This is a genomic window from Microbacterium sp., from assembly GCF_031178445.1.
In the GTDB taxonomy this organism is placed as follows: Bacteria; Actinomycetota; Actinomycetes; order Actinomycetales; family Microbacteriaceae; genus Microbacterium.
Map to the genome: position 1 here is coordinate 1 of NZ_JAPSIY010000005.1, position 55,004 is coordinate 55,004.

Annotated in this window: 60 protein-coding genes, 1 tRNA gene and 1 pseudogene; 33 read left to right on the forward strand and 29 right to left on the reverse strand. The window is 68.4% G+C overall.

What is annotated here, in order from left to right; genetic code table 11:
• From RIN43_RS08235 to RIN43_RS08260, 6 genes and pseudogenes are all read left to right on the forward strand, one after another.
• Nucleotides 1-604 (forward strand): annotated as a pseudogene (locus RIN43_RS08235) (pyruvate dehydrogenase (acetyl-transferring), homodimeric type); the annotation flags it as partial.
• A 28-nt stretch (nt 605-632) separates the two neighbouring features.
• Complete coding sequence (locus RIN43_RS08240) at nt 633-1,823, forward strand: helix-turn-helix domain-containing protein (RefSeq protein ID WP_309128731.1); 1,191 nt, start codon at nt 633-635, stop codon at nt 1,821-1,823.
• Nucleotides 1,824-1,913: 90 nt separating this feature from the next.
• On the forward strand, nt 1,914-2,834 hold the full coding sequence (locus tag RIN43_RS08245; RefSeq protein ID WP_309128427.1) for an ACP S-malonyltransferase: 921 nt from the start codon (nt 1,914-1,916) through the stop codon (nt 2,832-2,834).
• Nucleotides 2,831-3,829: a beta-ketoacyl-ACP synthase III gene (locus RIN43_RS08250; protein ID WP_309128428.1), complete on the forward strand. Its 999-nt coding sequence runs from the start codon at nt 2,831-2,833 to the stop codon at nt 3,827-3,829. The genes RIN43_RS08245 and RIN43_RS08250 overlap by 4 nt, the downstream gene beginning before the upstream one ends.
• Nucleotides 3,830-3,888: 59 nt before the next feature.
• Complete coding sequence (locus RIN43_RS08255; RefSeq protein ID WP_309128429.1) at nt 3,889-4,137, forward strand: acyl carrier protein; 249 nt, start codon at nt 3,889-3,891, stop codon at nt 4,135-4,137.
• A gap of 82 nt (nt 4,138-4,219) precedes the next feature.
• On the forward strand, nt 4,220-5,458 hold the full coding sequence (locus tag RIN43_RS08260) for a beta-ketoacyl-[acyl-carrier-protein] synthase family protein (RefSeq protein ID WP_309128430.1): 1,239 nt from the start codon (nt 4,220-4,222) through the stop codon (nt 5,456-5,458).
• 48 nt (nt 5,459-5,506) lie between these two features.
• On the opposite strand, the gene RIN43_RS08265 is transcribed toward RIN43_RS08260, so the two are convergent.
• Nucleotides 5,507-6,163, reverse strand: a complete 657-nt coding sequence (locus tag RIN43_RS08265; RefSeq protein WP_309128431.1) for a hypothetical protein — start codon at nt 6,161-6,163, stop codon at nt 5,507-5,509.
• Nucleotides 6,164-6,258: 95 nt separating this feature from the next.
• On the opposite strand from RIN43_RS08265, the gene RIN43_RS08270 reads away from it, so the two are divergent.
• Nucleotides 6,259-7,662, forward strand: coding sequence for a PLP-dependent aminotransferase family protein (locus tag RIN43_RS08270; RefSeq protein WP_309128432.1), 1,404 nt, complete (start codon nt 6,259-6,261; stop codon nt 7,660-7,662).
• 158 nt (nt 7,663-7,820) lie between these two features.
• On the opposite strand, the gene RIN43_RS08275 is transcribed toward RIN43_RS08270, so the two are convergent.
• Nucleotides 7,821-8,324, reverse strand: a complete 504-nt coding sequence (locus RIN43_RS08275; RefSeq protein WP_309128433.1) for a DUF3145 domain-containing protein — start codon at nt 8,322-8,324, stop codon at nt 7,821-7,823.
• A gap of 173 nt (nt 8,325-8,497) precedes the next feature.
• Nucleotides 8,498-9,271: a hypothetical protein gene (locus tag RIN43_RS08280; RefSeq protein ID WP_309128732.1), complete on the reverse strand. Its 774-nt coding sequence runs from the start codon at nt 9,269-9,271 to the stop codon at nt 8,498-8,500.
• A gap of 174 nt (nt 9,272-9,445) precedes the next feature.
• Here RIN43_RS08280 and RIN43_RS08285 point away from each other — a divergent pair, with 174 nt between their 5' ends.
• Nucleotides 9,446-11,443 carry a DUF262 domain-containing protein gene (locus RIN43_RS08285; protein ID WP_309128434.1) on the forward strand — a complete coding sequence of 666 codons (1,998 nt, stop codon included), beginning with the start codon at nt 9,446-9,448 and terminating at the stop codon, nt 11,441-11,443.
• Nucleotides 11,443-12,696, forward strand: coding sequence for an alpha/beta fold hydrolase (locus tag RIN43_RS08290; protein ID WP_309128435.1), 1,254 nt, complete (start codon nt 11,443-11,445; stop codon nt 12,694-12,696). Before RIN43_RS08285 ends, RIN43_RS08290 begins: the two co-directional genes overlap by 1 nt.
• Before the next feature lie 28 nt (nt 12,697-12,724).
• On the opposite strand, the gene RIN43_RS08295 is transcribed toward RIN43_RS08290, so the two are convergent.
• On the reverse strand, nt 12,725-12,928 hold the full coding sequence (locus tag RIN43_RS08295) for a hypothetical protein (RefSeq protein ID WP_309128436.1): 204 nt from the start codon (nt 12,926-12,928) through the stop codon (nt 12,725-12,727).
• A gap of 174 nt (nt 12,929-13,102) precedes the next feature.
• Between RIN43_RS08295 and RIN43_RS08300 the strand changes: the two genes are divergently transcribed.
• Both RIN43_RS08300 and RIN43_RS08305 read left to right on the forward strand, forming a co-directional pair.
• A complete protein-coding gene (locus RIN43_RS08300) occupies nt 13,103-13,990 on the forward strand; it encodes a DUF72 domain-containing protein (protein ID WP_309128437.1) in 888 nt (295 codons plus the stop codon).
• The gene (locus RIN43_RS08305) at nt 13,987-14,196 is read left to right on the forward strand and encodes a KTSC domain-containing protein (protein ID WP_309128438.1); all 210 of its coding nucleotides are present in this window, start codon (nt 13,987-13,989) and stop codon (nt 14,194-14,196) included. Before RIN43_RS08300 ends, RIN43_RS08305 begins: the two co-directional genes overlap by 4 nt.
• A 7-nt stretch (nt 14,197-14,203) precedes the next feature.
• Here the strand turns inward: RIN43_RS08305 and RIN43_RS08310 are convergent, their stop codons facing one another.
• On the reverse strand, nt 14,204-15,193 hold the full coding sequence (locus RIN43_RS08310) for a YihY/virulence factor BrkB family protein (protein ID WP_309128439.1): 990 nt from the start codon (nt 15,191-15,193) through the stop codon (nt 14,204-14,206).
• Nucleotides 15,194-15,317: 124 nt separating this feature from the next.
• On the opposite strand from RIN43_RS08310, the gene RIN43_RS08315 reads away from it, so the two are divergent.
• Nucleotides 15,318-15,602: a hypothetical protein gene (locus RIN43_RS08315; RefSeq protein ID WP_309128440.1), complete on the forward strand. Its 285-nt coding sequence runs from the start codon at nt 15,318-15,320 to the stop codon at nt 15,600-15,602.
• Nucleotides 15,603-15,626: 24 nt separating this feature from the next.
• Here RIN43_RS08315 and RIN43_RS08320 read toward each other — a convergent pair whose 3' ends face one another.
• Complete coding sequence (locus RIN43_RS08320) at nt 15,627-16,670, reverse strand: iron-containing redox enzyme family protein (protein ID WP_309128441.1); 1,044 nt, start codon at nt 16,668-16,670, stop codon at nt 15,627-15,629.
• Nucleotides 16,671-16,859: 189 nt separating this feature from the next.
• Here RIN43_RS08320 and RIN43_RS08325 point away from each other — a divergent pair, with 189 nt between their 5' ends.
• From RIN43_RS08325 to RIN43_RS08335, 3 genes are all read left to right on the forward strand, one after another.
• A complete protein-coding gene (locus tag RIN43_RS08325) occupies nt 16,860-17,066 on the forward strand; it encodes a CDGSH iron-sulfur domain-containing protein (protein ID WP_309128442.1) in 207 nt (68 codons plus the stop codon).
• An 87-nt stretch (nt 17,067-17,153) separates the two neighbouring features.
• Complete coding sequence (locus tag RIN43_RS08330; protein WP_309128443.1) at nt 17,154-17,840, forward strand: response regulator transcription factor; 687 nt, start codon at nt 17,154-17,156, stop codon at nt 17,838-17,840.
• Entirely contained in the window at nt 17,840-19,003 is a 1,164-nt protein-coding gene (locus RIN43_RS08335; RefSeq protein WP_309128444.1) for a sensor histidine kinase, read from the forward strand. Before RIN43_RS08330 ends, RIN43_RS08335 begins: the two co-directional genes overlap by 1 nt.
• 45 nt (nt 19,004-19,048) lie before the next feature.
• On the opposite strand, the gene RIN43_RS08340 is transcribed toward RIN43_RS08335, so the two are convergent.
• Nucleotides 19,049-19,969 (reverse strand): ABC transporter permease, encoded by a 921-nt coding sequence (locus tag RIN43_RS08340; protein ID WP_309128445.1) that lies wholly within the window; start codon nt 19,967-19,969, stop codon nt 19,049-19,051.
• Nucleotides 19,966-20,889 carry an ABC transporter ATP-binding protein gene (locus RIN43_RS08345; protein WP_309128446.1) on the reverse strand — a complete coding sequence of 308 codons (924 nt, stop codon included), beginning with the start codon at nt 20,887-20,889 and terminating at the stop codon, nt 19,966-19,968. The genes RIN43_RS08340 and RIN43_RS08345 overlap by 4 nt, the downstream gene beginning before the upstream one ends.
• A 228-nt stretch (nt 20,890-21,117) precedes the next feature.
• Here RIN43_RS08345 and RIN43_RS08350 point away from each other — a divergent pair, with 228 nt between their 5' ends.
• From RIN43_RS08350 to RIN43_RS08370, 5 genes are read left to right on the forward strand one after another with little or no spacing between them, the layout of a single operon-like run.
• Nucleotides 21,118-21,555 (forward strand): VOC family protein, encoded by a 438-nt coding sequence (locus tag RIN43_RS08350; protein WP_309128447.1) that lies wholly within the window; start codon nt 21,118-21,120, stop codon nt 21,553-21,555.
• A gap of 2 nt (nt 21,556-21,557) precedes the next feature.
• The gene (locus RIN43_RS08355; protein WP_309128448.1) at nt 21,558-21,968 is read left to right on the forward strand and encodes a hypothetical protein; all 411 of its coding nucleotides are present in this window, start codon (nt 21,558-21,560) and stop codon (nt 21,966-21,968) included.
• A complete protein-coding gene (locus RIN43_RS08360; protein ID WP_309128449.1) occupies nt 21,965-22,612 on the forward strand; it encodes a DUF2867 domain-containing protein in 648 nt (215 codons plus the stop codon). The genes RIN43_RS08355 and RIN43_RS08360 overlap by 4 nt, the downstream gene beginning before the upstream one ends.
• Before the next feature lies 1 nt (nt 22,613).
• Entirely contained in the window at nt 22,614-23,477 is an 864-nt protein-coding gene (locus RIN43_RS08365; protein ID WP_309128450.1) for an alpha/beta hydrolase, read from the forward strand.
• Nucleotides 23,474-24,331 carry an EamA family transporter gene (locus tag RIN43_RS08370; RefSeq protein ID WP_309128451.1) on the forward strand — a complete coding sequence of 286 codons (858 nt, stop codon included), beginning with the start codon at nt 23,474-23,476 and terminating at the stop codon, nt 24,329-24,331. Before RIN43_RS08365 ends, RIN43_RS08370 begins: the two co-directional genes overlap by 4 nt.
• A gap of 39 nt (nt 24,332-24,370) precedes the next feature.
• Here the strand turns inward: RIN43_RS08370 and RIN43_RS08375 are convergent.
• Nucleotides 24,371-24,444, reverse strand: a tRNA-Ile gene (locus RIN43_RS08375).
• A gap of 33 nt (nt 24,445-24,477) precedes the next feature.
• On the reverse strand, nt 24,478-25,014 hold the full coding sequence (locus RIN43_RS08380; RefSeq protein WP_309128452.1) for a gamma carbonic anhydrase family protein: 537 nt from the start codon (nt 25,012-25,014) through the stop codon (nt 24,478-24,480).
• Between the two features lie 127 nt (nt 25,015-25,141).
• Between RIN43_RS08380 and RIN43_RS08385 the strand changes: the two genes are divergently transcribed.
• A complete protein-coding gene (locus RIN43_RS08385; protein WP_309128453.1) occupies nt 25,142-25,627 on the forward strand; it encodes a DNA starvation/stationary phase protection protein in 486 nt (161 codons plus the stop codon).
• Between the two features lie 52 nt (nt 25,628-25,679).
• On the opposite strand, the gene RIN43_RS08390 is transcribed toward RIN43_RS08385, so the two are convergent.
• The 6 genes from RIN43_RS08390 to RIN43_RS08415 all read right to left on the reverse strand — a co-directional run bounded on the left by RIN43_RS08390 (nt 25,680) and on the right by RIN43_RS08415 (nt 32,203).
• Nucleotides 25,680-27,161 carry an amidohydrolase family protein gene (locus tag RIN43_RS08390; protein WP_309128454.1) on the reverse strand — a complete coding sequence of 494 codons (1,482 nt, stop codon included), beginning with the start codon at nt 27,159-27,161 and terminating at the stop codon, nt 25,680-25,682.
• Nucleotides 27,158-27,799: an FMN-binding negative transcriptional regulator gene (locus tag RIN43_RS08395; RefSeq protein WP_309128455.1), complete on the reverse strand. Its 642-nt coding sequence runs from the start codon at nt 27,797-27,799 to the stop codon at nt 27,158-27,160. Before RIN43_RS08395 ends, RIN43_RS08390 begins: the two co-directional genes overlap by 4 nt.
• Nucleotides 27,800-27,861: 62 nt before the next feature.
• Nucleotides 27,862-29,343: a sodium:alanine symporter family protein gene (locus RIN43_RS08400; RefSeq protein ID WP_309128456.1), complete on the reverse strand. Its 1,482-nt coding sequence runs from the start codon at nt 29,341-29,343 to the stop codon at nt 27,862-27,864.
• Nucleotides 29,344-29,448: 105 nt separating this feature from the next.
• The gene (locus tag RIN43_RS08405) at nt 29,449-30,462 is read right to left on the reverse strand and encodes a DNA-formamidopyrimidine glycosylase family protein (RefSeq protein WP_309128457.1); all 1,014 of its coding nucleotides are present in this window, start codon (nt 30,460-30,462) and stop codon (nt 29,449-29,451) included.
• A 1-nt stretch (nt 30,463) separates the two neighbouring features.
• Entirely contained in the window at nt 30,464-30,949 is a 486-nt protein-coding gene (locus RIN43_RS08410; RefSeq protein WP_309128458.1) for a ribose-5-phosphate isomerase, read from the reverse strand.
• Between the two features lie 69 nt (nt 30,950-31,018).
• Nucleotides 31,019-32,203, reverse strand: a complete 1,185-nt coding sequence (locus tag RIN43_RS08415) for a ferrochelatase (protein ID WP_309128459.1) — start codon at nt 32,201-32,203, stop codon at nt 31,019-31,021.
• Nucleotides 32,204-32,347: 144 nt separating this feature from the next.
• On the opposite strand from RIN43_RS08415, the gene pepN reads away from it, so the two are divergent.
• The 4 genes from pepN to RIN43_RS08435 all read left to right on the forward strand — a co-directional run bounded on the left by pepN (nt 32,348) and on the right by RIN43_RS08435 (nt 38,213).
• Nucleotides 32,348-34,918: an aminopeptidase N gene (gene pepN, locus RIN43_RS08420; RefSeq protein ID WP_309128460.1), complete on the forward strand. Its 2,571-nt coding sequence runs from the start codon at nt 32,348-32,350 to the stop codon at nt 34,916-34,918.
• Nucleotides 34,919-35,020: 102 nt separating this feature from the next.
• Nucleotides 35,021-36,106, forward strand: a complete 1,086-nt coding sequence (locus RIN43_RS08425; RefSeq protein WP_309128461.1) for a mechanosensitive ion channel domain-containing protein — start codon at nt 35,021-35,023, stop codon at nt 36,104-36,106.
• Nucleotides 36,076-36,552 (forward strand): globin, encoded by a 477-nt coding sequence (locus RIN43_RS08430; protein ID WP_309128462.1) that lies wholly within the window; start codon nt 36,076-36,078, stop codon nt 36,550-36,552. The genes RIN43_RS08425 and RIN43_RS08430 overlap by 31 nt, the downstream gene beginning before the upstream one ends.
• Nucleotides 36,549-38,213, forward strand: coding sequence for an FAD-binding dehydrogenase (locus tag RIN43_RS08435; RefSeq protein WP_309128463.1), 1,665 nt, complete (start codon nt 36,549-36,551; stop codon nt 38,211-38,213). The genes RIN43_RS08430 and RIN43_RS08435 overlap by 4 nt, the downstream gene beginning before the upstream one ends.
• A 7-nt stretch (nt 38,214-38,220) precedes the next feature.
• On the opposite strand, the gene RIN43_RS08440 is transcribed toward RIN43_RS08435, so the two are convergent.
• A complete protein-coding gene (locus RIN43_RS08440; protein WP_309128464.1) occupies nt 38,221-38,904 on the reverse strand; it encodes a hypothetical protein in 684 nt (227 codons plus the stop codon).
• Nucleotides 38,905-38,922: 18 nt separating this feature from the next.
• Here RIN43_RS08440 and RIN43_RS08445 point away from each other — a divergent pair, with 18 nt between their 5' ends.
• Nucleotides 38,923-39,819, forward strand: coding sequence for an acyl-CoA thioesterase II (locus RIN43_RS08445; protein WP_309128465.1), 897 nt, complete (start codon nt 38,923-38,925; stop codon nt 39,817-39,819).
• 59 nt (nt 39,820-39,878) lie between these two features.
• Here the strand turns inward: RIN43_RS08445 and RIN43_RS08450 are convergent, their stop codons facing one another.
• The 7 genes from RIN43_RS08450 to RIN43_RS08480 all read right to left on the reverse strand — a co-directional run bounded on the left by RIN43_RS08450 (nt 39,879) and on the right by RIN43_RS08480 (nt 45,817).
• Nucleotides 39,879-40,355 carry a thioesterase family protein gene (locus RIN43_RS08450; RefSeq protein WP_309128466.1) on the reverse strand — a complete coding sequence of 159 codons (477 nt, stop codon included), beginning with the start codon at nt 40,353-40,355 and terminating at the stop codon, nt 39,879-39,881.
• An 88-nt stretch (nt 40,356-40,443) separates the two neighbouring features.
• A complete protein-coding gene (gene ettA / locus RIN43_RS08455; protein ID WP_309128733.1) occupies nt 40,444-42,123 on the reverse strand; it encodes an energy-dependent translational throttle protein EttA in 1,680 nt (559 codons plus the stop codon).
• A gap of 146 nt (nt 42,124-42,269) precedes the next feature.
• Nucleotides 42,270-43,265, reverse strand: coding sequence for a bile acid:sodium symporter family protein (locus RIN43_RS08460; RefSeq protein WP_309128467.1), 996 nt, complete (start codon nt 43,263-43,265; stop codon nt 42,270-42,272).
• 82 nt (nt 43,266-43,347) lie between these two features.
• Nucleotides 43,348-43,866, reverse strand: a complete 519-nt coding sequence (locus RIN43_RS08465) for a DUF6993 domain-containing protein (RefSeq protein WP_309128468.1) — start codon at nt 43,864-43,866, stop codon at nt 43,348-43,350.
• 54 nt (nt 43,867-43,920) lie between these two features.
• A complete protein-coding gene (locus RIN43_RS08470) occupies nt 43,921-44,496 on the reverse strand; it encodes a single-stranded DNA-binding protein (protein ID WP_309128469.1) in 576 nt (191 codons plus the stop codon).
• A 132-nt stretch (nt 44,497-44,628) separates the two neighbouring features.
• Entirely contained in the window at nt 44,629-45,150 is a 522-nt protein-coding gene (msrA, locus tag RIN43_RS08475; RefSeq protein WP_309128470.1) for a peptide-methionine (S)-S-oxide reductase MsrA, read from the reverse strand.
• A 43-nt stretch (nt 45,151-45,193) separates the two neighbouring features.
• A complete protein-coding gene (locus tag RIN43_RS08480; protein ID WP_309128471.1) occupies nt 45,194-45,817 on the reverse strand; it encodes a LysE family translocator in 624 nt (207 codons plus the stop codon).
• Between the two features lie 69 nt (nt 45,818-45,886).
• On the opposite strand from RIN43_RS08480, the gene RIN43_RS08485 reads away from it, so the two are divergent.
• Nucleotides 45,887-46,597, forward strand: coding sequence for an exonuclease domain-containing protein (locus RIN43_RS08485; protein ID WP_309128472.1), 711 nt, complete (start codon nt 45,887-45,889; stop codon nt 46,595-46,597).
• A gap of 125 nt (nt 46,598-46,722) precedes the next feature.
• On the opposite strand, the gene RIN43_RS08490 is transcribed toward RIN43_RS08485, so the two are convergent.
• The 3 genes from RIN43_RS08490 to glgA form a co-directional block, all read right to left on the reverse strand.
• Complete coding sequence (locus RIN43_RS08490) at nt 46,723-46,980, reverse strand: type B 50S ribosomal protein L31 (protein WP_309128473.1); 258 nt, start codon at nt 46,978-46,980, stop codon at nt 46,723-46,725.
• Nucleotides 46,981-47,068: 88 nt separating this feature from the next.
• The gene (locus tag RIN43_RS08495; RefSeq protein WP_309128474.1) at nt 47,069-47,851 is read right to left on the reverse strand and encodes an ABC transporter ATP-binding protein; all 783 of its coding nucleotides are present in this window, start codon (nt 47,849-47,851) and stop codon (nt 47,069-47,071) included.
• A 17-nt stretch (nt 47,852-47,868) separates the two neighbouring features.
• Nucleotides 47,869-49,053 (reverse strand): glycogen synthase, encoded by a 1,185-nt coding sequence (glgA, locus tag RIN43_RS08500; protein WP_309128475.1) that lies wholly within the window; start codon nt 49,051-49,053, stop codon nt 47,869-47,871.
• Nucleotides 49,054-49,098: 45 nt separating this feature from the next.
• On the opposite strand from glgA, the gene glgC reads away from it, so the two are divergent.
• A complete protein-coding gene (glgC, locus tag RIN43_RS08505; protein WP_309128476.1) occupies nt 49,099-50,340 on the forward strand; it encodes a glucose-1-phosphate adenylyltransferase in 1,242 nt (413 codons plus the stop codon).
• 48 nt (nt 50,341-50,388) lie between these two features.
• Entirely contained in the window at nt 50,389-51,024 is a 636-nt protein-coding gene (gene serB / locus RIN43_RS08510; RefSeq protein ID WP_309128477.1) for a phosphoserine phosphatase SerB, read from the forward strand.
• Between the two features lie 21 nt (nt 51,025-51,045).
• Here the strand turns inward: serB and fabG are convergent, their stop codons facing one another.
• Nucleotides 51,046-51,756 carry a 3-oxoacyl-ACP reductase FabG gene (gene fabG / locus RIN43_RS08515; protein WP_309128478.1) on the reverse strand — a complete coding sequence of 237 codons (711 nt, stop codon included), beginning with the start codon at nt 51,754-51,756 and terminating at the stop codon, nt 51,046-51,048.
• A gap of 119 nt (nt 51,757-51,875) precedes the next feature.
• On the opposite strand from fabG, the gene RIN43_RS08520 reads away from it, so the two are divergent.
• Genes RIN43_RS08520 through RIN43_RS08535 form a run of 4 tightly spaced genes read left to right on the forward strand, consistent with a single transcriptional unit; the run spans nt 51,876 to nt 53,934 of the window.
• On the forward strand, nt 51,876-52,517 hold the full coding sequence (locus tag RIN43_RS08520) for a DUF4190 domain-containing protein (RefSeq protein ID WP_309128479.1): 642 nt from the start codon (nt 51,876-51,878) through the stop codon (nt 52,515-52,517).
• A 54-nt stretch (nt 52,518-52,571) separates the two neighbouring features.
• The gene (locus RIN43_RS08525; protein WP_309128480.1) at nt 52,572-52,931 is read left to right on the forward strand and encodes a DUF3099 domain-containing protein; all 360 of its coding nucleotides are present in this window, start codon (nt 52,572-52,574) and stop codon (nt 52,929-52,931) included.
• Complete coding sequence (locus RIN43_RS08530; RefSeq protein WP_309128481.1) at nt 52,928-53,125, forward strand: hypothetical protein; 198 nt, start codon at nt 52,928-52,930, stop codon at nt 53,123-53,125. Before RIN43_RS08525 ends, RIN43_RS08530 begins: the two co-directional genes overlap by 4 nt.
• Nucleotides 53,122-53,934, forward strand: a complete 813-nt coding sequence (locus tag RIN43_RS08535; protein ID WP_309128482.1) for an SURF1 family protein — start codon at nt 53,122-53,124, stop codon at nt 53,932-53,934. Before RIN43_RS08530 ends, RIN43_RS08535 begins: the two co-directional genes overlap by 4 nt.
• Before the next feature lie 196 nt (nt 53,935-54,130).
• Here RIN43_RS08535 and RIN43_RS08540 read toward each other — a convergent pair whose 3' ends face one another.
• Nucleotides 54,131-54,985 (reverse strand): DUF559 domain-containing protein, encoded by an 855-nt coding sequence (locus RIN43_RS08540; RefSeq protein ID WP_309128483.1) that lies wholly within the window; start codon nt 54,983-54,985, stop codon nt 54,131-54,133.
• Nucleotides 54,986-55,004: the final 19 nt, after the last annotated feature.

Below are 55,004 nucleotides of genomic sequence, written 5' to 3' on the forward strand. Positions count from 1 at the left end.
CGAGCCGCTCGTGCAGCCGGCTGAGCCGGCCGATGTCGATGTCGACGGCATCGTCCGTGGCATCCACCGCGTCGCTCAGGGCGAAGGCGAAGGTCCTCGCACCCAGCTGTTCGCCTCCGGCGTCGGCCTGCCGTGGGCGCTGGAGGCCCAGCAACTGCTCAAGAGCGATTGGGGCGTCGTGTCCGACGTGTGGTCGGTGACGTCGTGGAACGAACTGCGCCGCGACGGCCTCGCCGTCGACGAGCACAACTTCCTGCACCCGGACGAGGAGCCGCGCACGGCTTACCTCACGCAGAAGCTGCAGGGAGCTGAAGGCCCCGTGATCGCGGTCAGCGACTACATGCACGCCGTGCAGGACCAGATCCGCCCCTGGGTGCCGCAGCCCTTCTACACACTCGGCGCCGACAGCTACGGCTTCTCGGACACCCGCGCAGCGGCACGTCGGTTCTTCAAGATCGATGGGCCCTCCATCGTGGTCCGTGCCCTGCAGGCGCTCGCCGACGAGGGCAAGGTCGACCGTGCACTCGTGGGACAGGCCATCCAGAAGTACAGCCTGTTCGACGTGAACGCGGGCACCAGCGGAAACGCAGGCGGCGAGAGCTGATTCCGTGACCGGTTCCTCTCAGCCGGCCATGGACAAGGCCGCCACCCTCGCCTGGCTCCGCCGGATCTCCGGCGACATCGCCACGGTGACGATCAAGCGGCTCGAAGACACCCTGCCCTGGTATGCCGACATGCCGCCGGCCCGACGTTCCGCCGTCGGGCTGGTGGCCCAGGCAGGCATAACCTCGTTCATCCAGTGGTACGACGACCCCAACTCGACCCCGTGGATCGCCGCTGACATCTTCGCAGCCGCCCCGCGAGAGCTGCTGCGCAGCGTGAGCCTGCAGCAGACGCTGCAGCTCATCCGCGTCACCGTCGCGGTGACCGAGGAGCGCGTCGCAGGCAAGGGCGAGCACCTGCGCGAGGCCATCCTGCTGTACTCGCGTGACGTGGCGTTCGCCGCGGCCGACGTCTACGCCAGGGCTGCGGAGGCACGCGGGCTGTGGGATGCGCGCCTCGAGGCGCTCGTGGTCGACTCCATCCTCACCGGCGAAGCCGACGAGGAGCTGCCCAGTCGGATCGCGGCTCTGGGGTGGCACGGGCACGGCGAGGTGAGCGTGATCGTCGGCACCACGCCCCCGCAGTTCGACGTCGACCAGGTGCGCCGCGCCGCCCGCAAGATGGCGGTCGATGTGCTGATCGGCGTGCAGGGCTCGCGGCTCGTTCTGGTGATCGGGCGTGCCAGGGTGCCTGGCAAGGAGAACGAGACGGACGATCTCCCGTTCGACGAGATCGCCGCACGATTGGAACCGTCGTTCGGCCCCGGGTACGTGGTGCTCGGGCCGCCCGTCGCAGCGCTCGTCGACGCGGGTCAGAGTGCGCGTGCCGCTCTCGCAGGCTTCGCCGTGGCGCGCGCGTGGCGAGGAGCCCCCCGTCCCGTCGAGGCGGACGACCTGCTGCCGGAGCGCGCCCTCGCAGGCGACGTGCTCGCGAAGCAGACGCTCATCGAGCGGATCTTCCGCCCGCTGCAGGCCCACTCACCCGATCTCGTGACCACGCTGTGGAGCTACCTGGACAACGGCCGATCGCTCGAGGCGACCGCACGCGAACTGTTCGTGCACCCCAACACGGTGCGCTACCGGCTCAAGCGCGTCAGCGAGGTCATCGGCTGGGACGCCACGGGCCCTCGCGAGGCGCTCATCCTTCAGACGGCCCTGATCCTCGGATCGATCGGGTCGACAGAACCGGGTCGCCGTCGCGCACCTGCTCGCCGCCGCTGAGGGGCTCGCTGTACGCCACGCACAAGCGAACTCCGGATTCTTGTGATGGTTCATCCACCGCATCCGCCGAAACGTTGGCAGACTGGATGGGTGATCGTCGTCGCCTGCCCAGGACAGGGCTCCCAGACCCCCGGTTTTCTCGAACCCTGGCTCGAGCTCGATGGAGTCGCCGAGCAGCTCGCCCGGTTCTCCGAGGCAGCCGAAGTGGACCTGATCGCGCACGGCACCCGATCGGACGCCGAGACGATCCGCGACACACGAATCGCGCAGCCGCTCATCGTCGCCGCCTCGATCATCGCCACGAAGCAACTGACCCAGCGCGCGCAGCGACGTGCGGATGGGATCGCCGGCCACTCCGTCGGCGAACTCGCCGCCCTCGACGGTGCCGGTGTGATCGGCTCCGAGGATGCCATGCGACTCGTCGGGATCCGGGGTCGCGCAATGGCGGAGGCCGCAGCACGGACGCCCACCGGCATGAGCGCCGTGCTGGGCGGGGACGCCGACGAGGTGATCACCCTGCTGGAGGAGCTCGAGCTGACCCCGGCGAACTATAACGTGGCGGGACAGATCGTCGCCGCCGGTGAGCTGCCCGCGCTGGCGCAGCTGGCCGAGCGCGCGCCGCGAGGCGTACGGGTCATGCCGCTGCAGGTGGCCGGTGCCTTCCATACCTCGCACATGGCCCCTGCGGTCGACACGCTGCGCGCCGCCGTCGCCCAGACGACGGCGAGCGACCCGTCGATCACGCTCTGGTCGAACCGCGACGGCGCTGTCGTCGCGGACGGTGCCGACGCGCTGCATCGGATCGTCACCCAGGTGTCGTCGCCGGTCCGGTGGGACCTGTGCATGGAGTCGTTCGCCGAAGCAGGCATCGCCGGGTTCATCGAGGTCGCTCCCGCAGGTGCCCTCGTCGGCATGGCCAAGCGCGGCCTGCGGGGCGTTCCGAACGTCGCTGTGAAGACTCCTGAAGACCTCGATGCGGCCGTCGCGCTGCTGAACGGAGAAGCCGCATGACCGCGCTCAAGCAGGCCACGGGTCCCGCGTACACCCGCATCTACTCCGTCGGCGCCGCCAGGGGCGAGAACGCGATCCCCAACGACGACCTGGTCGGCCCCATCGACTCCAGCGACGAATGGATCCGCCAGCGCACTGGCATCATCACGCGCACCAGGGCCGTGCCGGAGACGACTGCGATCGAGCTCTCGACGGACGCCGCCGCCGAGGCCGTGCAGCGCTCGGGGATCGACCCGGCCGAGATCGACCTGGTGATCGTCGCAACGATCAGCAACCCCAAGCAGACGCCCTCCGTCGCCGCCATCGTCGCCGACCGCATCGGAGCGAACCCGGCGGCCGCATACGACATGAACGCGGCGTGCGCCGGGTACGCGTACGCGGTCGCGCAGGCGGATGCCCTGATCCGCGCCGGCGCCGCGAAGTACGCCGTCGTCATCGGGGCCGAGAAGCTCTCCGACATCGTCGACCCGACGGACCGCAGCATCTCGTTCCTGCTCGGAGACGGCGCCGGCGCCGTGGTGATCGGCCCTAGCGATACCCCGGGTATCTCCGCCACCGTGTGGGGCTCGGACGGCTCCAAGGCCGACCTCGTCGGCATGAACCACACGCTCACTGACTTCCGCGACGGCACGGCTCCCTGGCCCACCCTGCGACAGGAAGGCCCCCGTGTGTTCCGATGGGCGGTCTGGGAGATGGCGAAGGTGGCTCGTGAAGCACTCGACAGGGCCGGCATCGAGCCCTCCGATCTGGCCGCCTTCATCCCCCACCAGGCCAATCTGCGCATCGTCGAGGAGTTCGCCAAGCAGCTGAAGCTGCCGGAGTCCTGCGTGATCGCCCGAGACATCGAGACGACGGGAAACACCTCGGCCGCCTCGATCCCCCTCGCCACACACCGCATCCTCGAGGAGCACCCCGAGCTCAGCGGCGGACTCGCCCTGCAGATCGGCTTCGGCGCCGGCCTCGTGTTCGGCGCGCAGGTGGTCGTGCTCCCCTGAGCGCGCGCAGACCTTCCCTAGACTGTTCCCGGTAACCACCCCTAGAAAGAGGAAACACCATGGCTCTCACCAACGACGAGGTCCTCGCGGGCCTTGCTGAGCTGGTCACCGACGAGACCGGCATCGACGCATCCGAGGTTCAGATGGAGAAGTCGTTCACCGACGACCTCGACATCGACTCGATCTCGATGATGACGATCGTCGTCAACGCCGAGGAGAAGTTCGGCGTGACCATTCCGGACGACGAGGTCAAGAACCTCAAGACGGTCGCCGACGCCGTCAACTTCATCGTCGCCGGCCAGGAGTAAGACTCTGCGGATGCCACCCTCGCGGACCGCGAGGCGTGGCATCCTCCTTTGACTGATCCCTCACATCCCGAAGGACCATCCCATGACCAAGCGCATCGTCGTCACCGGCATCGGCGCCACCTCTGCCCTCGGCGGCACCGCTCCGGAGAACTGGACGAGCCTGCTGGCGGGCACGCCCGGAGCGCACACGCTCAGCCACGAGTGGATCGAGAAGTACCAGATCCCCGTGACCTTCGCGGCGGAGGCGTCCGTGCGCCCGGAGGAGGTGCTGCCCCGTCATGAGGCGAAGCGCCTCGACCCGTCGACGCAGTTCGCGCTGATCGCCGCACGCGAGGCGTGGGAGGATGCCGGGTCTCCCGAGGTCGCCCCCGAGCGCCTAGGCATCGACTGGGCCACCGGCATCGGCGGCGTCTGGACGCTGCTGGACGCCTGGGACACCCTTCGCGAGAAGGGACCTCGTCGCGTGATGCCGCTCACGGTGCCCATGCTGATGCCGAACGCCGGAGCGGGCAACCTGTCACTGCACTTCAACGCCAAGGCCTACGCTCGCACTGTCGTGAGCGCGTGCGCCTCGAGCACGGAGTCGATCGCCAATGCGTACGAGCACCTGCAGGACGGGCTCGCGGACGTCGTGATCGCCGGTGGCGCCGAGTCCGCGATCCACCCGATCACGATGGCGGCTTTCGCCTCGGCGCAGGCGCTGTCGCGCCGCAACGACGACCCCGAGGGAGCGTCCCGCCCCGGCGCGATCGACCGTGACGGCTTCGTGATGGGCGAGGGCGGTGCCGCGCTCGTCCTCGAGACCGAGGAGCACGCCAAGGCGCGTGGCGCCAAGATCTACGCCTACCTGGTCGGTGGTGGCATCACGGCGGATTCATACCACATCACCGGCAACGACCCCGAGGGCGCCGGCGCCGCACGCGCCGTCGAACTGGCGCTCGAGCAGGCGGGCGCGACCCCCGACGAGGTGGCGCACATCAACGCGCACGCCACCTCGACGCCGGTCGGCGACCCCAACGAGTACGAGGCGCTCAAGCGCGTGTTCGGCGATCGCATCGACGAGATCCCGGTCTCGGCCACGAAGGCCTCCACCGGTCATCTGCTCGGCGGCACCGGGGCCCTCGAAGCGGTCTTCACCGTGCTCGCGCTGCGCGACCGGGTGGCGCCGCCGACGATCAACATGACCGAGCCCGATCCTGCGGTGCCGTTCAAGCTGTCGGGCGAGACCCAGCCGCTGGGAGACGGGGAGCTGCTGGCCATCAGCAACTCGTTCGGCTTCGGCGGGCACAACGCAGTGGTGGCGTTCCGCAGCGCCGACTGAGTGACCGCCGAGGCGGCCCCGGGAGTGATCCCGGGGCCGCCTCGGCGTTCAGCGAGCGATGGTCGCGGCGGCGGATCTTGCGATGCTGCGGCGTGCGAAGACGGCGAGGAACCACCCGATCAGCGGGCCGACGCCGAAGGCGAAGAGAACGGTCCCGACACCGACCGGCCCGCCGAGCACGAAGCCGATGAGCAGCACGCCTCCTTCGATGAGGGTGCGCACCTGCCACACCGGGCGGCCGGTGCGGCGCACCAGACCGGTCATCAGGCCGTCCCGTGGACCTGGCCCCAGGTCGGCCGAGATGTACAGGCCGGTCGCGAACGCCAGCAGGATGAGCCCGGCGACGAAAAGGGGCACGCCCACCCACGCCGAGGCGGCAGGAGGCACGATCATTAGCGTGATGTCGGCCGCGGGGCCGATGACCACCGCGTTCAGCAGCGTGCCCACTCCGACGCGCTGCCGCAGCGGGATCCACAGCAGCAGCACGACACCCGCGATCAGGCAGGTGAGGACGCCGAATCCCAGCCCCGTGCGGCCAGCGAGACCGACCGAGAGCACATCCCACGGCGCAACACCGATGTCGGCGCGGACCATCAGCGCGATCGCCGCACCGTAGAGGACCAGCCCGCACAGCAGCTGCACGACGCGTTCGACGAGTTCTCGTCGACTGGTGGCGGCGATGGGAAGGAGGATCGACCGGAGCATGAACCCATGCTGTCGCCGCTCGGATGCCGCGGAAGCAGACCACTGCCCGCGAAGTGGTCTGCTTATGCGAGGCCAATCTGCGGCATACTTGAGTCATGTCCTCCCGTCTCGTGCAGCAGCTGGGCGCGCAGAACGCCGCCGGCGCGACCGCCGCCGCGCTCGCCGGACAGATCGAGGCGCTCATCCTGGACGGCAGGCTGACCATCGGTGAGCGTCTGCCGAGTGAGCGAGCCCTCGCGTTCGAACTGCGCAGATCCCGCTCCACTGTGACGCGGGCCTACGATCTGCTCGCCGAAGACGGGTACGTCACCAGGGTGCAGGGAGGCGGCACCAGAGTGGCACTCCCCCACGCTCAGGTCTCGACAGCGCCTCCCGAGACAGCCGACGCGATCGACCTGTCGATCGCGTCGATGGACTCGACGCCAGGGCTTTACGACGCGACGGTGCGCTCTCTGCCGCGGCTGGCCGCCATGCGCGGGACGAGCGGCTACTCCCTTCAGGGCCTGCCTGAGCTGAGGGATGCGCTCGCACAGCGGTTCTCGCAGCGCGGCGCGCCGACGTCACCCGAAGAGATCATCGTCACCTCGGGGGCGCTGAACGGCATGAACCTGATCCTGGCGACCATCGGCCGGCGCGGCGAGCGAGCATTGGTCGAGCAGCCGACGTTCCCGCATGCGCTCGAAGCCCTGCGCCGTCATGGATATCGGATGCTGCCGACGCCCGTCGACACCGACGGGTGGGACGCGCAGCATCTGATGGAGCTGCTGCTGACCGGGCGCCCGCACATCGGCTACCTCATCCCGGACTTCCACAACCCGACGGGCGCCTCGCTGCCGGATGACGTGCGGGCCCGCATCGCGGCCACGGCCCGCAGCGCGGGGACCCACCTCATCGTCGATGAGACGACGGCCGAGCTGGACATCGACCGCGGATGGTCTCCGACACCCATGGCTGCGCACGGTCCGCACGTCCTCACGATCGGCTCCATGTCGAAGATCGCCTGGGGCGGCATGCGCCTCGGCTGGATCCGCGCGGATCGTGCGTTGATCGCCAGACTGCTCGCGGTGCGGCCCTCGTTCGAGCTCGGCACGGCGCTGCTGGAGCAGTGCATCGCGGTCGAGCTGCTTGCCGACATGCCGGTTCTCACCGCCCACGTCGCTCAGCGTCTGCGCGCGGGACGCGAAGCGGTGGCCGGCGCGTTGACCGGTTTCGACGGACTGCGGATGGCTCCGACTCCCGGCGGCCTCTCCGCGTGGATCGACCTCGGCGCCCCGATGTCGACCCGTCTGTCGCTCGCCGCGCGCGAGCATGGACTCGTGCTGCCTCCCGGTCCGCGTTTCGCCACCGGCGGCGTACTGGAGCGACGGGTGCGGATCCCGATCACGATGCCACCGGACCGTACAGCCGAGGCGATGCGGCGGCTGCGTCTGGCGTGGGAGGACCTGCGCGGCGGCACCGAGCCGGACTCCAGGGCACTTGTCAGGGCGGCCGTGATCTGAGCCTGCACAACGAAGCCCCCTGCTTCCCCGGCAGGGGGCTTCGGTCATGTGCGGAGGATTCGGTTTCCCGGAACCCGGGAGCTGGTCACCGGCTCCCGGTACTCGCGCCTCCTCCGCAGATCTCGTGTGTGCGTCGCGCCACCTTCGGCGGCAGTCGCTCATCCCACCTTGTGCAGCCAGACGACGTGCGCGTCATCGCCGGCGTGGCGGAAGGGCTCCAGCTCCTCGTCCCACGCCGAGCCGAGGGCGACGTCCAGCTCGCGCTGCAGTTCGACCGCGCTGCCCGCGGCGATCTCCATGGCGTAGCGGATGCGGTCCTCGCCGATCACGATGTTTCCGGCCGCATCCGTCTGGGCGTAGTGGATCCCCAGCCCGGGCGTGTGAAGCCATCGACCGCCATCGCTGCGCGGCGTGGGGTCCTCAGAGACCTCGAAGCGCAGATGCTCCCACCCGCGGATGGCCGTCGCCAGCGCAGCGCCGGTGCCCACCGGACCGTCCCAGTAGAACTCCGCGCGTCGTGTGCCCTGTTGTACAGGCTGGTCGGTCCAGTCGAAACTGACGGCACGACCGATAGCGCGTCCCACCGCCCATTCGAGGTGCGGGCAGAGCGCGCGTGGCGCCGAGTGGATGAATACCACTCCGCGTGCGTATCCCGTCGCCATGATCTCTCCGTTTCATCAGGTACGTCTTCCCCTACGACCTGATCCGAAGATGCGGCGAACTATGCGGTTATACGGCGATTATCGCCCAGATCCGGTGGAATCACAAGCATGTGATTCCACCGACGACATCGGCCCCCGATCCGAGGACCGGGGGCCGATGTCAGGATGGAGTATCAGGCCTCGCTCATGGCCTGCTTGACCTGCTGGCCCTTCGCTGCGTAGTACGCGGCGCGAGCCGCATCCTTGCGCGCCTGCTCGGCGTAGCCGTTCTCGAGGACGTCCTGCGGCACCTCGACCTGCGTGTGCTGATCGGTGCCGTGGTACTTCTCGATGTACGCGTCGAGCTCGGGGCCCGACTCCCACGACGTGATGAGGCAGTACCGGGGCTCGGTGCCGTTGTGGGTGGTCGCGTGCCACAGCCGCTGCGTGTCGACGATCAACTGCGCGCCGGCGGGAAGCGCGATGCGGTACTCGATGCTGGGATCCGTGCGGTTCTCACGCAGCACGAAGTAGCTGTCCTTGTCGTCGGTGAGGTTGAAGAACCCGCGCACGACCCAGCCGGTGCCGTCCGGGTTCAGGCGGTTGTTGTCGTCCTGATGGAGGTTGTACAGACACTCGCCGTACGGGGTGGGCTGCAGCTCGATGATGCGGCAGCGGCCCACGTTGGCGCCCGGCTCCTGCGCGCGACGAGTGAGAGTCGGCGCGATGGCGGTCTGCGAGTCGATCCACACGCCGTCCTTGTCGGTGCGCGGCGGCTTGTGGTTCCAGAAGCCGTTGCACTCGATCTCGCCCTTGGCAGAGGCCAGCGGCGCGAAGCGCGTGTCACCCGAGGACTTCCAGTCGACATACTCGATGTCGAGCCACTCCTTGGGGTCGATCTCTTCCTGGTAGCTGTCGAGGATGACGAAACCCTTTTCCTCGAGGGCAGCGGACTTGATGTATCCCATGATCTGAGTCATGTCCTTTCGTAGGGGGCCAGCACGTTTTAACAGGCCCTACTTAGGCAAGCCTACCTCGCACCCCTGAGCGGTCCCGCGAGCCACCGCCGTGCGAAATCCGTGCCCGGCTAGACTCGGTCCGGCGGCTCTCGTCTTCCCGCCGCACGGAGGAATCACGCAGTGATGGCAACGGCGACCAATGTCGAAGCGACCGCAACCGGCACCGTCGAATGGCTTTCCGCTCCCTCGACGAACATCGTCGTCCCGGTGTACCAGCGCCAGTACCGCTGGGACATCGGGGGCTGCGAGAAGCTGCTCTCGGATGTGCGAGCAGTCGCGGATGAACCCGAAGCGCATCGGCACTTCATCGGGTCGATCCTCTCCGCCGCAGAGGTCGCAGGCGGGGATCTCATCCTGATCGACGGGCAGCAGAGGATCACGACGATCATGCTGCTGATCGCCGCGCTTCACCATGCGGTGCGCGACACCGATCCGGCCATGGCGGCAGAGCTCGAGCGCGTGCTCGTGCGAGCGGATGACACCGAGCGCACCAAGCTGCGGCCCCATCACGCGTGGGCCGAGCTGTACGAGTCGGTCGTCCTCGACCGGCGTCAGGACGCCGACCGCGAGTCGCGATTCGACGACAACTACGCCTTCTTCCGCAGCCAGGTCCACGCCGAAGAGGCTCCACGCATCTGGAGGGGGCTGCAGCGACTCGAACACGTGTCGATCACCCTCGGCGCCGAAGCGAACGCCCAGCAGATCTTCGAGAGCCTCAACTCCACCGGCGAGCCCCTGCGCGACCACGAGTTGATCCACAACTACGTCCTGATGGGGCTGTCGCACGCCGAGCAGCTCGCCGTCGAAGAGGAGTTCTGGCTTCCGATCGAGCGGCACACCGGCGAGGCGATCGGCGCGTTCTGGCGCCACTACCTCGTGATGAAGACCGGCCGAGAGGTCGCGCCGGCGGGCGAGCACGGCGTGTACGCGGCCTTCCGCGACCGCTTCCCGCGCCTGGATCTGGAGCATCTGCGCTCGGATGCCGCGGTGTGGCGGGAGTATGCCGAGATCTACGGGATCCTGCTGGATCCCAGCCGGGAGCAGGATGCGACCATTCGCAAGCAGCTGGAGCACGTGAACACCTTCGGCCGTGCGACGTATCCCCTGGTGATGAGCGCCTATGGGGACTACCGCCGCGGCGCGATCGGGCAGGACGAGCTCATCGAGACGCTGGAGTGGGTGCAGGCGATGTTCCTGCGGCGTGCTGTGGTCGGGCTGCCCGCCGACCGACTGATAGCTCGTCTCTGTCGTGCGCGATCAGAGAGTCGCGAGGAATTGGAGCGCGCGATCGCGCGCATCACGCCGTCGGACGAGCGGGTCAGCGCCGTGCTGAAGTACGGCGAACTGCCGCACGCGGCGTACGTGCTCGGTCGGATCGAGGGCGTCGACGACCCGTCCGCCTACGATGTGGAGAGCATCGTGCCCGCGGTGCCAGCCGACGACTGGTCGGGCGACGGTGACCGGCGATGGAGCGAGTTCAGCGAGGACGAGCAGAACAGTCACCGCGCGCTCGCACCGACACTCGGCAACCTCACGCTGCTGGAGCCCGGGCTGAGCGAGCGCGTGTTCGGCGCCGCCTTCCCTGACAAGCAGCGCGACGCCTACGCACGCAGCGCCGTCGCCGCCACCCGGGCGCTCGCCGACGAGGGCATGTGGAACACGGCGGCGATCACTGCGCGCACCACACGGCTGACGGCGGACTTCGTCCGGGTGTGGGCGCGCCCAGCCCTTCCCGAGATCGACGACGATGGTCTCACTCCAGTGCTGGACGCCGTGCGGCGACGCGGCTGGCCCGCAGGCTGGGACCGCGAGTTCGACTACGTCGAATACCGCGGCGAGCACTGGGAGGTGAAGGACGTCAGGGCGCTGTTCAACCGGATCTTCCGCCGCGCCTGGACCGATGACCGGCCCTCCGCTCTCTCCTACAGCGCCAGGCATGGGGGGCCGATCTATGACGAGATGGCCTGGAAGGGGCACTGGGACACTCTCGCCGACGGCGCCCACCTCTACATGGGCTGGGATTCCAACTACATGATGACGGCCCTGCAGGGGGTGCTGGAGGAGTCCGGCATCGCCGCCGAGGTGTTCGTCAAATACTCATACATAGGGAACGTGATGTGATGACCGCTCCGACGCGCAGACGCCGCATGCTCGATCTCACGATCGAGGAGCACACGCTCAGCCTCCCGCTGGTCTGGGGGAACCCCCAGGACAGCCGGACGATCGATGTGTTCGCCGCAGTCGTGAGCCGCGACGGCGGCGAGGATCTGCCGTACCTCGTCTTCCTCCAGGGAGGGCCGGGGCACGAGGCGCCGCGCGCGTTCCACTCGCCCGCCGGCCCCGCCTGGCTTGACGCGGCGCTCACCAGCCACCGCGTGGTGCTGCTCGATCAACGCGGCACAGGTCGTTCCACGCCCGTGGGCGATCGCGACCTGGAGCGCGGAGACGATGCCGTCGCAGAGCTGCTGACCCACCTGCGCGCCGATGCGATCGTGCAGGACTGTGAAGCGTTCCGCCAGCATCTGGGGGCCGAGCACTGGAGCGTGCTCGGCCAGTCGTTCGGCGGCTTCACGACACTCGCGTACCTCTCGACGGCGGCATCGTCCCTCGATCGGGTGTACATCACGGGCGGGCTCAGCACGATCGACCGCTCCCCCGACGAGGTGTACGCACTGTGCTACGACAAGATGCGCGAGGCGTCGGAGCGGTACTACCGCCGGTTCCCCGAGCACCGCGACCGGATGCGCCGGCTCGTGGACCTCGCCGCTTCGGGCAAGATCGTCCTGCCGGACGGCGAAGTCGTCTCCCCTTCGCGGATGCGCTCGATCGGCTCCGCGCTGGGCACGAATGACGGCTGGCAGACCGTGTGGTCGCTGCTGGAGCACGACCCGGCATCCAACGCCTTTCGCTATGACCTCGCCGGTGCGATGCCCTTCGACGGCCGTAATCCGCTCTACTTCGTGTTCCATGAGTCCAGCTACGCCTCGGGCAGCGCCACGCGCTGGGCCGCCGAGCGTGTGCAGCCGGATGACTTCGCAGACGACGCCTCGCTCTTCACCGGCGAGCACGTCCGTCGGGAGTGGACCGAGACGGTTCCTGCGTTCCGTCCCTGGCGCGGCGTCGCGCTGGCGCTCGCCGAACACGAGTGGCCGTCGATCTACGACGCACAGGCACTGCGGCAGTCGGGCGCCAGAGGTGCGGCCGCCGTCTACGTCAACGACGTGTATGTGCCTGTGGAGTTCTCGCTCGAGACCGCACAGCTGCTGCCGGAGGTGAAACTCTGGGTCACGAGCGAGCATGAGCACAACGGGCTGCGATCCGGACCGGTGCTCGAGCGGCTCTTCGACCTGGCGCACGACCGGCGCGTCCGCTGACCCGACCGGGCCGCCGGGACCACCAGGTTCAGCCCGCGGAGCGCTCTTCCTCGTCGTCGTCCGGCACCTCGATGGTCTGCTCGGCGACGTCCGCTGGATTCGCCTCGACGCCCTCGACGTCGGGCGAGCGCGTCGTTCGCTCGGGGTCGTGGGTTTCCTCCCACGGCTCGCGCGCCTGCTCCAGGCGGTCGCCTTCGGCTGCCTGCGAGAGATCGTCCGATCGGCCGGTCATGGTGGCTCCCTTCTCGACGCTGGCCTCCAGGATCTCTTCGCGGCCGCCCAGGGCGGAAGGGGGTTGCGGGTCCGCACACCGTCCGCGTAAGGGCCCGCGGGGCGTTTGCGGTCGAAGGCTGCTCCCGTCAACCCCGATGCTCACGGAGGGGTCATCCCGTAGCGTTCCTGTTCGATGGAAGGGAGCACGATGGATGCTGTGCGCGGCCCCTCCGCTCCCGGACGGATCCGGGTGGGGACATCCGGCTGGCGGTACGTCTCCTGGCGGGGTGACTTCTATCCGCGTGGCCTTCCTCAGCGTCGTGAGCTCGAGTACATCGGCGAGAGCTTCTCGACGGTCGAGCTGAACGGCAGCTTCTATTCGCTGCAGCATCCTGACAGCTATCGGAAGTGGCGGGCGAACGTGCCCGACGGCTTCACCTTCGCAGTCAAAGGCTCCCGCTACATCACGCATATGCTGCGATTGCGAAACGCACGCACGGCACTGGCCAACTTCTTCGCCTCGGGCGTGCTCGCCCTCGGGGACTCGCTCGGGCCGGTTCTCTGGCAGCTGCCGGAGCGGCAGGAGTTCGATCCCGATCGCCTCAGGGAGTTCCTGTCGATGCTTCCCCGAACGACAGCCGAGGCGCAGGCGATCGCCCGGGAGCACGACGAGCGTCTCGACGGCCGTGAGTGGCTCCAGATCGATGAGGATCGGCCGATCCGGCACGCTCTCGAACCACGGGCGGCGAGCTTCGAGCATCCCGATGTGGCCGAACTGCTTCGCGACCAGAAGGTCGCGCTCGCGATCGCCGACACCGCCGGTCGCTGGCCCCGCCTCGAGGCGGACACGGCCGACTTCGCGTACATCCGGCTGCACGGTTCCGCGGAGCTGTACACGAGCGGGTACTCAGTGGCCGAGCTGCGCGAGTGGGCAGACTTGTGCAGACGGCTGTCGACACGCCAGGCGGAACGCCCAGCGGACGTCTACGTGTACTTCGACAACGACGCGAAGGGGCACGCTCCGCACGACGCGCGCGCACTCGCCGAACTCGTCGGAGACACCCCCGAGGGCGCATCGTGAGAAGAGAACCGGTGTCGTCCGCGGCGATCACGTCGGTGGGGTACGACGCGGCCCACGCCGTGCTCGAGATCGAGTTCACCGGCGGCGACGTCTACCGCTACTACGCCGTGCCGCCGTCCGTGCACGCGGCGCTGATGGGGGCGCCGAGCCTTGGCCGCTGCTTTCAGCACAGCATCCGCGACCGCTATCCCACTGAGCGGCTGTGAACGCCTCTCAGCGTCGCGATCGGCGGAACCGGCGTGCGGCTCGTGCCTCTTCGAGGTCGGCACGCGCGTTGCGGCGCAGGCGCTCGGTGTCTCGCAGCGGCACCTGAAGATCCCGCTCCGCAGGCACACCGTCGCGCAGCTCACGGATGCGCTCGATCTCGGCGTCGAAGAGCGCGCCGATCAGCAGTGCCATGTTGCCGATCCACAGCCAGAGCAGCAGCATCACGATGCCGGCGAACGAACCGTAGATCCGGTCGTAGTCGGCGAGGTTGCTCACATAGAACCCGAATCCGAACGATGCGAGGGCAAACAGGGCGATGGCGATCACGGCGCCGAGGCTGATCAGCCGGAAATGCGGATGCGCGATGTTCGGCGCGAAGTAGTACAGCAGCGCCACCACGACGACCACCACAGCCACCAGCACCGGCCACCGGGCGATGCGCCACACGAGCAGCGTCACGTCGCTCGCACCGGTCGCCCGGCCGACTGCCTGCACGACGGGCCAGCTCGCGACGGCGGCACCGCCGGCGAGTGACACCAGCACGAACACGGCGAGGGTGACCAGCAGGTGAACGGGCTTGGCCTTCCAGAGCACGCGACCCTCCGGCACGCCGTAGACGCGGTTGATCGCCCGGCCGAGCGCGGTCACGTACCGCGCGACCGACCACAGGGCGATCACGAGCGCTATGACCAGGTACCAGCCGGCGTTCGCCGCCGACGCCAGCTGCTCGACGGGTTCGCCGATCGCCCGCACGACGTCGGGCGGCAGCACGTCCCGCGCCACGTCGAGCACGGCACGAACGCCGTCCTTCCGCTCACCCACCAGAGCGATCAGAGAGAAGGCGGCGACCACCGTCGGCACCATCGCGAGCAACGCGTAGAAGGTGAGGCCTGCGGCGGCATCCGGCGAGGCGGTGCGGAAGAAACCGCGAACCACTCGCCGCATGATCGAGCCGGCCTCCGCCCTATGCCGCGCACGCGTCACCTTGGTCCCCATGCGGCACAGTCTCGCGCATGCCGCGCATTCACGCACACGACTTGCCGCCACGGACGAGGCGGTGCTATCGGAGGCCGAAGTCAAGCCCCTCCCGCCGCGATTCCGCACGGGCGACGGTGGAGGCATGAGCGACGGAACAGACGACCCCGACCGCATGGCGACACCGGAGGGTGAACAGGAAGCGCCCGCGACGGATGAGCCGAGTGCGGAGCAGCCGACTGACGAGCAGCCCGGCGTCTCGGAGCTCGAGGAGCCGAGCACCGAGAAGGAACCGGGCGAGGAGCCCACGGCCGCTCGCCCGCACGACCCCGAGCCCGACCATCAGGCAGTGGGGATCGGCGTGGTGGGTGGCCCGCAGACCGACACCGGCCAGGATGAAGCCGATAGGAACGGCGGGGAGCCGCAGTAGTCCTGACTCGCATCGGCGATCGGCTCAGGCTGCCGCCCGCAACGACGACTCTCCCCGCTCCCAGCAGTCGAGGATGTGATCGCCGGCCCACCCGTCGATCGCGAGGCAGGCCGCGGCGCCGAACAGGATGTCGGCGAGCAGGCCGGGCTCGTCCTCGGCCAGGGAGCCGGCGAGGTCGCGCCCGGCGATCTGCTCATGCACGGCGTCCGCCTCCACGTGCTCGTCGTAGTAAGCGGCCACGTCGTCACCGAACCCGACACGGCGCAGTCCCTCGGCGATCGCACGACACGGCAGCGACGACGTCATCTCGAACGCCGCGAGATGGCCCACCGCCGCCCCGCGCAGCCGGCGGTTCATCCCGAACATCGTCATCAGGTTGAATGATGCGAGTGTGATCGCAGGGACGGCATCGACATACGCGCCGTAGGAGTCATCCAGCCCCGCCCCGCGCATCGACCGGGCGTACATGGTCTGGTGCATGCGGTCAGGGCGTCCTCCGCCGTACTCATCCGACTGGATCTCGACCAGTGCCACCTTCGCCCGGCCGGTGAGCCGCGGGATGGCCCACGAATGCGCGTCCGCTTCGCGGAGCGTGTAGATGCTGCGCTGGATGAGCAGTTCCCGTGCCTGCTCGACCGTCGCCTTCCTGCCGACGAATCGCGAAAGGCTCGGACCCGGCTCCGGAGCCGTCATGCGGAACAGCTCTGCTGCGACGGCCTCCTTGGTGGGCGCGGGGATCGCAGGCGGCTCGACAGCGGCCCGTACGGCGTCCTCGAAAGCTCGCTCCAACGCGGCGCGTGCGGCGATGAGCGATGTGTCCCACTCCCAGTGCGCGCCGAAGTCGGGGATCGATCCGTACGCGACGGAGTAGAGCAGGAAAAGTGAGAGCTGCAGATCGCCGTCGCGAATCGGGTCCTGGGCGAGTGCGGCCTCCTCGGCCAGCTGCGGCAGTCGATCGGCTCCTCCGGCATCGCGATCGGTGAGCACCTCCAGCAGCGCCGCGCTGAGCGGTCCGCGTGCGGCGAAGGGGGTCGAGAGTTCTGGTTCCGAGGCGAGGCCGATGGTCATGCGAGGTCTCCTTCGTCAGTGCGTGACCTCACCCTAGAGTGCCCGCACGGGGCGTTCACCGGGCTTGACACGGGCCCGCCGCAACTGCCAGTGGCCTCCCGCCAGTACCGGCCTGTCGTGGGCGAGTCAAGTCCCTGCATCCAACCCGATGGGCGCGGCAGAATCGGCGCGACGGCGATGAGGAGAACGATGAGCACAGAGCACGAACCCGTGTCGATCACCGCGTGCCCCGACGGCCCGCTCCTCGTGAGGGGTGAGGTCGATCTGCGCTCCCCCGACGGGACGCCGATCGAGCGTCGCCGGCGCACGGTCGCACTGTGTCGCTGCGGCCTGTCCACCATCAAGCCCTTCTGCGACGGGGCGCACAAGACGTCAGGGTTCCGCACTGACGTCTGAGCGTGACCTTCGGCACATCCCGAGATCCGGCGGTCTTACGTAAGCTTCGGCTATGGCAGCGGTCACGGGGCTTCCGCGGGGACGACGATGACGGATCCGATTCGGGTGCTTGTCGTCGACGATCAGGCACTCGTGCGGCAAGGGTTTCTGAGCTTGCTGTCCCTCAGCAGCGAAGTTGACGTCGTCGGGGATTGCGCCGACGGCGACGAAGCGCTGCACGTTCTGGCGCGCGAGCAGGTGGACGTCGTCCTGCTGGACCTTCGGATGCCGAGACGCGACGGGATCGCCACATTGCAGACGATGCGGGAGCGGGGCTTCGAGGTTCCGGTTCTGGTGCTCACCACCTTCGATGACGATGAGCTGGTCTACGCCGCGATGCAGGCAGGCGCCAAGGGCTACATGCTCAAGGATGTGACGTTGGACCAGTTGATCGGAGGGGTGCGCACTCTGGCGAGCGGCGGCACCCTGCTGCAGCCGGCGCTCTCCGAGCGACTCCTGCGCGCGGTCGCGCGCTCACCGCTGCCGTTCGAGCCTCGACGCGACGCCTCGCAACTCAGTGACCGCGAACTGGACGTGCTGCGCCTGGCGGCGAGCGGGTGGTCGAATGCGCAGATAGCCCGAGGACTCTTTCTCGCAGAGGGCACGGTGAAGAATCACATGTCCAGCGTGCTGCTGAAGCTCGGGGTCACCGATCGCACGAAGGCAGTGCTGCGGGCCCTCGCGGACGGCATTCTCGCTCCGGACGGCGGCGCGGACGAAGAGAGGACCTCTTGATGGCGACCGACCGGGCCGCCCGCGAAACGGCCGGATGGATCGTGCTGACCAGTGTCGTGTGCGCCGCGGCGATCGGCGTGGTGGTGGTCTTGGAGAGCATGATCGATGCACCGGGGAACGCCTTTCGACTGGGGCTGTGGTGGGTGGCCTATGCACTGTTCGTGGTCACGCTGATCGCGATCCATGGCTGGCTGCCGTGGCCGAGGGTGCGGTCGCCTCATCTGCCGCTCGGCGTGCTCATCGGGCTGGCCGCGCTTCTCGTCCTCCTCCTTCCCGACCAGACGTGGATGCTGACCCTGTTCGTGATGACGGCGGCGATGGCCGCCTTCTTCTGGCCGCCGAGAGCGGTGGCACTGCTCATCGCCGCTCAGATCCTGCTCACGCTGGGGATCGCCGTCACGGGTGGCCGGTCTGTCGCGGAGCTCGTCCTCGCGATCGTCGGGTTCGGGAACTTCCAGGTGTTCGGCGCGCTGGTCGTCTTCGCGGTGCGCAGCGAGGCGAAGGCGCGCCAGGATCTGGCTGTCGCACACGCCGAGCTGCGCGCAACCTCGGCGCTGCTGGAACTGACGACTCGTGAAGCCGAGCGGCTGCGGATCGCACGTGACCTGCACGATCTCGCCGGCCACGACCTCACCGCGCTCTCGCTGGAGCTGGAAGTCGCAGGACACCTGACGGCGGACGGTGCGGCCCGGCAGCACCTGCAGCGGGCGAAGACGATCGCCAAGGACCTGCTCGGCTCCATCCGGGCAGCGGTGGGGACGATGCGCGGCGAGACTCCCTCTCTGGAGCCCGCACTGCGGGCGCTGACAGCGGACATCCCGGGGCTGGACGTCGCGGTCCACGTCGACCGCGACATCGCTGTGGACGGCGATCGCGTGATCGTCATCCTCCGCAGTGTGCAGGAGGGGATCACCAACGTCCTGCGGCACTCCGGCGCAGAGCGCGCCAGAGTCGTGGTCGAGATGCGTGGAGGCGACGTCCTCCTGACGATCTCGGACCAAGGCAGGGGCGTCGACGACATCGTGCCCGGACACGGGCTGACCGGGATGCGGGAGCGTTTCGAAGCACTCGGCGGTCGCCTCGAGCTGTCGAGTGTGGTCGGCAAGGGCATGACGGTCACCGGCACGCTCCCGCGGAGCGAACCGGCGTCCCCTGGGTCCTGACGCGAAGGCGTACCGATGCGCGCATCATGGACGAGCCGACTCTCATCACGTCCTGGCGACCGCGGCCGACCGTCGAGCCGCTCCGATGCGGGTGACGCGCCGCCGGATGCGGATGGCACCGAGCCAGGCGAACAGGACCGTCGTGCCGATGAGCGACGCCATCACGAACGGTGCGGCGACCGGCAAGTCCCCCACTGAGAGGTCGAGGCCGAAGTACGCGCGGAGCTGGTCGCGCGCTCCAGGGTCGGCAGCCGCGATGGCATCGAGCCCCTCCCCGGCGAACTCCCGCCGCATGAGCATCGACGCCTGTGCGAACGGCAGCCCGCCGATCACCGCCTGCGCGCTCGCCGGAAAGGACCCGACGGGGACGTACGCGCCGGCGAGGAATCCGAGGGTGGTTCCGACGATCGTGCACAGGGCCGAGTACGCCCCCGGGGTGGTGACGAACGACGTGACGAACGCCGACACCGCGGCGAACGCCGCCGCCGTGACGACCATGACCCCCACCGCCCTCGCCACGGCGCCGACCGGCAGAGCGACGCCGTCCGCAAGACGGAGATACGTGAGGCTCACCGTCAGCACGCCGAGTGTGATCGTCACAGCGATGATGAGCGCGGCGCCGAAGTAGCCGAGGACGAGCTGTCCCGGACGGATCGGAGAGACCAGCAGATCGCGGAACCGGCCGGTTGAGGCATCCTCGACGAACACCCCGAGTGCGCCGAGACCGGTTGTGATCGAGGCCATGCTGACGACGCCCGCGAACATCCACGAGTCCACGAACGCCCTGATCTCCCGGTGCGGCGCCGATGGGAAGGACTCTTGCAGATCGGAGGTCTGCAGCTGCCCGAGGAACAGTGTGTAGAGCACGAACAGGAGCATCGCCGCCATCAACGAGAAGAACACCGTCATCCGATCGCGGAAGAACAACCGGAGGTTGCGACCGATGAGCGCGCCCACGGCCTTCACGGTTGCACCTCGAGCCCGCGCCGGTCGGTCAGCGCGAGGAACACATCGTCCATGCGCCCGTGCCGGAACTCGAAGTCCACGATGGCCTCTCGGTGCGTGGCGAGAACGGCCATCGCCTGCGCTGCGCTGTCGATGCGGACCGTCACGGCTCCGCCTGTCGCCGTGGCTTCCCCTCCCCCTCGCCGGAGGATCGACACCAGCCGCTCAGCGTCCCCTGTGGTGATGGTCAGGGTGCTGCGGCTGTGCGCTTCTCGAAGCCGGCGAGGGCTTCCTCTGGCGATGGTCCTGCCAGCGTCGATGATGCAGATCTCGTCCGCCTCCTCGGTCTCCTCCATGTAGTGCGTCGTGAGGAACACGGTGAGGCCTCGACGTTCGCGAAGGAGGCGGATCGTTGACCAGACGGCGGCGCGGCTGGCCGGATCGAGTCCGGCCGTCGGTTCGTCCAGGAAGAGCAGCGAAGGTTCATGCACGAGCGCGCGGGCGATGTCGGCCCGGCGACGCTGCCCGCCGGACAGGCGGCCGTATCGACGATCGACGAACGCCGGGAGGTCGATGAGGTCCGAAAGCTCGTCGATGCGGGAGGCGCTCGTCGATGCGTCCATCCCGTAGAGCCGTGCACGGGTGAGCAGATTCTCCCGCACGGTCAAGGCGGCATCCATCATCGATTCCTGGAACACGACACCGATCCGCCGTCGTACCGAACGCGGGAACCTTGCTACATCCTCGCCCGCCACGAGCACAGTGCCGTGGTCGAACGGGGTCGTCGTGGTGAGGCATCCGATCGTCGTCGACTTGCCCGCACCGTTCGTCCCCAGGAACGCGAAGACGCTCCCGGCGGCGACCGTGAACGACAGATCATCCACCGCTGCAACGGATCCGTACCGCTTCGTGAGTCCCACCACGTCGATCACATCGGTCACGGCCTCTCCGTCCTCGTATCGCCGACCGATCGCCGGCCGTCGCCCATCTGCGCGATCGACGCTAGGCGCGTGTCACGACCGCGCGCATGTGCCGCCGGTCATGTTCCCGATGCGCGCCGGATCGACGGCGAGTTCCTCGGACGTGACCTTCGGCACCTGTCCGAATGCCGCGCTGACGCCTACCGTCTATGGCATCGGACCCTCCTAAGCGAACAGAGAGGTACTGTCATGAACGTCACCAGCGTCTATCCGGTGCTCGCGACCACCGATGTCGCCGCCACCACGGACTTCTACCGGCACCACTTCGGTTTCGTCACCTCGTTCGAATCCGACTGGTACGTGAGTCTCAGGCTCGCGTCGTGGGAACTCGCGATCCTGCACGCCGACCATCCCACGATCCCCGCCCTCTTCCGCGGCAGGCAGGCAGGCGGGATCCTCCTCAACATCGAGGTGCCCGACGTCGACTCGGTGCACAAACGTCTCGTCGCCGAAGGGCTCGACCCGGTACTGCCGCTGCGCTCGGAGGAGTTCGGTCAGCGTCACGCGATCTTCGCCGGGCCCGACGGGGTTCTGATCGACGTCATCACGCCGATACCGCCCGGCGACGGCTATTCCGAGCAGTTCTCGGCCGCGGCGCTCGAAGAGACCAGAGGACGGGCGGAGTGAGAATGGCACGCGCATCCCTGGCCCGCTATCGCTTCTGGTTCGTCGTGGATGCCGTGGTCACCGGCGTGAACGCCGTCGTCTATCTGAGTCTGCACCGCGTGCTGCCCGATGTGCTCGGCTCCTCCGCGCAGCTGTACATCGTGGCGGGAATCGTGCTGGGGATCGTCACGGTCGGCCTTGTGATCGTCGGGGCGTCCTCACAGCGCTTGCGCGGTCTGCCCGAACTGCTTGTGGCGGTCAACGTGACCTGGGCCGGCGGCTCGCTCTTCGTCGCCCTTGCCGACCCGTTCGGCCTGACCGGCTGGGGAACCACCTGGGCGGTCGTGCAGGCGCTGGTCGTTTCTGCGCTGGCGATTGTTCAGGCGCGTGCCCTGCGACGGTCCGGCACGGTGGGAGCGGGGGTGCCGGCATGAGACTGCCGGCCGCCGAGCACCTCACCCGGGATTGGCACATCCACCGCATCGTCCCCGATTTCGTGGTGGAAGACGTATGGGCGCTGCCGGTCGGCGGTCGCGCACAGGATTTCGGATGCCTCGTGGACTTGATGACCTCGCACGACGCGGAGGACGAGCACGGGAGGATCGACTTCCTGGACTCGGCGGCGGCGCGACTCCTGTGGCGGCTACGCGATCTGCTCGGACGCCTGCTCGGACTCGGTGCGATCACCGACAACGCCGGGGTCCACGAACGATACTCCGTCCCTGGCACCGATCGGCAGCTGACCCTGGCAGAGCGCGTCGACGAGGAGCTGAGGGCGACCGCGGATGGGATTCGGTTCTCGTCGGTGCCGATGAACGCGCTGTACCTCCTCCACGATGAATTCGCCGCCGAGATCTCGAACGCCACCATGCACGGCGTGATGCATCTGTCCTGGGTCTCCCTGGGCGAGGACGTCTACGAAGGGCGGATGGCAGTGCTCGTGAAGCCTCGCGGACCGCTCGGGCGCGCCTACATGGCTGCCATCAGGCCGTTTCGCCACTTCATCGTGTACCCGGCGCTCCTGCGGTATCTCGAGAAGTCCTGGCCGATTCACGCACGCACAGCATCGGGGAGTTGAGATGGAACGCATCGTTCAGGTCGGCGCGGCGGAACTGTGCGTCGAGACCTTCGGAGATCGCGGCGGCGAACCGGTGCTTCTCGTGGCAGGCACCTCTTGTTCGATGGACTGGTGGCCGGCCACGTTGTGCAGGGGACTCGCAGATCAGGGGCTTCTCGTCATCAGGTTCGACCAGCGCGACACGGGGCGGTCGTCGTACGACCCTCCCGGCCGGCCGTCCTATTCGCTCCCGGATCTCGTCTCGGACTCCGTCGGACTGCTCGATCTTCTCGACCTCGACTCCGCTCACTGGGTCGGCTTCTCACAGGGCGGGTGGATCGCGCAGCTCGCGGCGCTCGACCACGCCGCCCGGGTGCGCTCACTGGCTCTGCTTTCCACGCGGGCGACGGGTCACGGCCCGGCCGACCCCGACCTCCCTGAGGTCTCGTCCGACCTGCTCGAAGCGTGGAGCGCAGCGCCGGCGGAGCCCGACTGGGCGGACGCGGATGCGGTGATCCGCTTTCTCGTCGACGGTGAGCGCTCCATCGCAGGCGATGAGTTCGACGAGCGCCATGCGCTGAGGATCGCGGAGGACTGCGTACGACGGGCCCACCAGGTGAGATCCGCCATCGCGAATCACCCTATGGCGGACCAGGGGCCGCGCTGGCGCCATCGCCTCGGTGCGATATCCGCACCGAGCCTGATCCTGCACGGCACGAAGGATCCGATGTTCCCGGTCGGGAACGCCGCCGCCCTGGAGCGCGAGATTCCCGGAGCGCGATTGGAACGACTGGCAGGGGTCGGACATGAGATCCCACCGCGGGTCTGGCATCGCGTCACCGAGCTGATCACCCGTCACGTGCACGACGCGTCCGTAGGCCGGTGAACGCAGTACCGCTGGATGCGCCGATGCTGTGGGCCTTGGGCGCCGCCGTGGCTTACGGAGCATCCGATTTCATCGGCGGGGTGACGAGTCGAGTGGAGAAGGTGTGGGCCGTCGCTGCGACAGGCCAGGCCGCGGCGACCGCGGCGACCCTGCCTTTCGTTGTGGCCACGTGGACGGTGACGCCTGCAGCCGACGTCGGCTGGGCGGTGCTGGCCGGCATCGGCGCAGGGGCTGGCAACGTCCTCATCTATCACGGGCTGGCCACGGGCCGTGTGATGACCGTCGCGCCTCTCGCCGCAGTCGCTTCCACGACGCTGCCTGTCATGACCGACATCATCGGCGGACGACAGCTCAGCCACACGCTGGCGGCCGGAGTGGCCGTTGCGCTCGCAGCCGGATGGCTGGTCTCAGGCGGCGGCGCACGGGCGAACGGGAGGTCGGATCGAAAGGTCGTCGCGATCGGGCTGCTCGCGGGAGCGGGTTTCGGGACGCAGTTCGCGGCGCTCGGTCAGATTCCGGCCGGCTCCGGTCTCGCTCCTCTGGGCATCAGCCAGCTCGCGTCGGTGGTGCTCATCATCGCGATCGCTCGCGCGTGTCGGGTGCATCCGGTTCCCCGGAGGGGACGAACGGCGCTCGCCGCGATCTCGGCCGGCCTGTTCGCCGGCATCGCGACGTTGCTCTTCCAGGTCTCCGCTCAGGCCGGATCCCTGACTGTCGCGGTGGTGCTGACCTCTCTGTACCCGGCCGTCACCGTCACCCTCGGAGCCGCCCTGCTGCGCGAGCGCGCGACGGGGGTGCAGACGATCGGACTCGCGCTGGCTGCAGCGTCCATCCTGCTCGTCAGGCTGGGCTGAAAGCGCGTGCACGGCGCAGAATGGTCGACGGCGGTTCGGTGGGGCGGGCGGGACTCGAACCCGCGATCGTTGGGTTATGAGCCCACTGCCTTGACCAGCTTGGCCACCGCCCCGTGCGCACTAGCCTACCGAAGCCGACGCAGTCCTCAGACCGGTGTGGCGGCGCCGTGTGTCGCAGAGTGCTCCAGGTAGATGGCCGCGTTGCCGATGAGGCTTTGACGTTCGTCATCGGTGAGCTGTCTGCGCACTTTGGCCGGCACCCCGGCGACCAGGGACCCGTCCGGCACGTCCGTGCCGCCGAGGACCACAGCTCCCCCTGCCACGAGGCATCCGCTGCCGATCACGGCGCCGCTGAGAACCACGGCGCCCATGCCGATCAGCGTTCCGTCGCCGATCGTGCACCCGTGCACGACCGCATTGTGGCCGATTGAGACGTCTCTGCCGATCTCGACGGCGTGGCCGCTGTCGACATGCACGGAGACGTTGTCCTGGACGTTGCTGCCCTCGCCGATCGTGATCGGTGCGGAGTCGGCGCGCAGCACCGCGTTGTACCAGACGCTCGCCCCGGCACCGAGCGCGACGGCGCCGACGATGCGCGCGCCATCTGCGACGAAGGCGTCGGGAGCGATCTGCGGACGCCTGTCCGCCAAGGCGAGGACGGATGCTGTCTCGGCGATGCTCATGTAGGCGAGACTACCCTCAGAACCGCGGAATCACGCGGCAGTAAGCGTTGCCTTCGCTTGCTTGCGGAATACTCCTCACTGAGTAGCGTTGGTGTCACACGAGCCCGCAGATCCTCAGGAGGACCCCATGAGCAAGGCACAGACCGTCCCCACCACCGCCGTCGACCCGACCGTGGCCGCGGCCGCCGCGCAGTTCCTCTCCCCCGTCGTTCTGGGCCTCGAGGCGCTCACGGTCAACGGCAAGCAGGCGCACTGGCACGTGCGCGGCGCCAACTTCATCGGCGTGCACGAGCTGCTCGACACGATCGTGGCGCACGCCGGGGACTTCGCCGACACCGCTGCGGAGCGTATCGTCGCCCTCGGCCTGCCGATCGACGCACGCATCGGCACCGTCGCGGAGAAGGCCGGGAAGACCGCCGTCCCCGCCGGCTTCACGCAGTCAGACGACCTGGTGCGCGCGGTGATCAGCGACATCGACGCCATCCTGGTGGACGTGAAGGCCGCGATCGACGGTCTCGACGAGGTCGACCTGACCAGCCAGGACGTCGCGATCGAGATCATGCGCGGTCTTGAGAAGGACCGCTGGTTCCTGGTCTCGCACATCGCCGCCTGAGCGAACACCGCAGGACGGGCGTCGGAGCATCTGCTCCGGCGCCCGTCCGCGTTCATCCGCGATGTGTGACTCTGCCACCCAGAATCGTGGCCACGACGGGCATCGATCGCAGTTCCTCGCGGTCGGCGGTCAGCGGGTCCATACCGCACAGCGCAAGATCCGCTGTCGTGCCGAGCGCGATCGTCGCGTCGCCGTGCCGGCTGCTCGCACGCAGCGCGGTCTCGGGCGACACCCGCTCCTCGGGGTGCCAGGCGTCGCGATCATCGTGCGTGCGGTGCACGGCGGCAGAGATGGTCAGCCACGGGTCGAGAGGTGCGACCGGTGCGTCGGAACCGAAACGCACCGGGATCCCGGCTGCCAGCAGCGTGGCGAGCGGATGCCCGATCGCCTGCTGATCCCGCCACAGGTCCGCTGCCATGTCACGGTCGTCCACGGCGTGCTCAGGCTGGACGCTGGCGACGACGCCCAAACGGGCGAAGCGCATGAGGTCGGCATGCCGCACCAGTTGAGCGTGCTCGATCGTTCCCCTGGCCTGTGTATACGTGAAGGCGTCCAGCGCGTGCGACACGGCACGATCGCCGATCGCATGCACCGCGACATCGAGGCCGGATCCGGCTGCGATCATGAGCAGATCGCGCAGCTCGTCCGGTTCGATGGTGAGGACGCCGAAGTTCTGCGGGTCGTCTGCGTAAGCGTGCGAGCAGGCGGCCGTTCGAGTCCCCAGCGACCCGTCGGTGATCAGCTTCAGGGCGCCGACCCTGACCAGCCCGTTCGTCTCGCCGAGTTCGTCGCCGCTGCGCAGGCCTTCCCGGATCGCGCGCTGCAGATCCGCGCGATAGAACGCGAACTCGACGCGGTGAGAGTCGAAGCCGCGGGCGACGCGGCGGCGCCACGCGTCCGCGTTCCACGCCATGTCGAAGTCGACCAGTCCGGTGATCCCGCGCGCCGCGGCGCGCGCGCCGGCGGCATCCACCGCGGCATCCACCACGGCGTCGTCGGCGGCGTTGAGGCGACGCGAGATCTCGAACGCGTCCTCTTCACGCAGCAGCCCGTCGTCGTCGAAGCCGTCGAAGCCCTCTCGCCGCAGCGCCGCGGAATTGAGCCAGACGCTGTGCACATCGGCGTTGATCAGGTACGTGGGCCGCTCTCCGGATGCCGCATCGAGCAGCGCGCGCGTGGGCCGGTCGGGCCAGAGCCCGTCTCTGAAGCCGGTTCCCACCACCCTGTCGTCGGGCAGCGGGGACGCCCCGGAGATCAGGCGAGCGGCCTCCGCTGCGCTGGATGCTTCCCCGAGCGGCAGGCGCTGCGCATCCAGCGCCCACTGCACGGTGTGCACATGGTGATCCCAGAGGCCGGGAACCACCCAGGTGCCTTGGGCGTCGAGCACGTCGGCAGTCACCTTCAGGATCCCGGCGGGTGCGATGTCGGCGATCACGCCGGACCGGATCAGGATGTCGACGGGCTCATCGGTGGGCAGGAGCTCTCTGCCCGGCCCGGCGATCCGCGCGGACCGCACCAGGAGATCGCCGCTCATGCCCGATGCGCCAGACGTGCCTCGTGCGCCCGGCGCATCTCGGAGGCGAGTGCGGGGTTCGCGTACACGCCGTCGCCATCCAGCTCGGCGATCACCGTCTCGACGATGCTGTCGGGCTTGTTCTGGCTCAGCTTGCGCTTCGCCGAGACGCGCGTGGGTGTGAGCCGGAAGCCGACGGTGCCGGCCTCGAGAGCATGCACGAACTCCTCGGTGTTCGGGGGCTCCCACATCAGGCGCGGTTGCTCCAGCCTGCCTTCGAACCGTGCGACCAGGTCGTCGAGGATCTTCAGGTTCTCCTGCGGATCGACGATCTCGGGGATGCCCGCCAGGTGAACGGCAGTGTAGTTCCACGTCGGCACCGCACGCACGTCGCCGTACCAGCCGGGCGAGATGTAGCCGTGCGGACCTTGGAAGACGAGTAGGAGCTCACGCTCACCCAGATGGAGCACCTGATCGTCGGGTTTGCCGACATGCCCGACGACCGTGAGGTCCTCGCGGTCCGGATCCAGAAGCACCGGATAGTGCGAGGCGACCAGGCCGTCGTCACCGATCGCGATGGCCGTCGCCCACGGGTTCTGTGCGATCACCCTGCGCAGCTCTGCGACATCGGTCATGGCGAAGCTGGGATTCTGACGCATGAGACCAGATTACGGTGCGGCGGCGGGGACGGACCTGCGCCCGCCGCCCGCCGCCGCGAACGTCACTTCCTGTCGCCGACCACTGGGATCGCCTGTGTCTTCCACTCTTCGAAGTCCTTGTCGCCGGCCATGAAGGCGTCGACCTCGTCCTTCGTCGCTCGCAGCTTCGGATCGTTGTCGAGGTACTTCTTCGTCTCCCGTGCGATGAGCCCGGAGAGGATCAGCAGACCGATCAGGTTGGGGATCGCCATCAGGCCGTTCATCACGTCGGAGAACGCCCAGACGACGCCGAGCTGCACCGTGCAACCCACGAACACGACGAGCGAGAAGAGCACCCGGAACGGCATCACGGCGCGGCGGCCGAGCAGGCGCTCGATGTTGCGCTCGCCGTAGTACGACCAGCCGAGGATCGTCGAGCCGGCGAACATCACCAGGCCGATGGTGACGATGTAGTGGCCCCAGTCGCCGGGAAGACCGTGCGAGAACGCCTCGCCGGTCATCAGGGCGGGACTGATCTGCTCGCCGGTCTCGGGATCGGTCATGTTCCACACACCCGTTGTGATGATCACGAGGCCCGTGCAGGTGACGACGATGATGGTGTCGATGAAGGTCTGCGTCATCGACACCAGCCCCTGACGCACCGGGTGGCTCGTCTTCGCCGCAGCGGCGGCGATGGCCGCCGAGCCCATTCCCGACTCGTTGGAGAAGATGCCGCGAGCGACGCCGAACTGCACGGCGATGATGATCGCCGAGCCGGCGAAGCCGCCGACGGCGCTCGTGCCCGTGAAGGCGTCGGTGAAGATCTGCGCGAACGCGGCGGGCACGCCGCCGATGTTCGCGATCAGGATGTACAGCGCGCCGATGACGTAGAAGATGATCATGATCGGGACGAGCCCGGCGGTGACCCTGCCGATCGACTTGATGCCGCCGACCAGCACCAGCAGGGCGAAGATCGTCAGCACGAGGCCGGACACCCAGGTGGGAACGTTGAAGCTGTTCTCCATGTTGGTGGCGATCGAGTTGCCCTGCGTCATGTTGCCGATGCCGAAGCAGGCGATCACCGCGGCGATCGCGAAGAACAGCGCGAGGAACTTGCCGAAGCGGTTCGGGATGCCGCGTTCGAGGTAGTACTGCGGGCCGCCCGACTTCTCACCCGCCTCGTCGGTCTTGCGGAAGCGCACGCCGAGGAAGGCCTCGGAGTACTTCGAAGCCATGCCGAGCAGGCCCGTGACCCACATCCAGAACAGCGCACCGGGACCGCCGATCCCGATGGCCGTCGCCACGCCGACGATGTTGCCGGTTCCGACCGTTGCGGCCAGCGCGGTGGTGAGCGCCTGGAACTGCGAGATGTCGCCATCCGTGCCCGGGTCCTTGCGCGTGAAGAGACCGAGGCGCAGTGCTGCACCAAGGCGGAGGAACTGCAGGCCGCCGAGGCGGATCGTGAGGTACAGGCCGGTGCCGAGCAGCAGCGGAATGAGGATCCAGGGTCCCCAGATCCACGAGCTGAGCCCCGCTAGAAAGGTCTCCAGACCGGTCAGGTCCATGGCTTCTCCTGTCGTGCGTCGTTGCAAAGGGATTCCGTCATCATATTCTCAGCAGGCGCACAGGTTCACTTCGACCTGCGGCGTGCCGAGGCCGGCGTACAGCTCTCACCGCTGGCAGAAGGGGCACCAGTAGAGCTTGCGCGCCCCGATCTCCTCGAGTGCGATCTCGGTTCCGCACACACGGCACGGCAGGCCGGCGCGGTGATAGACCCAGTGCCGGTCGTCCCTGTGAGCCATGGCGGCGCGGTACGCCTCCGGCGAGAGGTCGTCCATGGTCATCATCTGACCGGTCTCGACGCCGATCGCCAGCAGGCGCACCCAGTCCCGCCACAGTTCGCGGACGACGTCTTCGGGGACGTCTCGGCCGGGGGTGTGCGGCTCGAGCCGGGCCCGGTACAGCATCTCGGCGCGATACACGTTGCCGATGCCGCTCACGACCGCCTGGTCCATGAGCAGAAGAGCGATCGGAACGGCCTTCCGGCGCACGGCGGAGACGAACCGCTCCTCGCCCTCAGCGGGATCGCCCACGAGCGGGTCGGGGCCGAGCTTCGCCACCGTGGCGAGCATCTCATCCGGGGTCTGCAGAGCGCACGCGGTCGGGCCGCGCAGGTCGGCGCACGTCACGGAAGTCAGCAGGCGGAGCCGCACCTGACCGACGATCGGCGGCGGCCATTCATCGCCTTCGTCTTCCAGCCCCCTAGTCTGCTCCGACATGCGCACATGCACTCTCGTCCGGCGAGGGGCGCCGATGGAGTTCAGCGAGTTCTCCCCCGCGGCGTCGAAGATCGGCGTCGCGGGATCCGTGTCGTCGAGCACCGCGCCGCGCTGGTTCGTCTGTCCCATTCGCCCATTGGCCGATGCGATGGTCGGGTCGACGAGGATCTCACCCGCGAAGTCCCAAGCGCCGTACAGACCCAGATGCACCCTCAGCCAGATGTCACCGTCGAACTCGAGGAACATCTGCTTGCCGACCGCCTTCGCCTGCATCATCTCGCGGGCGTCGATTACCGCAGCTCCCTCGGCGAAACGCCCCTGCGGGCTGGAGGCACCCACCTGCCTGCCGACGAAGTTGCGGGCGAACTGCCGAGCGATGCGATGGACGGAGTGACCTTCGGGCATGTCAGGACCGCGGGTCGGGCAGCAGGGAGCCGTCGCGTTCGAAGTCGGCGATCTGGCCGATTCTCCGTACGTGACGTTCGTCGCCGGGGAACGGCGTTGCGATGAACGTGTCGATGAAAGAAGTCACCTCTTCGAAGCTGTGTTGACGCGCACCGATCGAGATCACGTTCGCATCGTTGTGCTCGCGTGCCAGCTCTGCGGTCGACAGGTTCCACACCAGCGCCGCGCGGATCCCTTCGACCTTGTTCGCCGCGATCTGCTCCCCGTTGCCTGAGCCGCCGAACACGACGCCCAGCGCCTCGACGCCGGTGCGCTGATCTGCGACGACCGCCTGCGCGGCGCGGATGCAGAACGCGGGATAGTCGTCGAGCGGGTCGTACTCCACAGGCCCGTGATCGATCACCTCGTGCCCGGCCGTGCGCAGATGCTCCTGAAGTCGCGTCGAGAAGTCGAGGCCGGCGTGATCGGTGGCGATGTGGATGCGCATGCGGACGATTCTATTTCGGCGGCGTGGCGCACGTCGGGCGGTGATCCGATCCGATCGGCGGGCGTGGGCTCAGGGAGCGATGCCGGCAGCCGCGGGCTTGAAGCCCGCGCGAACGTTCTCGCAGCATCCCGGCCTGCAGACGTCGAACGCAGGCCCGAGCGACGTCACATGAGCGCGATCGGACGGCGGGCGCCCCTCCAGCCGCTCCTGGATGAGGTCCACGATGCCGGCGACGAACGAGGCCGACACGCCAGGCGTCGGTGTGCGCGTGAACTCGAGTCCCGCGCTCTCGGCCGCATCCTTCGCCTCGGTGTCGAGATCCCAGAGCACCTCCATGTGATCGCTCATGAATCCCAGGGGGACGACGACGACAGCCTTGCGGCCGCGCCGGGGAAGCTCACCGATGACGTCGCACACGTCCGGCTCCAGCCACGGCTGCGTCGGCGGCCCCGAGCGCGACTGGTAGACGAGCTCCCACGGCACCGACGCCGCCGAAGGCAGCAGCTGCGCGACCCGGTCCATGACCCACGCCGCCACAGCCTCGTGTTGGGCGGCGTACGCGCCGCCCCTCCCCCAGTCCACGTCCCGCGGTCCGGAGCGCTCGGCATCCGCGGTGGGGATGCTGTGCGTCGAGAACAGCACCTGCACCTTCTCGGGGGCGATCCCGTCTTCGATGAAGCGGGCCACCCCGTCGTGCACGCCCTCGACGAAGGCCTGCACGAACCCGGGGTGATCGTAGAAGGGGCGGATCTTGTCGATGGTCACCACGCCGTCGTACTCTGTGCCGTCCAGCACACGGGCGAAGTCCTCCCGGTACTGACGGCAGCTGGAGAAGGAGCTGTAGGCGCTGGTGGCGAAAGCGAGCAGGGTCGTGTCGCCGTTGCCGGCCGCTTCGGCGACCGCGTCCTCGAGGTAAGGCGTCCAGTTGCGGTTGCCCCAGTACACCGGCAGCTCGATCGAGCGCGCCGCGAGTTCCGCCTCGAGTGCATCCTTCAGCGCGCGGTTCTGCCCGTTGATCGGGCTTACTCCGCCGAAGTGCCGGTAGTGGTGGGCGACTTCTTCGAGGCGCTCGTCCGGGATGCCCCGACCCCTGGTGACGTTGCGCAGGAACGGGATCACGTCGTCCTGCCCCTCTGGCCCGCCGAAACCGGCGAGCAGTATCGCGTCGTATGCGACGGGCCGCTCGGTGTACGGGGCACCTGCTGCGGCTGCGGGAGAAGCGTGGGGAACGACATCCGGTACAGAGGAACTCACGACCTCGATCCTTCCACCCGTGGCTATGAGCCAGCGGCGAGACGATTCGCGAGATCGCGGCGCTGGCGTAGGCTGTCAGGGTTGTCGTCGGCGCCAGCAGCGTCGACGCGGGACGACATCCCCTCACCACTGGGAGAATCAGCTGTGCCTGGAGAAAACCTCACCCGTACCGAAGCGCAGGAGCGCCGCGCCGTCATCGACACGCAGTCCTATCAGGTCTCGCTCGATCTCACCAAGGGAGCCGAGGTCTTCGGCTCTCGCAGTGTGGTGCGCTTCAGCGCCACGCCCGGCAGCTTCACCTTCATCGACCTGATCGCCCGCGATGTGCGCGAGATCACGCTCAACGGCGAGCAGATCGACCCGACGGAGGCGTTCGCCGACTCACGCATCGCGCTGAGCGATCTGCAGGCCGAGAACGTGCTCATCGTTGACGCCGACTGCCTCTACACCAACACGGGTGAGGGCCTGCACCGCTTCGTCGACCCTGTCGACGGCGAGGTCTACCTGTACTCCCAGTTCGAGGTCCCTGACTCCCGTCGCGTCTTCGCGGTGTTCGAGCAGCCCGACTTGAAGGCGACCTTCCAGTTCACGGTGACGGCGCCGGCCGCGTGGAAGGTCGTGTCGAACTCTCCCACGCCCGAGCCGATCGTCCACGACGACGGCGGGACGGCCACTTGGGGATTCGAGCCGACCCCGCGCATCTCCTCGTACATCACGGCCCTGATCGCGGGTCCCTACGAGTCCACCTTCTCTGAGCTGACCAGCGCGTCCGGCCAGGTCATCCCGCTCGGCGTGTACGGCCGCAAGAGCCTCTGGCAGCACCTCGACGCCGACTACATCTTCGACAAGACGCGTGAGGGCTTCGCCTACTTCGAGTCGAAGTTCGGCGTGCCCTACCCGTTCGCGAAGTACGACCAGCTGTTCGTCCCCGAGTTCAACGCGGGCGCAATGGAGAACGCGGGCGCGGTCACCTTCACCGAGACGTACGTGTTCCGCAGCAAGGTGACGGATGCCGTCAAGGAGCGCCGGGTCGTCACGATCCTGCACGAGCTCGCGCACATGTGGTTCGGCGACCTCGTCACCATGAAGTGGTGGAACGACCTGTGGCTGAACGAGTCGTTCGCGGAGTGGGCATCGACCATCGCCACCGCCGAGGCGACCGAGTGGACTGAGGCCTGGACCACGTTCAACGCGATGGAGAAGACGTGGGCCTACCGGCAGGACCAGCTGCCCTCGACGCATCCGATCGTCGCCGAGATCAACGACCTGCAGGACGTGCAGGTCAACTTCGACGGCATCACGTACGCCAAGGGCGGCTCGGTGCTCAAGCAGCTGGCCGCCTGGGTGGGTATCGACGCGTTCTTCGCCGGCGTCGGCCAGTATTTCCAGAAGCACTCCTGGGGCAACACCGAGCTCAGCGACCTGCTCACCGAGCTCGAGGCGACGAGCGGTCGTGAGCTGAGCAGCTGGGCGAAGAAGTGGCTGGAGACGGCCGGCGTGAACACGCTCTCGCCCGTGATCGCCGAGGACGCCTCCGGTGCGATCACCCGGTTCGCGGTCACCCAGACCGCCCCCGCCGATTACCCGACCATCCGGCCGCACCGACTGGGCATCGGTTTCTACAACCTGTCGGCATCCGATGACGGCAAGGGTGACGCGCTGGTGCGCACGCACTACGTCGAGGTGGACGTCGACGGCGACCGCACCGAGGTCCCGGAGCTTCAGGGGCTGAAGCGCCCCGACATGGTGCTGCTCAACGACAATGACCTCGCGTACGCGAAGATCCGGCTCGACGAGAGGTCGCTGGAGACGGCGATCGCCCACCTCGCGGACATCAGCGACCCGCTCGCACGCTCCCTGGTGTGGGGCGCGGCGTGGGATCAGACCCGCGACGCCGAGACGGCGGCATCCGCCTATATCGACCTCGTACTGGGCAACATCGGCCGCGAGACGGAGTCGACCACGGTGCGCACCACCCTGGCTCAGCTGCAGCTCGCCGCGAACCACTATGTCGCGCCGGGCTCACGTGCCGCTGCCCGCGAGAGGATCGCCGACGGACTGTGGGCGCTCGCCCAGCACGCCGAGGCCGGCAGCGACAGCCAACTGCAGCTCGTCATGGCGTTCGCGAACGCGCTCGTCACGCCGGAGCACGCCGGGATCGTCGGCCGTCTGCGCGCGGGCGAGGAAACGCTGCCCGGCCTCGAGATCGACACCGACCTCTCCTGGCAGCTGCTGATCGGCCTGGCTGCCGCCGGTGCCACCGACGCCGCCGCGATCGATGCGGCCCTCTCGGCGGACAACACCGCCAAGGGCGCGGAGTTCGCCGCGCAGGCGCGCGCGGCGCTCCCGAACGCCGAGGCGAAGCAGGCCGCGTGGTCGGCGCTGATCGAGCGCGACGACCAGCCGAACACGATCGTCCGCGCCGCCGCTGCCGGCTTCGTGCACCCGTCGGGCGCCGATGTGCTCGGAGAGTTCATCCCGAAGTACTTCGACATGCTGATCCCGATCTGGGAGGGCCGCACGTATCAGATCGCCGACTATCTGATCGTGGGCCTGTACCCTCGCCCGCTGGCGAATGTCGAGCTGCGCGACGCGACCAGATCCTGGCTCGCGGCGAACCAGGACGCCGCGCCCGCGCTGCGACGCCTGGTGCACGAGAACCTCGCCGACGTGGAGCGCGCGTTGGCGGCACAGGCGCGCGACGCCGAGGACTGATCCCCACGGCCCCCTCCGACCGTCGCTCCGCGCCGCATCGGACTCCGAGCGGGCCTCTGAGCATCCAGTGTGCGCAGAGGCCCGCTCGCTAACATCGAGGTGATGAACATCACCTTCACTGCGGAGACGCCTGCTCCCGAACCGACCGACTCCGGATGGTGGGGAGACGTTCTCGACGGACTCCTCGCCACAGGCGGCAATGCCCTGGGTGTGGTGCTCATCGTCGCGGGCTGTGCGCTCATCGCGTTCGTCCTGCGTCTCGTGATCCGCCGCGTCGTGCAGCGCATCGTGAACAGCGCCAAGTCCAAGGCGCGTGTGGACGACACGCAGGCTCTGGAGCGGTCGCCGCTGGCCGACATGCGGCTCGTGCAGCGCACGCGCACGCTCGGGTCGATCCTGCAGAACATCGTGAACGTGATGCTCGTGGTGATCGCCGTCGTCCTCGTCGTCAATTTCCTGGCCCCGAGTCTGCTCGGCTCGCTCACCCTGCTGACCGCCGCCGTCGGCGCCGGTCTGGGTTTCGGCGCCCAGAACATCGTCAAGGACGTGCTGAATGGCATCTTCCTCGTCGCTGAGGATCAGATCGGCATCGGCGACGTGGTGGATCTCGGGCTCGCCTCCGGCGTCGTCGAGTACGTCAGCGTCCGCGTCACGCAGGTGAGAGATGTCAACGGCACCCTCTGGTACGTCCGCAACGGCGAGGTCACCCGCATCGGGAACATGTCGCAGGGGTGGGCGCGCGCGATCGTCGACCTCGGCGTGCCGGCGGATGCCGATCTCGAGCTGGTCGAGTCCACCATGCTCGCCACGGCGCAGGACCTGGCCAAGGATCCGAAGTGGCGCACCCGCATCATCGAGCGCCCTGAGGTGTGGGGCCCGGAGTCGATCGACGGTGACGCGTTGGTCGTGCGCGTGGTGATGAAGACCCGGGCGAACGCCATGGACGATGTGTCGCAGGAGCTGCGACGCCGACTGCGGAAGGCGCTGCTCGAGAAGGACGTGCTGATCCCCAGCCTGTCGTCGGTGACGCTCACCGGCCCGGACGGCGCGCGCCGCGTGCGCGGCGCCAATCCGCCGAAGACGCGCCCCAACCCCGTCACCGGCGTGCCGAAGGTCGTCGAGCGCGGCATCTGGCGGCGCAAGAAGAACGGCGACGGATGGCCCGGCAAGGGAGGCGAGGAGAAGTGAGCTTCTACGAGGAGGTCGGCGGCTACCCGACGTTCGAGCGGATCGTGTCGGTCTTCTACCGCGAAGTCGCCCTGGACCCGGTGCTGAAGCCCATGTACCCCGAGGAGGATCTGGGTCCTGCCGCGGAACGCCTCACCTGGTTCCTCGCCCAGTACTGGGGCGGCCCGTCGACGTACGGCGAACGCCGCGGCCATCCGAGGCTGCGCATGCGCCACATGCCGTTCCACATCGACCCGGATGCCAGGGATCGGTGGCTTCGGCACATGCGCACGGCGGTGGACGAGGCGGACCTGTCGCCTCTGCACGAAGCGACGCTCTGGGACTACCTGGAACGCGCGGCGTATGCCATGGTGAACACATTCGAGCCCTCGGGCATCGGGCCGGCCCCCGGCGGCCGCTCGACACTCGAGACCCGCGCCAGCCAGGAGCCGACGGAGACCGCATGACCAGAACGCCCCGCACCCGTTCCGCTGATGTCCTCGTCATCGGATGGGGGCTGTCGGGGTTGGTCGCGGCGGCAGAGGCTGCTGCCGCGCGGCGAAGCGTGGTGATCATCGACCAGCAGCCGCGTGCGGATCTCGGCGGTCAAGCGTGGTGGTCGTTCGGCGGGCTGTTCCTGGTCGACTCCCCTGAGCAGCGGCGGATGGGCATCCGCGATTCTCTCGAGCTCGCGAAGCAGGACTGGTTCGGGAACGCGGGGTTCGATCGCCCTGAGGACGAATGGGCCGAACGATGGGCGGACGAGTACCTGCAGTTCGCCGCCGGCGAGAAGCGCGCCTGGCTACGCGAGCGCGGCGTGGGATTCTTCCCCGTGGTCGGCTGGGCCGAACGCGGCGGAGGCAGCGCGATCGGCCCCGGCAACTCCGTGCCCCGCTTCCACATCACCTGGGGTACAGGGCCAGGCATCGTCGCGCCGTTCGCGGATGCAGTGGAGAAGGCGGAGAGCGCCGGCACCGTCACTGTGCTCCCCCGCCATCGCGTCACCGAGCTGATCGTCGAGGGCGGCTCCGTCGTGGGTGCCAGGGGGAACGTCCTGGTCGACAGCGGTGCGGAGCGGGGCGCGGTGTCCCCGCGGGATGAGATCGGCGACTTCGAGGTCCGTGCCGCCGCCACGGTGGTCGCCTCCGGCGGAATCGGCGGGGACCATGACCTCGTGCGGGCCGCGTGGCCGTCGTCCCTCGGCACCCCGCCTCGGCACATGCTGACGGGTGTGCCCGCGTACGTCGACGGATCGATGCAGTCCGTCGCGCGCTCCATCGGGGCCAACCTCATCAACGGCGACCGGATGTGGCACTACGTCGAAGGCATCACCAACTGGGATCCGGTCTGGCCCGGCCATGGCATCCGCATCCTTCCCGGACCTTCGTCGCTGTGGCTGGACGCCACCGGGACGCGCCTCCCCGTGCCGCTGTTCCCCGGATTCGACACTCTGGGCACGCTCGCCCACCTGCGCCGGACCGGCCACGACCATTCCTGGTTCATCACTTCGCTCAAGATCGTCGAGAAGGAGTTCGCGCTGTCCGGCAGCGAACAGAACCCGGATCTGACGGGGAAGGACGTCGCGCTGCTGTTGAAGTCGCGCCTGGCGAAGGGTCCGACGGGGCCCGTGCAGTCGTTCCTCGACGAGGGCGCTGACTTCGTGGTCGAGAACGACCTGGAGTCGCTGCTGACCCAGATGGCGCGGATGCCGGGTGGCGAGGTGCTTGACGTGGACCGTGCACGGCGGGAGGTGATCGCGCGTGACTACGAGATGGGCAACGAGTTCACGAAGGACGCGCAGATCGCCATGCTCCGCTCGATGCGCGCCTACCGCGGCGACCGCCTGATCAGGACGGCTCCTCCGCATCGACTGCAGGATCGCGGGGCCGGGCCGATGATCGCCGTGAAGCTGCACGTGCTGACCCGCAAGTCGCTCGGCGGCATGCAGACCGACCTCGACGGCAGGGTGCTCGACGCATCCGGCACGGTGGTTCCAGGGCTGTTCGCCGCGGGCGAGGCAGCGGGCTTCGGCGGCGGAGGCATGCACGGCTACCGGGCGTTGGAAGGCACGTTCCTCGGCGGATGCCTGTTCTCGGGGCGCCGGGCGGGCCGAGCGGCAGCGCGCTGAGCCGCGGCTAGACGCCGCCCCCGGGCTCGGCCACGGTACCGGTCTGACGCACAGCGGTCAGCCCCGTCACCGCCGGACCTCTGGAAAGCACGTGTCCTCTCGCGAAAGCGAGGCGGGTCCACCGGCCGGATGCCGTGACACGCACGTTCTCGGCGCCGGAGATGAAGCCGAACGCGTGCGCGGCGAACGCCACGCCGCGAGGCAGTCCGAGCAGCGCTTCATCGGGCTCGCCCCAGATCCGCGCACGCAGTGCGCGCACCGCCTCCTCCCCCGCGCCGGCGGGAGTGCCGTGGGCCACCGCCGAGATCCCCCACTGTGCGCGCTCCGCGACGATATGCGTCTGCAGCGAACCGGTCTGCTGCCAGCCTGCCCGCGGCGGGGCGATCCCCGCCCACGCGGGCGACAGGGCTGTCTCGGGGAGGCTCAGCTGCGCGGGATCGTCGGTCTCGCCCAGGCCTTCGACCACGAGATCGCAGCGCAGCTCCGGGTCGGCGCGCACGATCCGCATCGCCAGGACGGTGGGCGTCTGGTCGAAAAGTCCCTGAGGGGCGAGCGCCGCCGCGGAGAGGGCGAGGATGCCGTCGGACGCCTGCAGGCGCACACCGTCGGCACCGGCCTTCGCCGCGCGCCCGGAGAAGGTCAGCACGTCGCGCGCGGTCTGGGGATCGGCGAGCACGAGAGGTCTGGTCACTCCTCCTAAACTAGTCGGATGACCGCCGAGGAGAACGCCCGCCGATCTGTCGACAACCTTCTCGATGTGCTCGATCTCGCGGTCTCCGAGGCGCGCACCACAGAGGACATCTTCACCGGTCTGTCGCATCCGATGCCGACCGGTCGGGTGTACGGCGGGCAGGTGCTGGCCCAGTCGCTCATCGCGGCCGAGCGCACGCTGCCCGAGAACCGCGTCGTGCACTCGATGCACGGCTACTTCCTTCGACCCGGCGACGCCGCCAAGGGCATCACGTTCGCCGTCGACCGCATCCACGACGGACGGTCCTTCTCCACCCGGCGTTCGCAGGCGTACCAGGGCGGCGTGCCGATCTTCTCGATGATCGCCTCGTTCCAGGACGAGGATCCCGGCGTCGAGCACGCGCAGCCGATGCCGGACGGCATCCCCGCCCCGGAGGACGTCCCTTCGGACGACGAACTGATCGGCTCTGTGCATCCGCTCACCGGCCGGATGCTCGCGGAGCGACCCGCCGACGTGCGGCATGTCAGCGGCCCCCTCTTCCTCGACGTCGACGGTGAGAGGGTGCCGCAGCAGGCGGTGTGGATGCGGATGCGCGCCCCGATGCCGGACGACCCGCGTCTGCACCGAGCAGCGCTCGCCTACCTGAGCGACATGACGATCCAGGAATCCATCCTGCGTGCCCACGGTGTCACCTGGAGCACCCCCGGGCTCAAGGTGGCGAGCCTTGACCACGCCATGTGGTGGCACCGCTTCGGCAGGGTCGACGAATGGATGCTCTACGTGCAGGAGTCGCCCAACGCACGCGGCGGTCGCGGCCTGGGCCAGGGGCGCATCTACCGTCGCGACGGGGCGCTGATCGCCAGCGTCGCGCAGGAGGTCATGGTGCGAGTGCCGGACGACGCCGCGTCAGCCTGAGTCGCCCGACGCGATCGCAGCGACCGAAGTGCGGGAGGATCTGCAGGACTGCGGGCTCGTCAGCGCCGGTGGTACGTCAGCGGTTCGCCGACGAGAGGCTCCCAGGCCTCCCGCATCTGCGGAGTGAGGCGCACGGGCCGCCCGCTCTCGGCATCCACCAGCACGATGACGGTGGTGGCACGCGCGTACAGCATCGGCTCGGCGCTGCCGGGGTGGTTGCACACCTCATAGCAGACCTCGATGCTCGATCCACCGATCTTGCCGAACCACAGCTGCACATCGAGCGGATGCCGCTGGTAGGGCACCGGTGCGAGATACTCGATCTCCTGCCTGGCGATCAGGGTGAGCAGTCCGTGCGCGATTCCGGAGTCGAGGACAGCGGTGCTCGGCGCCTCTTCACCCGCCGCCGGCTTCCAGAAGGCGCGCACGCGCGCCTCCTCCAGCAGCTTGAGCATCGAGGTGTTGTTGACGTGGTTGAACGCGTCGAGATCTCCCCAGCGCAGATGGATCGGGATGTGCAGACGCTCAGAGGTCACGATCACAGCTCTCGTCGGGGTTCGGTCGACTCGGGCGCCCCGCGGGCTCCCGGCCGCGCGAAGCGATGTTCGGCGTGGGACGTGGGGATCAGTCGCGAGTCAGCTTGCGGTGCGTGGTGCGGTGCGGACGCGCCGCCTCCGGGCCCATGCGCTCGATCTTGTTCTTCTCGTACGCCTCGAAGTTGCCCTCGAACCAGTGCCACTGCGCCGGGTTCTCGTCGGTGCCCTCGTACGCCAGGATGTGCGTGGCGATGCGGTCGAGGAACCACCGGTCGTGGGTGATGACCACGGCGCAGCCGGGGAACTCGAGGAGCGCGTTCTCGAGCGAGCTGAGCGTCTCGACGTCGAGGTCGTTGGTCGGCTCGTCGAGAAGCAGGAGGTTGCCACCCTCCTTCAGGGTGAGCGCCAGGTTGAGGCGGTTGCGCTCACCGCCCGAGAGCACGCCGGCCTTCTTCTGCTGGTCAGGGCCCTTGAAGCCGAACTTCGACACGTAGGCGCGTGACGGGATCTCGATCTTGCCGACCGTGATGTAGTCCAGCCCGTCCGACACGACCTCCCAGAGGGTCTTGTCGGCATCGATGCTGGCGCGGGACTGGTCGACGTAGCTGATCTTGACCGTCTCGCCGATCTTGAGGTCGCCGCCGTCGAGCGGCTCGAGGCCGACGATGGTCTTGAACAGCGTCGTCTTGCCGACGCCGTTCGGTCCGATCACGCCGACGATGCCGTTCGGCGGCAGGCTGAAGCTCAGGCCGTCGATGAGCATGCGATCACCGAAGCCCTTCTTCAGGTTCTTCGCCTCGATCACCACGTTGCCGAGGCGAGGACCCGCGGGGATCTGGATCTCCTCGAAGTCGAGCTTGCGCGTGCGCTCCGCCTCCGCGGCCATCTCCTCGTAGCGAGCCAGACGGGCCTTCGATTTGGTCTGCCGGCCCTTGGCGCTGGAGCGAACCCACTCGAGCTCGTCCTTGAGTCGCTTGGCGAGCTTGGCATCCTTCTTGCCCTGGATGTCGAGACGCTCCGCCTTCTTCTCCAGATAGGTGGAATAGTTGCCCTCGTAGCCGATCAGCCGGCCGCGGTCGACCTCCGCGATCCACTCCGCGACGTTGTCGAGGAAGTATCGGTCGTGCGTGATGGCGATGACCGCGCCCTTGTAGTCCTTCAGGTGTTGCTCGAGCCAGAGCACGCTCTCGGCGTCGAGGTGGTTGGTCGGCTCGTCGAGCAGCAGCAGGTCCGGCTTCTGCAGCAGCAGCTTCGCCAGCGCGACACGGCGCTTCTCTCCACCCGACAGCGGACCGATCGCGGCGTCCGCAGGCGGCGTGCGCAGCGCGTCCATGGCCTGCTCGAGCTGGGAGTCGAGATCCCACCCGTCTGCGGCGTCGATCTCCTCCTGCAGCACACCCATCTCGGCCAGCAGCGAGTCGAAGTCGGCGTCCGGGTCGGCCATGAGCGCGGAGATCTCGTTGAAGCGGTCGACCTTCGCCTTGATCGCCACTCCGTCCTGGATGTTCTCGAGCACGGTCTTCGACTCGTCCAGCACAGGCTCCTGCATGAGGATGCCGACCGAGAAGCCGGGGGTCAGCTTGGCCTCGCCGTTGGACGGCGTGTCGAGACCAGCCATGATCTTGAGGATCGTGGACTTTCCGGCGCCGTTCGGACCCACCATGCCGATCTTCGCGCCCGGCAGGAACGCCATCGTCACGTCGTCGAGGATGAGCTTGTCACCCACGGCCTTGCGGGCTCGCACCATGGAATAGATGTACTCGGCCACGAAGCAGCGCTCCTTCTGTCGGCGGGCGGCGGGGATCGGAACCCGGAGGAACCGACTCACCAGCCTACCCGTCTTCATTCCTCGCTCTGGCCCGAGCTGGGCGGGGGAACGGCCCGAATGGTCCTCGAACGCCCCGCGGATCCCGGTCAGGCGGTCTCGTCGACCTTCGCCGCGCCCCTGCGCGCGGCCGGCGCACGTCGCGACCAGAACGCTGCCAGGAGCGAGCCGGAGACGTTGTGCCAGACCGAGAAGATCGCGGCGGGCAGTGCGGCTTCGGGAGTGAAGTGCGTGCGGGCGAGACCCGCGGCGAGACCGGAGTTCTGCATGCCCACCTCGATGCTCACGGCACGGCGAGACGACTCATCCAGGCCGACGGCGCGCGCGGCGCCGTAGCCGAGCAGAAGGCCGACCCCGTTGAGCGCGATGACGATCGCGAAGATCAGCAGTCCGGAGCTGAGGATGGTGGCGGCGCTGCCGGCGACGACGGCGAGCACCACGAGGGTGATGCCGAAGACCGAGACGAGGGGCATCCACTCGACGAGCACCTCGACGACTCGAGGAAGGAAACGACGCAGCAGCAGGCCGACGGCGATCGGGATGAGCACGATCTGGACGATCGACAGGAACAGCCCCGGCGCGTCCACAGGGAGGTAGGAGCCCGCGAGGAAGAGAACCAGCAGCGGCGTGAGGATGGGTGCCAGCAGGGTGGAGACGGTCGTCATCGCGACCGAGAGGGCGACGTCTCCCTTCGCCAGATACGTCATGACATTGGATGCGGTGCCGCCCGGCGCTGCGGCGACCAGGATCACGCCCACGGCGATCGCCGGGTCGAGCTGCAGGAGCGTCACGAGCAGCCAGCCGGTCGCAGGCATGACGACATACTGCGCCAGCACGCCGATCAGCAGGGCCACAGGTCGCTTGGCGACGACGGCGAAGTCCGATCCGCGCAGGGTCATTCCCATGCCGAGCATGATGATCATCAGCAGCGGGTTGATCCAGGGCCCCAGCACCAGGAACGGTCCGGGCAGGAAGACGGCCACGGTGCCGGCTGCAAGCACGATGAGCGGGAACCAGGCTCCCGCGATCCGTCCGATGCGTGCGGCTGTGGTCTCGGTGTGCGGCGTCGGCTCTGCGGTCTTCACCCGGACAGACTAGCGACTTCCGTTCCCGTCGCTGCGCATCGTGACGCCGTCACCCGCCGCCGGACGGCCGGCTGCCGGTCGATCACCAGTCGATGGGCCTGGTCTTCCCGACCAGGCACCGGCCTTCGGCGAGCTGTGGCAGTACGGCGGTCACCGGCTCACCCGTCGAGGGCCCGACCTGGCCGATCAGGCACTGATCCTCGCGCCACGCCACCGAGAACTGGATGCTCTCAGCGGGGTTGCCCACCGTCGAGCGGTCTGCCGTGACCTGCATGCGCTCCTTGTCGAACCCGGCCTCTGTAAGCGCGTCGACGTATGCACGACCGGAATCGCGGTCCGCAGACGTCCAGACCTCCGCCGTCACTGCGGCGAACAGCGGCAGGTTGTCCTCCGCGCTCCCGTCCGGCGCGAAGGTAGGCGGCGAGGGGGCGATCGTCGGGGGCGGCGTGCTGGCTTCAGGCGACGGCGGGACCCCGGCGCCGTCTGGCGTACAGCCCACGAGAGCGACCGCCAGCGCCGTCAGCACCAGCCCCGCCGACACAGGTGCGTGCGAGGATGCACCCCGGGAGCGCGCGGCGAAGGCAGCTCTTACTCGGGTCACGTCAGCAGTCTAGAAGGTGCCGCCCGAGCATCCGGCCTCCGCCGCGCGAACGGTTCACGCCGAGGCGTACGTGGTGTCCTCCTCGCGATCGCCGTCCGGCTCGACGGGCTCCAGCCCTGCGACATCCCACGTCCGTCGTTCGTCGGGCGACGGCTCCTGCCCGAACTGCGCCTCGCTCTCGCCCTCGGGCGCCATCTCGTCGCGCGTCGGATCGGCAGGGTCAGCGGCCGATGGGCGGCCATCGGCCGCGGGCTGGGCGGACTGCGCCGAGGGCCGCGGAACACGCACGAAGGCGCTCGTCCCCCACCGCAGGTCGTGACCGATCGAATCAGCGTCGAGGTCGGCGCTGAAGCCCCGTTTGCCGTTGCTCTCCCATTCGCGCAGCTTCAGCGTGCCGGTCACGATCACCGCGTCGCCACTGCGCAACGAGGCCTTCGCGTGATCAGCGAGCTGCCGGAAAGCCGAGACCGCATACCAGTTCGTGCCGCCCTCGACCCAGCTGCCGGTTCGCCGATCCCAGTAACCCGAACTCGACGCCACACGGAAGTGCACGACGGAGACACCGCCTGGCGTCGTGCTCTTCACAGGATCGCCGCCGACGTTGCCTCGAATCGTCACCGTGTCGTTCATGTCGTACTCCTCTGTATCCCGGGACGATGCCCGGCTGAGTACAGCGTGCACAAGCCCTCGCAGCGCCCGGCGCGCGGTCTCCGCAACCGGTGGAGAACTCCGTCGATCACGGAGATGTGGAGGAGGGACCGGTCAGGCGAGGTACTCGGCGAAACGCGCTCGGACCTTGTTGACCTTCGGCACCGCCACGGCCATGCAGTATCCCTGGGTGGGGTTCTTGGCGAAGAAGTCCTGGTGGTAGTCCTCCGCGTCGTAGAACTCGCCCAGGGGCTCCATCGTGGTGACCGGCTCGCCGTCCCAGATGATCGCGGCGCGGTCGCGAGCGGCCTCGAAGATCTCACGCTGCCTGTCATCTGCAGGGAACATCGCACTGCGGTACTGGGTGCCGACATCGTTGCCCTGCCGGTTCAGCTGGCGCGGATCGTGCATGGTGAAGAACGCATCGAGAATCACCTCGGCCGGGATCTCATCGGGGTCGAAGGTCACGGCCACAGCCTCGGCGTGCCCCGTCGTGCCCGTGCACACCTGTTCGTAGCTGGGGTTGGCTGCGGAGCCCCCGGTGTATCCGGAGACGACGGACTTGACGCCGCGGAGCGGACGATACGCGGCATCCAGGCACCAGAAGCAGCCGCCGGCGAGCACGAAGGTTTCCATGTCCACAACGCTACGCCCTCCGCAGCGTGCGTCGCCCACACCGCTAATGGACGAACAGCAGAAGTGCTGCGACGGCGATGAACAGCACACCGAACACCGAGTTGAGCACGCGCTGACCCCGCTCGCTGCGCGTCAGCCGGCGGAATGGCTTCGCTGCGGCGGCGAAGAAGAACCACATCACCAGCACGTCCACGGCGATGACCGTCGCGATGAGGATGAGGTATTGCGGCAGCGGATCGCGATCGAGGCGGACGAACTGCGGCACGAAGGCCAGAAAGAAGACGATCGCCTTCGGGTTGAGGAGGTTGACCCAGAAGCCGCGACGGAAGATCGACCAGGCGGTCTCACGCCGGGGCGACACATCCGCCGCATCGATGGGCTGAGGCCGTGCGAGCAGCAGCCGGATGCCGAGGTACACGAGATAGGCGGCGCCGAGGTAGCGGATCGTCTCGAACACGATCGGCGATCGCGACACCAGCAGACCCACGCCGGCAGCCACGATCACGACGTGAACGATCAGGGCGGCCTGCTGCCCGAACACGCCCCAGATGGAACGACGCCAGCCCTGGTTGAGAGCGTTGCTCATGGTGTTGATCGCACCGGCGCCCGGCGTGAAGCTGATCACGACGCACGCGGCGAGGAGCGATAGCCATACCGTCCACGTCACCACAAGATCCTATGGGCGTCTGAGACGTGTTCCTGACGCGATGTCGGACACGGACCCTACCGTGAGCTCATGACCACGGTTCCGCAGGTTCCCTCCTGGCTGACACGCATCGGCGTCTTCGATCTCGAGACGACAGGCGTCGATGTCACGAAGGATCGCATCGTCACGGCGCACATCGGCGTGCTCGACGGGCGCGGGCGCGAGCTCGCCGCACGGGACTGGCTGGCGAATCCGGGTGTGGCGATCCCGGACGGCGCAGCAGCGGTGCACGGGATCACCACCGAGCACGCCCGGGCACACGGTCGCCCCGCCGGCGAGGTGGTCGCAGAGGTGACCCACGCGCTTCGCACGCTCTTCTCACAGGGCCTGCCGATCGTGGCCTACAACGCGTCCTATGACTTCTCCCTGCTCGCGCATGAGGCCCAGCGGTACGGCGTCACTCCCCTGGCCGAGCCGTCTCCGGTGATCGACCCGTTCGTGCTGGACAAGGCATACGATCGCTATCGCCGGGGGAAGCGCACCCTGGCGGTGGTCGCCGAGCACTACGCCGTCCCCCTGGACGAAGCACACGAGGCCGCAGCCGATGCCGTCGCCGCGGGTCGCGTCGCGCTGGCGCTGGCTCAGGAGTTCGCACTTCCCACCTCAGCGGCCGAGCTGCACACGCAGCAGATCGGCTGGGCGCGCGACCAGGCTGCCGGCCTGACCGAGTACTTCATCAGGATCGGCAGGCTGGACCCCGACGACTCCCTTGACGGCACCTGGCCCGTACGGAAGTGGTGATCAGTCCGCGGCGGATGCGCAGGCGCCGTGATCCGCCGTCGACGATCGACGGCGACCGCATCCGCGCAGAGCAGCACGAAGGCCCCCGTCTCGTGAAGAGGACGGGGGCCTTCGTGCAGCACGGCTCAGTTGGACGAGCCGCCGAAGCCCTTGAAGCGCTGGTTGAACTTCTCGACGCGACCGGCCGAGTCCATGATGCGCTGCTTGCCCGTGTAGAACGGGTGCGAAGCCGAGGAGATCTCGACGTCGACGACGGGGTACTCCACGCCGTCCAGCTCGATCGTCTTGTCGCTCGTGACGGTGGAGCGGGTGAGGAAGGTCTCGCCCGAGCCGAGGTCACGGAACACGACGGCCTGGTAGTCGGGGTGAATGTCAGTCTTCATGCGGAATCCTTGGATCGCGGAGGGTGTACTACGGAAAAAGTCGGAGGGTGCAGGCGCACCAAGGATCGATCTTATCAGATCGGAGCCTTCACGCGGCGCGCGCCGCGAAGCGCCCGCCGTCGGAGGTGAGCGCGATCGGCATGCCGAACGCGGTGCTGAGGTTCTCGGCGGTCAGAGTGTCGGCGATGGCGCCGGAGGCCACGACTCCCCCCTCCCGCAGCAGCAGCACATGGGTGAAGCCCACCGGGATCTCCTCGACATGGTGCGTGACCATCACCATCGCCGGCGTCGTGGGCGACGCCGCGTAGCCGCTCAGAAGCTGCAGCAGCTCCTCCCTGGCACCGAGGTCGAGGCTGGCTGTCGGCTCATCGAGCAGCAGCAGCTCAGGATCCGTCATAACCGAGCGGGCGATCTGCACGCGCTTCTGCTCGCCGTCGCTGAGAGTGCCGAACAAACGCTCGGACAGGTGCTCGAGCTTCCACTCGGCGAGCACGCGCTGCGCACGGCGCTGGTCGATGCCCTCGTACGTCTCGTTCCAACGCCCCAGCACCGAGAACGCCGCCGTCATGACCGTGTTCAACACCGTCTCGTCACGCGGGATGCGCCGGGCCATGGCCGACGACGCGAAGCCGATCCGCGGGCGGATCTCGAACACGTCGGTGCGGCCGAGCGTCTCGCCCAGCACCTCGACGGTGCCGGACGTCGGATGCATCAGGGTGTCGGCCAGCTGCAGCAGCGTCGTCTTCCCCGCGCCGTTCGGCCCGAGGATGACCCATCGCTGATCGTCGGAGACCTGCCAGGTCACATGATCGACGATGTTGCGTCCGTCACGACGCACGACGACATCGGTGAGTTCGAGAGCGCTCGGCATGCCGCCAGCCTATCGGCTCAGATGGCGAGCTCCTCGTAGAGGGCGCGCGTGGTGTCGGCGATCGATGCCCAGCTGAAGTCGCTGCGGGCGCGCTCCCGGCCCGCGGCTCCGTACTCTGCGGCACGGCGCGGATCGCCCGTCACCTCGGTGAGAGTCGCCGCCAGATCGGAGATGAACCGTTCCGGGTCGACGGGCGTCCCGGTGCCGTCCTGCACCTGGTCGATGTGGACGAGCCGGCCGGTGACCCCATCGGCGACGACCTCCGGGATTCCGCCGGTGGCGGTGCCGACGACGGCGGCCCCGCAAGCCATAGCCTCGAGGTTGACGATCCCGAGCGGCTCGTACACGGACGGACACACGAACGTGGTCGCGGCCGCGAGGATCGCGGACAGCTCGTCGCGCGGCAGCATCCTCTCGATCCAGATCACGCCGTGTCTGGTCTGCTGCAGCAGACGCACGAGTTCCTGCACCTCGGCCATGATCTCGGGCGTGTCCGGTGCTCCGGCGCAGAGCACCAGCTGCACATCCGACGGAAGCTGCTGCGCTGCGCGAAGCAGGTAGGGCAGCCCCTTCTGACGGGTGATGCGGCCGACGAACACGACCGACGGACGGTCCGGATCCATCCCGATCCCCCGCAGGAACTTCGGATTCTGCACGGGCCGCCAGCGCTCGACGTCGATGCCGTTGTGGATCACCCTCACCCTCGCGGGATCCACCTGCGGGTAGCTGCGCAGGATGTCCTGCCGCATGCCGGCACTGACCGCGATGATCGCCGCCGCGTTCTCATAGGCGAGCTTCTCGATGCCACTGGAGATCGCGTAGCCCCCGCCGAGCTGCTCCGCCTTCCAGGGACGCAGCGGCTCGAGGCTGTGCGCCGTGAGCACGTGCGGGATGCCGTGCAGCTGCGAAGCCAGATGTCCTGCGAAGTTCGCGTACCAGGTGTGACTGTGCACGACATCGGCGCCGGCGACATCCGCGACCATGGCCAGATCCGTGCCGAGCGTCTGCACGGCGGCATTCGCACCGACCAGTTCGGCCGGCGTGCGATAGGCGTGCGTGCCGGGTTCCGAACGCGGCTCACCGAAGGCCCGCACCTGCACATCGATGCTGCGCCGCAGTGCCGACACCAGCTCGGCGACGTGCACTCCTGCGCCCCCGTAGATCTCCGGCGGGTACTCCCTGGTGATGACGTCGACGCGCATGACTGCACGCTAGTACATCGCCCTCTTCGCCTCTATGGTGGTTGCATGTCGGCACCTAAGAAGGTTTTCGGGATCATCCTCGCCGGCGGCGAGGGCAAGCGACTGATGCCTCTCACTGCGGATCGTGCCAAACCTGCGGTGCCATTCGGAGGCCAGTACCGGCTGATCGACTTCGCGATCTCGAATCTGATCAACTCCGGCCTGCGGCAGATCGTCGTGCTCACCCAGTACAAGTCGCACAGTCTCGACAGGCATATCACGCAGACCTGGCGGATGTCGTCGCTGCTGGACTCATACATCACGTCGGTGCCGGCGCAGCAGCGTCTCGGCAAACGCTGGTTCTCCGGCTCCGCCGACGCGATCCTGCAGAGCCTCAATCTGATCAATGATGAGAAGCCCGACATCGTCGTCGTCATCGGTGCTGACCACGTGTACCGGATGGATTTCCGGCAGATGGTCGAGGCGCACATCGAATCCGGAGCCAAGGCGACCGTGGCCGGCATCCGTCAGCCGGTGGCGCTTGCGTCGCAGTTCGGGGTGATCGATGCCGACGCCGAGACCGGTCGCATCCGGGACTTCCTTGAGAAGCCGAGCAACCCCACGGGACTGGCCGACTCCCCCAACGAAGTGCTCGTCTCCATGGGCAACTACGTGTTCGACACCGACGCCCTCGTCTCGGCTGTGGAGGCCGACGGCGAGTCGGCCACCTCCGGGCACGACATGGGCGGCGACATCATCCCCTACTTCGTGGAGCGCGGCGAGGCAGGCTACTACGACATGAAGCAGAACGACGTGCCGGGATCCTCACCGCGCGATCGTTCCTACTGGCGCGATGTCGGAACGATCGACTCGTACTTCGACGCGCACATGGACCTGATCTCCACACTGCCGATCTTCAACCTCTACAACACCCACTGGCCCATCCGCACGCAGAGCGTCAACGCCCCGCCGGCGAAGTTCGTCCGCGATGCGGTCGGGCGCATCGGCAACGCGATCGATTCGATCGTGTCGCCCGGCTCCGTCCTCTCGGGCACGCACCTCGAGCGCAGCGTCGTCGGGCCGGGAACGCTCGCGGCGGGCGGATCGACGATCACCGATGCCGTGCTGCTCGACCAGGTGCAGGTGGGTGCCGGCGCTCGGGTGCACAGGGCGGTGCTCGACAAGAACGTCGTCCTCGAGGACGGTGCCACCGTCGGCGTCGACCGGGAGCGTGACCTCGAACGCGGCTTCACCGTGACGGATTCCGGCATCACCGTGGTCGGAAAGGGCATACACATCGCCCGCTGACCCGTAGCGCGCACCGGGAGGCGCGGCGATCACCGCTACGCTCGTCGGGTGACCGCTGCGCGTTTCCTCGTCGTCCTGGATGCCGATTCGACCCTCATCCGCAACGAGGTGATCGAACTGCTCGCCGACGAGGCCGGCCGCCGCGCGGAGGTGCATGCGGCGACCGAAGCGGCGATGCGGGGCGAGGTGGATTTCGCGACCAGCCTGCGATCGCGGGTGGCGGCCCTCGAGGGCGTGGCCGTGACCGCCTACGAACGGGTCCGCGCTCGGATCGAGCCGACTCAGGGCGTGCGGGAGCTGACGGCGGCCGTGCACGCCAGGGGTGGCGTCGTCGGCGTCGTGTCGGGCGGCTTCCACGAGATCCTCGACCACGTGGCTCCAGGCCTCGGGGTGGATCGCTGGCGGGCGAACCGGCTCGACGTGGCGTCCGGCGCACTCACCGGCACGGTCGACGGCGAGATCGTGGATGCGGCGGTCAAGGCGGCATCGCTCCAGCAGTGGGCGGATGAGCTGGGCGTCTCCCGCCGCGCGACGATCGCGATCGGAGACGGAGCGAATGACCTGACGATGATGTCCGTCGCGGGACTCGGCCTCGCCTTCAACGCCAAGCCCGCCGTGCGCGCCGCCGCCTCGCTGGTGATCGGTCCGCAGGATCTGGCTGAGGTCATCCCGCTGCTGCCCTGACCGCGCGCTCGCGGCCGGGGCTCAGTGCCCCATGCCGAGTCCGCCGTCCACGGGGATGACCGCTCCGGAGATGTAGCCCGCATCGTCGCCGGCGAGCCAGGTCACCGCGCCTGCGACCTCGTCGGCCGTGGCGAAGCGACCGGCCGGGATGCTCGCCTTGTACTGCTTCTGCGTCTCCTCCGGCAGCTCAGCCGTCATGTCGGTCTCGATGAATCCGGGCGCGACGACGTTGGCGGTGATGCCGCGACCGCCCAGCTCGCGTGTCAGGGAGCGCGCGAAACCGACCAGGGCGCTCTTCGACGCGGCGTAGTTGACCTGTCCGGCCGATCCGTAGAGACCCACCACGCTGGAGATGAGGATCACGCGGCCGAACCTGGCGCGCAGCATCCCCTTCGACGCACGCTTGACGACCCGGAACGAGCCGCCCAGGTTGGTGGCCACGACGCTGTCGAAGTCGTCTTCGCTCATGCGCATCAGCAGCGTGTCCTTGGTGATGCCGGCGTTCGCCACGACGATCTCTACCGGGCCGAGCTTCTGCTCCACCTCGGTGAACGCGGCATCCACCGCCGCCGCATCCGTCACGTCGGCCCTGACCGTCAGCGTGCCCTCCGGCCCCTCGCCGCTGCGCGCGGTCACGGCGACCCGGTAGCCCTCGCGCACGAAGCGTTCCGCGATCGCACGGCCGATGCCGCGGTTTCCACCGGTGACGAGAACGACGCGATCAGCGGTCATTGAGGGCTCCTGCCTGTCGGGACGGACGCAGGCCATCCTATCGACCGGTCCGATGGGCCCGCGCGGCGTTTGACACGCGATACGGCTGCTGACAGCCTGACTGTGACGAAGGGGAAGCCGTGAGCGATCAGTCCGCGCCGGATCAGAATCAGACCGGATCGAACCGGGTACGGCCTCCGGTGCCGCCGGTCCCGCCCGCTCCGCCGTACGCGCAGCCCGCAGTCCCGCCCGCTCCCCCGTACTCGCCGCCGACTGCGCCGTCCTACGGAGTTCCCGATACGGCCGTCCCGACGGATCAGACTTACCGGTCCGCGCCGCAGCAGCCCCCGTACGCCGGCACGCACGCGGTCCCGGCCGCACAGCCGACGTACCCCGTTCAGCCCTACCTGCCGCAGGGCAGGCAGTCGCCGCAGCCGTACGGCCACCAGTACCCGGCCTACGCCGTGCAGCCGGTGGCGCCGACGCGCCCGTCGAGCGGCCTCGCGATCGCCGCACTCGTCTGCGGCGTCGCGGGCTTCGTCCTCAGCCCGGCCATCCTGTTCATCGTGGCGCCGGTACTGGTCTCGATCGCGGCCATCGTGCTCGGCCACCTCGCGCTCTCGCAACTCAAGAAGCGGCCCGAGCTGGGCGGCAAGGGCATCGCGATCACCGGGCTCGTGCTCGGGTACATCCCGGTCGCGATCAGTGTGCTGCTGCTGGTGCTCGCGCTGGGCGCGGCGGTGCTCTTCGGTGCGTTCGCCATCCCGTTCCTCTCGAGCTGATCGCGCCGCTCGAGGGCGTCTCGGCGCTCCGGCGCGGCGTAGGCTGGAAGCACCGTGAAACGCTCCAGACACGCCCCGGCCGTCACCTCGCTGCCGCAGGCTCCGAACGACGAGGCAAGCCGCCGTGTGCGCCGTTATGCGCTCACGATGGGCATCCGCATGGTGTGCTTCCTGCTCATGTTTCTCGTGCAGCCGTACGGCTGGTACACATGGCTTTTCGCCGTCGGGGCGGCAGTGCTCCCCTATGTCGCCGTGGTCTTCGCGAACGCCGGCAGCGACAGCACCGAGACCGCCGTCGAATCGCCCTCCCAGCAGATCGAGGCGCCTCGTGCGGCTCCGCAGAAGGGCGATGACGCTGTGATCACCGTTCAGGAGACCCGCGATCCGGAGCAGCCGCGAGACGATGAGCGATGACCGACGAGTTCGAATGCTCGCGCGCCTCGTGCCGCCGCACCGCGACGCATCACATCCTGTGGCGGAACCCGCGGATCCACGCTGAGGACAGGCGCAAGACCTGGCTCGCCTGCGATGAGCACGTCGGCTTCCTGAGCGACTATCTGCGGGCGCGTGACTTCCCGGTCGATGTGCGAGAAGGGCTACCCGGATGAGTCAGCGGATGCTGCGCTGGGGAGCGTACCTGCTCGTCGCGATCGGCTTCGCCGTCGCGTGCGCGTTCCTCTCGGACTGGCAGTTCGACCGCAACGAGCAGCGCACGACGCAGATCCGGCTCGTGGAGCGCAACTACGATGCCGCGCCGGTTCCGGTCGCCGAGCTCATCGACCCCGAGGGCGGGTTCGATCCCGAGGATCAGTGGCGCCCGGTCGAACTGCGCGGTGAGTACCTGAGCGCGGACCAGCTGCTGGTGCGCAATCGCCCGCACGGGGGCACGAGTGCCTTCGAGGTGCTGGTGCCGTTCCGCGACGTCAGCGGCCTGGTGCTCCTCGTCGATCGCGGATGGGTGCCGCCAGGCGACGGCGACGCCCCCGACGCCGTACCCGCCCCACCGGAGGGTGAGGTGACCGTGATCATGCGACTGCGCGAGGGCGAGTCGCTTCCGCCGTCCGGTCGTGGCGCGCCTCCAGGCCAGGTTCCGACGATCCATCTGCCGACGGTGGCGGACGCCGTCGGATCCGACCTGGTGACCGGCGCCTACGGACAGCTGATCTCGGAGCAGCCGGCCGGTGCGGAGCGTCTCGGCGGATTCGCCTCGCCCACCGAAGACCCTGGCCCGCATCTGTCGTACGCGATCCAGTGGATCATCTTCGCCGTGATGGGCTTCGCGTTCATCGGCTACGTGATCCGGATCGAGATCGTCAAGGCCAAGGAGGACGCGGGCGAGCTTCCCGTGCGCTCGCGCCGTCGCCGCGATCGCGACGCCGACGATGAGGACGCCCTCCTGGACACCGTGCAGCGCTGAACAGCACCCCCGCTCGGAGCCTGCATGCCTGCCTGCCTGCCTGCCTGCCTGCCTGCCTGCCTGCCTGCCTGCCTGCCACAGCTTCGCAGTTCTGCACGATTTCGCACCCATTCGGCCGACATTCTGCGGAGTTGTGCATATCTGCGACGTTGCGCCGACGCTCGGGATGCGGATCGCAGATGCGTCCGAATGCGGACTATCCCGCTGAAGACCGGTGCAGCCCCTGTGCGACCGCGCGCATGATCAGATCCTGCACCACGTGCCACTCATCCATCACCTGGCGATAGCCGACGCGGATGACGTGGTAGCCCATGAGGGCGAGCGCCGCGTCATGCCGGATGTCTTCATTGCGCTGCGCTCCGGTGTGCGTCGCACCGTCGATCTGCAGCACGAGCCGATCCCCGATCAGGGTGTCGACTCGGTGACCGTCGATCCAGATCTGAAAGCGCAACGGCAGTCTCAGCCAGCGCCGGCGCGGATGCAGATAGGTTTCGAGACCGGAATCGGCGAACGGCGTGGCGTCGTCCAGGATGCGCCGTGCCGACGACTTGAGGGGAAGCCGCGTGAGAGCACCGCGTTGCACCAGGCCCTTGTTCAGCGCCGTTTCCCAGGTCGCGAGTGCCTGCTCGTACGGCGCGCAGTCCGCCACGAGGGCGAGCACGTTCTCGAGCGGGTCCTCGAGAGCATCCGGATGCCGCGGAAGCAGCGGCTTCGCCCAATGCACGTGCGCCGTGCCCGGCTTCCCACCGCTGCTTCCCGGAGTCGCACCCCAGTGCAGACCGGGGTCTGTGTCGTGCACCCAGAGCCCGAGACGCTTCGCCTGGGTAAGGCAGGTCAGCACCACCGCATGGCGCGCCGCCTGCACCAGCATCCGATCGGCATCCGAGGTCGCCAGCCATCCGCGTCGCACACGCACCGCGATGCCGGCGCGCATCGCGAGGTTCATGTCATGTCTGCTCACACCGCGATCGAGCAGGGTCGTGGTGCGGGCGACCCCGCCCAGGGCTCTGATCATGAGGCCGACGTGCTGGGCCCTCTCGAAGCGACTCATGCGCTTGATGATGTCGGTT

Bases quoted from the DNA above. Each gene is read 5' to 3' on its own strand.
- RIN43_RS08240 (WP_309128731.1), top strand. From the start codon at position 633: ATGGACAAGGCCGCCACCCTCGCCTGGCTCCGCCGGATCTCCGGCGAC.
- RIN43_RS08250 (WP_309128428.1), top strand. From the start codon at position 2,831: ATGACCGCGCTCAAGCAGGCCACGGGTCCCGCGTACACCCGCATCTAC.
- RIN43_RS08255 (WP_309128429.1), top strand. From the start codon at position 3,889: ATGGCTCTCACCAACGACGAGGTCCTCGCGGGCCTTGCTGAGCTGGTC.
- RIN43_RS08260 (WP_309128430.1), top strand. From the start codon at position 4,220: ATGACCAAGCGCATCGTCGTCACCGGCATCGGCGCCACCTCTGCCCTC.
- RIN43_RS08265 (WP_309128431.1), bottom strand. From the start codon at position 6,163: ATGCTCCGGTCGATCCTCCTTCCCATCGCCGCCACCAGTCGACGAGAA.
- RIN43_RS08270 (WP_309128432.1), top strand. From the start codon at position 6,259: ATGTCCTCCCGTCTCGTGCAGCAGCTGGGCGCGCAGAACGCCGCCGGC.
- RIN43_RS08275 (WP_309128433.1), bottom strand. From the start codon at position 8,324: ATGGCGACGGGATACGCACGCGGAGTGGTATTCATCCACTCGGCGCCA.
- RIN43_RS08280 (WP_309128732.1), bottom strand. From the start codon at position 9,271: ATGGGATACATCAAGTCCGCTGCCCTCGAGGAAAAGGGTTTCGTCATC.
- RIN43_RS08285 (WP_309128434.1), top strand. From the start codon at position 9,446: ATGGCAACGGCGACCAATGTCGAAGCGACCGCAACCGGCACCGTCGAA.
- RIN43_RS08290 (WP_309128435.1), top strand. From the start codon at position 11,443: ATGACCGCTCCGACGCGCAGACGCCGCATGCTCGATCTCACGATCGAG.
- RIN43_RS08295 (WP_309128436.1), bottom strand. From the start codon at position 12,928: ATGACCGGCCGATCGGACGATCTCTCGCAGGCAGCCGAAGGCGACCGC.
- RIN43_RS08300 (WP_309128437.1), top strand. From the start codon at position 13,103: ATGGAAGGGAGCACGATGGATGCTGTGCGCGGCCCCTCCGCTCCCGGA.
- RIN43_RS08310 (WP_309128439.1), bottom strand. From the start codon at position 15,193: ATGGGGACCAAGGTGACGCGTGCGCGGCATAGGGCGGAGGCCGGCTCG.
- RIN43_RS08315 (WP_309128440.1), top strand. From the start codon at position 15,318: ATGAGCGACGGAACAGACGACCCCGACCGCATGGCGACACCGGAGGGT.
- RIN43_RS08320 (WP_309128441.1), bottom strand. From the start codon at position 16,670: ATGACCATCGGCCTCGCCTCGGAACCAGAACTCTCGACCCCCTTCGCC.
- RIN43_RS08325 (WP_309128442.1), top strand. From the start codon at position 16,860: ATGAGCACAGAGCACGAACCCGTGTCGATCACCGCGTGCCCCGACGGC.
- RIN43_RS08330 (WP_309128443.1), top strand. From the start codon at position 17,154: ATGACGGATCCGATTCGGGTGCTTGTCGTCGACGATCAGGCACTCGTG.
- RIN43_RS08335 (WP_309128444.1), top strand. From the start codon at position 17,840: ATGGCGACCGACCGGGCCGCCCGCGAAACGGCCGGATGGATCGTGCTG.
- RIN43_RS08350 (WP_309128447.1), top strand. From the start codon at position 21,118: ATGAACGTCACCAGCGTCTATCCGGTGCTCGCGACCACCGATGTCGCC.
- RIN43_RS08355 (WP_309128448.1), top strand. From the start codon at position 21,558: ATGGCACGCGCATCCCTGGCCCGCTATCGCTTCTGGTTCGTCGTGGAT.
- RIN43_RS08360 (WP_309128449.1), top strand. From the start codon at position 21,965: ATGAGACTGCCGGCCGCCGAGCACCTCACCCGGGATTGGCACATCCAC.
- RIN43_RS08365 (WP_309128450.1), top strand. From the start codon at position 22,614: ATGGAACGCATCGTTCAGGTCGGCGCGGCGGAACTGTGCGTCGAGACC.
- RIN43_RS08380 (WP_309128452.1), bottom strand. From the start codon at position 25,014: ATGAGCATCGCCGAGACAGCATCCGTCCTCGCCTTGGCGGACAGGCGT.
- RIN43_RS08385 (WP_309128453.1), top strand. From the start codon at position 25,142: ATGAGCAAGGCACAGACCGTCCCCACCACCGCCGTCGACCCGACCGTG.
- RIN43_RS08390 (WP_309128454.1), bottom strand. From the start codon at position 27,161: ATGAGCGGCGATCTCCTGGTGCGGTCCGCGCGGATCGCCGGGCCGGGC.
- RIN43_RS08395 (WP_309128455.1), bottom strand. From the start codon at position 27,799: ATGCGTCAGAATCCCAGCTTCGCCATGACCGATGTCGCAGAGCTGCGC.
- RIN43_RS08400 (WP_309128456.1), bottom strand. From the start codon at position 29,343: ATGGACCTGACCGGTCTGGAGACCTTTCTAGCGGGGCTCAGCTCGTGG.
- RIN43_RS08405 (WP_309128457.1), bottom strand. From the start codon at position 30,462: ATGCCCGAAGGTCACTCCGTCCATCGCATCGCTCGGCAGTTCGCCCGC.
- RIN43_RS08410 (WP_309128458.1), bottom strand. From the start codon at position 30,949: ATGCGCATCCACATCGCCACCGATCACGCCGGCCTCGACTTCTCGACG.
- RIN43_RS08425 (WP_309128461.1), top strand. From the start codon at position 35,021: ATGAACATCACCTTCACTGCGGAGACGCCTGCTCCCGAACCGACCGAC.
- RIN43_RS08430 (WP_309128462.1), top strand. From the start codon at position 36,076: ATGGCCCGGCAAGGGAGGCGAGGAGAAGTGAGCTTCTACGAGGAGGTC.
- RIN43_RS08435 (WP_309128463.1), top strand. From the start codon at position 36,549: ATGACCAGAACGCCCCGCACCCGTTCCGCTGATGTCCTCGTCATCGGA.
- RIN43_RS08445 (WP_309128465.1), top strand. From the start codon at position 38,923: ATGACCGCCGAGGAGAACGCCCGCCGATCTGTCGACAACCTTCTCGAT.
- RIN43_RS08470 (WP_309128469.1), bottom strand. From the start codon at position 44,496: ATGAACGACACGGTGACGATTCGAGGCAACGTCGGCGGCGATCCTGTG.
- msrA (WP_309128470.1), bottom strand. From the start codon at position 45,150: ATGGAAACCTTCGTGCTCGCCGGCGGCTGCTTCTGGTGCCTGGATGCC.
- RIN43_RS08485 (WP_309128472.1), top strand. From the start codon at position 45,887: ATGACCACGGTTCCGCAGGTTCCCTCCTGGCTGACACGCATCGGCGTC.
- RIN43_RS08490 (WP_309128473.1), bottom strand. From the start codon at position 46,980: ATGAAGACTGACATTCACCCCGACTACCAGGCCGTCGTGTTCCGTGAC.
- RIN43_RS08495 (WP_309128474.1), bottom strand. From the start codon at position 47,851: ATGCCGAGCGCTCTCGAACTCACCGATGTCGTCGTGCGTCGTGACGGA.
- glgA (WP_309128475.1), bottom strand. From the start codon at position 49,053: ATGCGCGTCGACGTCATCACCAGGGAGTACCCGCCGGAGATCTACGGG.
- glgC (WP_309128476.1), top strand. From the start codon at position 49,099: ATGTCGGCACCTAAGAAGGTTTTCGGGATCATCCTCGCCGGCGGCGAG.
- fabG (WP_309128478.1), bottom strand. From the start codon at position 51,756: ATGACCGCTGATCGCGTCGTTCTCGTCACCGGTGGAAACCGCGGCATC.
- RIN43_RS08530 (WP_309128481.1), top strand. From the start codon at position 52,928: ATGACCGACGAGTTCGAATGCTCGCGCGCCTCGTGCCGCCGCACCGCG.
- RIN43_RS08535 (WP_309128482.1), top strand. From the start codon at position 53,122: ATGAGTCAGCGGATGCTGCGCTGGGGAGCGTACCTGCTCGTCGCGATC.
- RIN43_RS08540 (WP_309128483.1), bottom strand. From the start codon at position 54,985: ATGAGTCGCTTCGAGAGGGCCCAGCACGTCGGCCTCATGATCAGAGCC.